The organism is Maribellus sp. YY47 (assembly GCF_023111095.1).
Classification (GTDB): domain Bacteria; phylum Bacteroidota; class Bacteroidia; order Bacteroidales; family Prolixibacteraceae; genus Draconibacterium.
The window spans coordinates 67,172-124,842 of record NZ_JALGYW010000010.1 but is presented as its reverse complement, the minus strand read 5'-3'; the positions used below and the strand labels follow the sequence as shown (position 1 = coordinate 124,842).

41 protein-coding genes (1 of these 41 cut by a window edge) are annotated in these 57,671 nt (G+C 43.1%); 15 read left to right on the top strand and 26 right to left on the bottom strand.

The window, feature by feature from the left end; all coding sequences use genetic code 11:
- From MR764_RS10155 to MR764_RS10120, 8 genes are all read right to left on the bottom strand, one after another.
- Positions 1-830 carry the start of a RagB/SusD family nutrient uptake outer membrane protein gene (locus MR764_RS10155; protein ID WP_247979305.1) on the bottom strand. The gene continues 1,165 nt to the left of window position 1, outside the view, so only the first 830 of its 1,995 coding nucleotides appear in the window; its start codon is at positions 828-830; the stop codon falls past the left edge of the window.
- Between the two features lie 15 nt (positions 831-845).
- Positions 846-4,160, bottom strand: a complete 3,315-nt coding sequence (locus tag MR764_RS10150; protein WP_247979304.1) for a TonB-dependent receptor — start codon at positions 4,158-4,160, stop codon at positions 846-848.
- A gap of 305 nt (positions 4,161-4,465) precedes the next feature.
- Complete coding sequence (locus MR764_RS10145; protein WP_247979303.1) at positions 4,466-5,458, bottom strand: FecR family protein; 993 nt, start codon at positions 5,456-5,458, stop codon at positions 4,466-4,468.
- Positions 5,459-5,552: 94 nt separating this feature from the next.
- Positions 5,553-6,128: an RNA polymerase sigma-70 factor gene (locus tag MR764_RS10140; RefSeq protein WP_247979302.1), complete on the bottom strand. Its 576-nt coding sequence runs from the start codon at positions 6,126-6,128 to the stop codon at positions 5,553-5,555.
- A 381-nt stretch (positions 6,129-6,509) separates the two neighbouring features.
- The gene (locus MR764_RS10135; protein ID WP_247979301.1) at positions 6,510-7,778 is read right to left on the bottom strand and encodes a DUF4861 domain-containing protein; all 1,269 of its coding nucleotides are present in this window, start codon (positions 7,776-7,778) and stop codon (positions 6,510-6,512) included.
- 231 nt (positions 7,779-8,009) lie between these two features.
- Positions 8,010-9,275, bottom strand: a complete 1,266-nt coding sequence (locus MR764_RS10130) for an L-rhamnose isomerase (RefSeq protein WP_247979300.1) — start codon at positions 9,273-9,275, stop codon at positions 8,010-8,012.
- Between the two features lie 20 nt (positions 9,276-9,295).
- The gene (gene rhaM, locus MR764_RS10125; protein WP_247979299.1) at positions 9,296-9,610 is read right to left on the bottom strand and encodes an L-rhamnose mutarotase; all 315 of its coding nucleotides are present in this window, start codon (positions 9,608-9,610) and stop codon (positions 9,296-9,298) included.
- On the bottom strand, positions 9,610-10,743 hold the full coding sequence (locus MR764_RS10120) for an L-rhamnose/proton symporter RhaT (RefSeq protein WP_247979298.1): 1,134 nt from the start codon (positions 10,741-10,743) through the stop codon (positions 9,610-9,612). Before MR764_RS10120 ends, rhaM begins: the two co-directional genes overlap by 1 nt.
- A 131-nt stretch (positions 10,744-10,874) precedes the next feature.
- On the opposite strand from MR764_RS10120, the gene MR764_RS10115 reads away from it, so the two are divergent.
- Positions 10,875-11,756: an AraC family transcriptional regulator gene (locus MR764_RS10115; protein WP_247979297.1), complete on the top strand. Its 882-nt coding sequence runs from the start codon at positions 10,875-10,877 to the stop codon at positions 11,754-11,756.
- 191 nt (positions 11,757-11,947) lie between these two features.
- On the opposite strand, the gene MR764_RS10110 is transcribed toward MR764_RS10115, so the two are convergent.
- Positions 11,948-12,139: a hypothetical protein gene (locus MR764_RS10110; RefSeq protein WP_247979296.1), complete on the bottom strand. Its 192-nt coding sequence runs from the start codon at positions 12,137-12,139 to the stop codon at positions 11,948-11,950.
- Positions 12,140-12,252: 113 nt separating this feature from the next.
- A complete protein-coding gene (locus MR764_RS10105) occupies positions 12,253-14,301 on the bottom strand; it encodes an alpha-galactosidase (protein WP_247979295.1) in 2,049 nt (682 codons plus the stop codon).
- Positions 14,302-14,701: 400 nt separating this feature from the next.
- On the opposite strand from MR764_RS10105, the gene MR764_RS10100 reads away from it, so the two are divergent.
- The 3 genes from MR764_RS10100 (at position 14,702) to MR764_RS10090 (ending at position 18,804) form a co-directional block, all read left to right on the top strand.
- Positions 14,702-16,423: a hypothetical protein gene (locus MR764_RS10100; RefSeq protein WP_247979294.1), complete on the top strand. Its 1,722-nt coding sequence runs from the start codon at positions 14,702-14,704 to the stop codon at positions 16,421-16,423.
- Positions 16,424-16,433: 10 nt separating this feature from the next.
- A complete protein-coding gene (locus MR764_RS10095; protein WP_247979293.1) occupies positions 16,434-17,918 on the top strand; it encodes a mannitol dehydrogenase family protein in 1,485 nt (494 codons plus the stop codon).
- A gap of 250 nt (positions 17,919-18,168) precedes the next feature.
- Positions 18,169-18,804, top strand: a complete 636-nt coding sequence (locus tag MR764_RS10090) for a trimeric intracellular cation channel family protein (RefSeq protein ID WP_247979292.1) — start codon at positions 18,169-18,171, stop codon at positions 18,802-18,804.
- 48 nt (positions 18,805-18,852) lie between these two features.
- Here MR764_RS10090 and MR764_RS10085 read toward each other — a convergent pair whose 3' ends face one another.
- The 3 genes from MR764_RS10085 to pepT all read right to left on the bottom strand — a co-directional run bounded on the left by MR764_RS10085 (position 18,853) and on the right by pepT (position 22,536).
- Positions 18,853-19,485 carry a histidine phosphatase family protein gene (locus MR764_RS10085; protein WP_247979291.1) on the bottom strand — a complete coding sequence of 211 codons (633 nt, stop codon included), beginning with the start codon at positions 19,483-19,485 and terminating at the stop codon, positions 18,853-18,855.
- Between the two features lie 504 nt (positions 19,486-19,989).
- Entirely contained in the window at positions 19,990-21,309 is a 1,320-nt protein-coding gene (tilS, locus tag MR764_RS10080) for a tRNA lysidine(34) synthetase TilS (RefSeq protein ID WP_247979290.1), read from the bottom strand.
- 3 nt (positions 21,310-21,312) lie between these two features.
- On the bottom strand, positions 21,313-22,536 hold the full coding sequence (gene pepT, locus MR764_RS10075; protein ID WP_247979289.1) for a peptidase T: 1,224 nt from the start codon (positions 22,534-22,536) through the stop codon (positions 21,313-21,315).
- A gap of 277 nt (positions 22,537-22,813) precedes the next feature.
- Between pepT and MR764_RS10070 the strand changes: the two genes are divergently transcribed.
- Positions 22,814-23,224 carry a hypothetical protein gene (locus MR764_RS10070; RefSeq protein WP_247979288.1) on the top strand — a complete coding sequence of 137 codons (411 nt, stop codon included), beginning with the start codon at positions 22,814-22,816 and terminating at the stop codon, positions 23,222-23,224.
- Between the two features lie 101 nt (positions 23,225-23,325).
- Here the strand turns inward: MR764_RS10070 and MR764_RS10065 are convergent, their stop codons facing one another.
- A complete protein-coding gene (locus MR764_RS10065) occupies positions 23,326-24,012 on the bottom strand; it encodes a hypothetical protein (protein WP_247979287.1) in 687 nt (228 codons plus the stop codon).
- Between the two features lie 92 nt (positions 24,013-24,104).
- On the bottom strand, positions 24,105-25,580 hold the full coding sequence (proS, locus tag MR764_RS10060) for a proline--tRNA ligase (protein WP_247979286.1): 1,476 nt from the start codon (positions 25,578-25,580) through the stop codon (positions 24,105-24,107).
- 97 nt (positions 25,581-25,677) lie between these two features.
- On the opposite strand from proS, the gene MR764_RS10055 reads away from it, so the two are divergent.
- Both MR764_RS10055 and MR764_RS10050 read left to right on the top strand, forming a co-directional pair.
- Entirely contained in the window at positions 25,678-27,132 is a 1,455-nt protein-coding gene (locus MR764_RS10055) for a hypothetical protein (protein ID WP_247979285.1), read from the top strand.
- Between the two features lie 46 nt (positions 27,133-27,178).
- Positions 27,179-28,687, top strand: a complete 1,509-nt coding sequence (locus MR764_RS10050; protein WP_247979284.1) for an outer membrane protein transport protein — start codon at positions 27,179-27,181, stop codon at positions 28,685-28,687.
- A 79-nt stretch (positions 28,688-28,766) separates the two neighbouring features.
- On the opposite strand, the gene MR764_RS10045 is transcribed toward MR764_RS10050, so the two are convergent.
- From MR764_RS10045 to MR764_RS10020, 6 genes are all read right to left on the bottom strand, one after another.
- Entirely contained in the window at positions 28,767-29,114 is a 348-nt protein-coding gene (locus MR764_RS10045) for an L-rhamnose mutarotase (RefSeq protein ID WP_247979283.1), read from the bottom strand.
- A 9-nt stretch (positions 29,115-29,123) separates the two neighbouring features.
- Complete coding sequence (fucP, locus tag MR764_RS10040; RefSeq protein WP_247979282.1) at positions 29,124-30,443, bottom strand: L-fucose:H+ symporter permease; 1,320 nt, start codon at positions 30,441-30,443, stop codon at positions 29,124-29,126.
- 79 nt (positions 30,444-30,522) lie between these two features.
- Positions 30,523-31,602 carry a mannose-1-phosphate guanylyltransferase gene (locus MR764_RS10035; RefSeq protein ID WP_247979281.1) on the bottom strand — a complete coding sequence of 360 codons (1,080 nt, stop codon included), beginning with the start codon at positions 31,600-31,602 and terminating at the stop codon, positions 30,523-30,525.
- A gap of 31 nt (positions 31,603-31,633) precedes the next feature.
- Positions 31,634-33,289 carry a glycoside hydrolase family protein gene (locus MR764_RS10030; RefSeq protein ID WP_247979280.1) on the bottom strand — a complete coding sequence of 552 codons (1,656 nt, stop codon included), beginning with the start codon at positions 33,287-33,289 and terminating at the stop codon, positions 31,634-31,636.
- 27 nt (positions 33,290-33,316) lie between these two features.
- Entirely contained in the window at positions 33,317-34,453 is a 1,137-nt protein-coding gene (locus MR764_RS10025) for an adenylyltransferase/cytidyltransferase family protein (RefSeq protein WP_247979279.1), read from the bottom strand.
- Between the two features lie 70 nt (positions 34,454-34,523).
- On the bottom strand, positions 34,524-35,504 hold the full coding sequence (locus MR764_RS10020) for an NAD-dependent epimerase/dehydratase family protein (RefSeq protein ID WP_247979278.1): 981 nt from the start codon (positions 35,502-35,504) through the stop codon (positions 34,524-34,526).
- Between the two features lie 176 nt (positions 35,505-35,680).
- On the opposite strand from MR764_RS10020, the gene MR764_RS10015 reads away from it, so the two are divergent.
- On the top strand, positions 35,681-36,697 hold the full coding sequence (locus MR764_RS10015) for a LacI family DNA-binding transcriptional regulator (RefSeq protein WP_247979277.1): 1,017 nt from the start codon (positions 35,681-35,683) through the stop codon (positions 36,695-36,697).
- Here MR764_RS10015 and MR764_RS10010 read toward each other — a convergent pair.
- The 3 genes from MR764_RS10010 to MR764_RS10000 all read right to left on the bottom strand — a co-directional run bounded on the left by MR764_RS10010 (position 36,694) and on the right by MR764_RS10000 (position 39,858).
- Positions 36,694-37,404 carry a hypothetical protein gene (locus MR764_RS10010; RefSeq protein WP_247979276.1) on the bottom strand — a complete coding sequence of 237 codons (711 nt, stop codon included), beginning with the start codon at positions 37,402-37,404 and terminating at the stop codon, positions 36,694-36,696. The two genes, MR764_RS10015 and MR764_RS10010, sit on opposite strands and share 4 nt — an antisense overlap.
- Before the next feature lie 470 nt (positions 37,405-37,874).
- Positions 37,875-38,954, bottom strand: a complete 1,080-nt coding sequence (gene buk / locus MR764_RS10005; RefSeq protein WP_247979275.1) for a butyrate kinase — start codon at positions 38,952-38,954, stop codon at positions 37,875-37,877.
- A gap of 1 nt (position 38,955) precedes the next feature.
- On the bottom strand, positions 38,956-39,858 hold the full coding sequence (locus MR764_RS10000) for a phosphate acyltransferase (protein WP_247979274.1): 903 nt from the start codon (positions 39,856-39,858) through the stop codon (positions 38,956-38,958).
- A 642-nt stretch (positions 39,859-40,500) separates the two neighbouring features.
- Here MR764_RS10000 and acs point away from each other — a divergent pair.
- The 5 genes from acs to MR764_RS09975 all read left to right on the top strand — a co-directional run bounded on the left by acs (position 40,501) and on the right by MR764_RS09975 (position 48,478).
- A complete protein-coding gene (gene acs / locus MR764_RS09995) occupies positions 40,501-42,423 on the top strand; it encodes an acetate--CoA ligase (RefSeq protein WP_247979273.1) in 1,923 nt (640 codons plus the stop codon).
- 48 nt (positions 42,424-42,471) lie between these two features.
- The gene (locus MR764_RS09990; RefSeq protein WP_247979272.1) at positions 42,472-43,035 is read left to right on the top strand and encodes an acetate uptake transporter; all 564 of its coding nucleotides are present in this window, start codon (positions 42,472-42,474) and stop codon (positions 43,033-43,035) included.
- A gap of 400 nt (positions 43,036-43,435) precedes the next feature.
- Positions 43,436-46,141, top strand: coding sequence for a bifunctional acetate--CoA ligase family protein/GNAT family N-acetyltransferase (locus tag MR764_RS09985; protein ID WP_247979271.1), 2,706 nt, complete (start codon positions 43,436-43,438; stop codon positions 46,139-46,141).
- A gap of 36 nt (positions 46,142-46,177) precedes the next feature.
- A complete protein-coding gene (locus tag MR764_RS09980; protein ID WP_247979270.1) occupies positions 46,178-46,921 on the top strand; it encodes an NAD-dependent protein deacylase in 744 nt (247 codons plus the stop codon).
- A 423-nt stretch (positions 46,922-47,344) separates the two neighbouring features.
- Positions 47,345-48,478, top strand: a complete 1,134-nt coding sequence (locus MR764_RS09975; RefSeq protein ID WP_247979269.1) for a hypothetical protein — start codon at positions 47,345-47,347, stop codon at positions 48,476-48,478.
- Between the two features lie 7 nt (positions 48,479-48,485).
- On the opposite strand, the gene MR764_RS09970 is transcribed toward MR764_RS09975, so the two are convergent.
- Both MR764_RS09970 and MR764_RS09965 read right to left on the bottom strand, forming a co-directional pair.
- The gene (locus MR764_RS09970) at positions 48,486-49,091 is read right to left on the bottom strand and encodes a lysine exporter LysO family protein (RefSeq protein WP_247979268.1); all 606 of its coding nucleotides are present in this window, start codon (positions 49,089-49,091) and stop codon (positions 48,486-48,488) included.
- Entirely contained in the window at positions 49,081-49,377 is a 297-nt protein-coding gene (locus MR764_RS09965) for a LysO family transporter (protein ID WP_247979267.1), read from the bottom strand. The genes MR764_RS09970 and MR764_RS09965 overlap by 11 nt, the downstream gene beginning before the upstream one ends.
- A gap of 240 nt (positions 49,378-49,617) precedes the next feature.
- Between MR764_RS09965 and MR764_RS09960 the strand changes: the two genes are divergently transcribed.
- Both MR764_RS09960 and MR764_RS09955 read left to right on the top strand, forming a co-directional pair.
- Positions 49,618-52,539: an FAD-binding and (Fe-S)-binding domain-containing protein gene (locus MR764_RS09960; protein ID WP_247979266.1), complete on the top strand. Its 2,922-nt coding sequence runs from the start codon at positions 49,618-49,620 to the stop codon at positions 52,537-52,539.
- A 744-nt stretch (positions 52,540-53,283) separates the two neighbouring features.
- On the top strand, positions 53,284-57,671 hold a 4,388-nt coding region (locus tag MR764_RS09955), incomplete at its 3' end, for a Calx-beta domain-containing protein (RefSeq protein ID WP_282189185.1).

The window sequence follows — 57,671 nt, the reverse complement described above, 5'->3', positions numbered from 1 at the left end:
TTCCATTTTTGTGTCCATACTTGTGATCCCTCCTCATCCATCGGAAAGTATGGTTCTCCATCATGATCATAAAAGTCGCCATATAAATCTTTATTGCCATTGAACAAAGGACTTGCTCTAAAAAGTAAGACACGTGCCTTAATAGCTTTCGCAATAGATTGATTGATCATCCCCAGCTCATCTTCCATCGTTTCGTCATCCAGGTTGGGAATAGCTTCATCGATTAATTCAAGAACATAATCAAAGCAATCATCGATTTTTGAGCGGTTGACAAATAATTCTTCAGAACCAGCATTGGGCTGCACGTTCTCTTTTATCAAAGTAATTGGCCCGTAATGCTGAATCAAGATAAAATGGTAATAAGCTTTCAGAAACTTTACCTGCGCAATCCATTGAGCCCTCTCATCATCCGAAAGATCTTTTACTAAATGAATATATTCCAGAAAAGTGTTGGCCGATCGAATCACCTCATACAAGTCTGTTGCATAATTAGAACCTTGCCAATAGCCAAGTAACACACTTGTAGTATTTTGGTTTCCTTCCATAATACGTGTTCCGACTAAGCCACTCTGTGCTTTTGTGGCGTCACGTTGCCCGAGCCAGTCGTCTCCCAACAGCCACTCTGTATTGTGAATTAAATGATTATTGGGAATACCTGCATAAACATTACTTAAAGCATTGTAAGCTTTTTCCTTATTTGCAAAATAGTCTTCCAGTGTAATCGTATTGTCTGGCACAATATCCAGGAAATCGCTACACGAAGAGAAGAAAAGTAAAACGATTGCAGTAATTACGTATCTTCTAATATTTTTAATAAATGCGTACATCATTTTTGTTTATTTTGGTTAGAAGTTTAATTGTAATCCGACATTAAACCGTCGGTTAATCGGATAAGCTAATCCATTTCCACCCATCTCAGGATCCCAAAGTTTAAAGGCACTAATGGTAAATATATTTTCTCCGCTTAAGTAAAGGCGAAGGCTCTCCATCCCCAACCGTTTGGCAACTGGCAGGTTATACCCTAATTCCACTGTTTTAAGACGTATGAAGCTCCCCTCTCTTAACCACCAGGATGACTGTTGAATATTATTATTCACTTGATAGGTAGCCAATCGTGGCCAAAAAGCATGTACATCGGGATTGGTTTCGCTCCATGAATCACGAGCGATAATCTCCGGTGCGTTCCGACGGTTAACAAAAGGAGCAATACCCCCTGGATTTATATAAAATGAAACTCTGGCATTCCCCTGAAAGAAGAATGAAAAGTCGAAATTTTTATACCCCGCTGACATACCGAAACCATACTGAATCTCCGGAACCGTAGGATAGCCCATAGGAACACGGTCATTGTTGTTTATGACACCATCGTTGTTCACATCCAGATATTTTATATCTCCTCTCATGTACGACCCAAATTCCTGCCGCGGAGAATTGTCTATTTCTGCCTGGTCAACAAAAAGTCTTTCGGCTATCAAACCCCAGGTTTGGTTAATCGGATGCCCAATTGCACTTAAATATTCATCTCTGTAATTTTTCTCGTCTTTCTCCAGGTATTTATTGGTAGCATAAGTAAAGTTTGCTCTCGACATTAGCCAAAAATGGGAACCAAAAGAATATTTAAAGTCTAATGAGCCATCGATACCTTTTGACAATACTTTTCCAACATTCCCATGTATAGAAGTCTGGAAACCTGCAGTTTCAGGAAAATTCTCACGTACCATGTAAATATTATTACGATGGTCTTCGAATAAATCAACCTGAAGTTTCAATGCTTCATCTTTAAATAATCCCAATTCTAATCCGAGATTATATTTGTCAGCCACCTCCCACGAAATATCGGGATTGGCATAACGCGCAAACTGAAAACCGGAATAGGATTGGCTAAATATTCTTCCCCACTGATATTCACCTCCACCACTTTCGAGTCGCGATAAATAAAAGAAGCGGCCTTCACGATTTGCAATGGCATCGTTACCTACTTTACCGTAAGTAAACTTCACTTTCAACAAACTAACAATATTCTGCAAGCCTGCTCCCCAAAATGCTTCGTTCGATGGAATCCAGCTTACCCCGTATGATGGGAAAAAACCAAAGCGCTTTTTGCCATAGAATTTTTCCGATCCGTTATATCCATAGGCATATTCAAGAAAATAACGTTTATCGTAATTGTAGGAAAAACGTCCTGAATTTCCCAGGTTTCGTTCTGGCAAAGTATAATAAATGGTACCTCCCTGTCCGTCGGTCAGAATTTTTTCTTCTTTAATTCCAACGGTCATTAACGATAAAGTATGCTTGTCCCAGGTTTTATCCCAGTTCAATCTGCCTTCGAAATAAAAATGGGTATTCCCGTCCCTACTCGCTTCCGTATCACCTAAGTAGGGAATGTTATTTGGGGTCAGATTATACAGAGCATAATCTTCAGTAAAAGGGTCATATTGTTCCAATGCATAATAAACCGGAGAATATCTTCTGGCTCCCGAATTGTAATTCCAGGTATTGGCTGAGGCTTTCACCTGCAATTTTAAATCAGGGGTAATAAAATCCAGGTCTTGCATTAAAGTCGCCTGCACTGAAATAGTACTTTGGTTGTTCTCTCGGTAACCACGAACCATCTCTGCAAAAGGGTTCGTTTTCATTGGATCGGCATTACCAAAAAGAGTCCATCGAGTCGATTGATTACGCTCATCAGGCTCCCAAACCGCAGGGAAATCAACAGGGTTGCTATCCATTACCTGGTTAAAGATGGAACTGGCACTGGTATAAGGTCCATTATATTTTTCAAAACGACCGTAAATTCGTGTGTCTAATTTGGTTGTTGGACCTAAGTTAAAACTCACATTACTACGTAAATGAACGCGAACAATGTTAATATTACTATTGAAATTGTTAAGATTATCCTGGTTGTCGATTTTCAACAATCCTGTTTCGTTGTCAATGCCTCCTGCCACATAATAATGCGCCGATTTTCCTCCTCCAGATAGATTTATATTGGCCTTCTTGTTCGTAGTACCATTCTTAAACAACATATCATACCAATCCACATTAGGATAAATCATCGGATTATCCCCACGTTCTGTCGCCCTGATTTTCTCTTCACTATACCATGGTGGAGTAGGAATTTCATCTACTTCATGTGTCATATCGTCGTAACGAGAAACCAGGGCCTGATTGTAAAGGCGCATATATTCCACTCCATCAAGCAGATCAAGCATTTTGGTAGGTGTTGCAACATTAAAGTCAACACGAGCAGAGATCTTAACTTTCCCTTCTGATCCGCTTTTTGTACTTACAACAATGATCCCGTTTGCTCCACGTGCACCATAAAGTACCGTGGCCGATGCATCTTTTAATACCGAGAAACTTTCGATGTCATCCGGTTGAATGCGAGCTAAGTCATCAGTACTTGCCTCAAATCCATCGATAAGAATAAGAGGATCTGTTTTGTATCCGAAGGTAGTAACACCACGCACAAAAAACTGGGCATTATCGGCTCCTGGTTCGCCTGTTGACTGATATGAAATAATTCCCGGGATTTTCCCTGCAAAAGCGGTGGTAAGATTCGATGAAGAAATTTTCAGATCCGATGCCTTAACAGTTTCAATTGATGCAATTACACTTTCCTTTCGTTGTTTACCAAAAGCAACTACGGTTACATCATCCAGTTCTTCGGTCTTATCTTGCATTTTAACATTGATGGTAACCTGATTGCCGACTTCTATCTCCTGGCTTTCCATCCCAATAAATGAAAAAACTAATTTATCGGATGATTTAGCATCGATAGTATATGACCCATCGTTGTCTGTTATCACGCCTCGCGTAGTCCCCACAACTGTGATTGTTACACCAGGCAAAGGAAGCCCGTCAACGTCTGATACTATTCCTGATACTTTTTTTACTTGCTGCCCGTACTGATTAACGTTATTTCCTGCATTTGTGCGAGTCTCAGTTAGAACGATTACATGATCATCAATTTTATAGATGATTCCTGATTCGTGAAACAACTCGTCTAATACACTTGCAATTGCTTTGTTTTCACAATTAATACTTCTTTTTTGATTAACATTCACTACGGTTGCATCGTACATAAAATAATAGTCAGACAAATCTTCTATTTTGTTAAGAATAGTTACGATCGCCTCATCCTTCAAGCTTAAGCTCAATCGAGCACTTTGAGCATAACTGTCAAAAGCAAAAGCTTGTGTTATACTTACGAAAAGTAAAAACAAAACAATCCTCATAATCCTCAGTGCTTTTGAATTCATTGTTTCGTATAACTCAGAAACCGTTATACAACATTTTTTTTTCATAAATTTGTTTTGATTTGATTAATGTTCAAATTGATTTTTGCCTCCAGGTCCTAACAGTGAGGCATAAAAATTTTAGAAGGGAGATGTTGCAGCATCTCCTTTTTTTAGATCAATTAGTTGTTCATTAGCATATGTTTAATTTATTTAGTTTTAGTTATTTATTTCTTCGTTATAATGACTATGGGTATTTCTTCGGGGGCAGTGTTATTCATAACTTCGCAGTGCACAGGGCAAGAATATTCTATCAACTTAAAGATTCGTGAATAGTCTTTATTAATGACAGTCCCTGTAAAAATAGAATTATACACTTCGGGGTCTTTTACTATAATTTTGATATTATACCATCTTTCCAGCTCTTTTATAACAAGTTCCATCGGATCATTTCGAAAGATTAGTTTACCATCTTTCCAAGAGATATACTTTTGAATATCGGCATCATTTATGCTAATGCTTTTGTTTTTTTCATCATAATCCGCTATTTCACCCGGTTTTAGTATGTAATTGGTATTATTATGATTTAACTCAACACTACCTGATTCAAGTACAACAAATATCTTTTTATTCTCAGGATAGTTGTTCACATCAAATGTCGTTCCCAACACGGTAACCTTAATTTCGTCGCATTGAACCACAAATGGTTTGCTCTCATTTCTTTTTACCTGGAAAAAACCCTGACCTTTTAAAATAATACTCCTTCTATCTTTCTGTGAATAATTATAAGACAGAGTTGTACCTGAATTTAACCAAACTATTGAACTATCGGGTAAAACGACCTTAGTTCTTTGGCCGTTTTCAGTAATTACTGAAGTATATTGATTATTGTTTATTTTTCCCTGGGATGTAAGGATAATGATGAATCCCAAAATAACAAGAAAAACAGCTGCATAGGGTAATAGCTTTATTACTCTATTGCGAAATTGTAACGTTTTACGATTAAGTATACCATTTTTGATATTCATCAGCATTTTAGCTGATTCAATAGATGCTGGATTATCGTCCCATTCAAAAGATTTCCAATTCTCATTTAAAGTTTCAGTGATTTCCCAAGTTCCTTTCTCACTGTTAAGCCATTGGAACAGGCTCTTCAAATCATCGTCACTATACGATTTGCTGAAGAATCTTCTAATTACATTTATTTTCTTTTGATTCATTTAATGCCTGTTTATATGTAATACACATAAAAACACATTTACTATTACTCATGATCAAAAAAAATTTGCTTTGTCCCGAAGAAACTACCTGTATTTAACCCAGAAATAGAATTAGAAGAAAAAGACTGTATTTCTTCAACTCGCCTTTTATGTGAATATTAGCTTTTGTCAATTGACCATCGACTGTTATAATTGAAATTCCCAATTTATCCGCAATCTCCTTTCTTGAAAGCCCTTCAATTCTTCGCAGAAGAAATATTTCTTTTCGTTTTGGAGGCATTTTTTCAATAATGTGATCTATGATATCTCTTGTTTCCTGATAGATAACATAGTCGTCAGTTTTTAATGTAGAAGCTTCTTCCAAAAAATCAAGATGATTCTCAAAAATTCGACCATTAACTCTTTTTCTGGTCAAATTTAAAAATGAGTTTTTTGCAATTGTGAAAAGAAAAGAATCAAAAGAATAACCTTCTATGAAGTTTTCCCGTTTCTCCCAAATTTTGACAAAGGTATCCTGAACTATTTCTTCAGCATCTTCTTTTGATCGCAACAACTGGAAAAGAAAACTATATAACTTCTTATGATATCTTTGAAACAGCTCTTCAAAGGCATTTGTGTCACCCTTTTTCAGAGCCCTTATTAGTTCTATTTCTCCTTCATTCTGATCCAATTAATTAGGTTTTAGGTTTAATTGAAAGTCACAAAAGTATAATATTTCTGTATTTAAACTTCCAGTCTTTTTTTAAACTTAACTCAAAATATGACAACTTAATATAGTCATACGCATTTCAATGGTTTCTATAGATATTCCATATCATGCATTTTATTTAATCACTCTTCTTGAGTTTTTTCGATAAAAAAGTGCTTTATCAACAGATAAAAAGTAACGAAAGTGGCACTTTCATCGTTTCGAAACACCTCCATATCATTTCGTTTTATTATTCTTTTTTCTAAGATATCTTTTCAAATTACGTATCAAAAAAAAAAATCTGTTAGCCAATTTCATACTGATCATCGACTAACAGACTCCTTCAAAAAGAATGTGATTTACCTATAACTGGACCTCAATCGGAGATGACAAGCTTTTTGCCTCTTCTTTTAAATATGCTTTGAAGCCTTCCTCGGTTTTCCATTGCTCCTTATCCAAGCCCCAAACGGCCGCAAAGTAATGCCGGGCGGGTTGGTTGTTTTCAGCTTTCTGTGCAATGTAATAGGTTTCCGAAATAATATTACTAAAACCCTTTTCAACTACCGTCTGATAGCCCAGCTTAAAGAAATCAATATCGGTAGTGCGGCCAATTTTTCCTGCTTCAGCTTTGGGAACCAGCACGGCCATTCCCAGTTCATCGTTATTCAGCGACTGCACATCGTGGGTTCCGATGCATTGAAAATCGTCGGCCTGAAATTCGAAAGGCTCACGTTTTAGCAGGCTGGTTACCATACCGGTTACCACTTCGGCTCCTTCGGGAAGTCCTTTTACAGTCACTTCCGATTGAAACCAGTATTTGCCCGGATAAATTGAAATTCGTTCAACTGCTTCCAGGTTCTCGCCGTCAACATGCCAGCCTTTGTAAATGAGGTCGAAAACCGAACGAACCGGTCCTTCTGTAATTTTCTGATATTCATAATTGTCGGTTGAACCAAGCCGATACAACGAATCGTTTTTCATTAAGGCAATACCACCCGAACCCAACGAACTACCGCAATGCAGTACATCCATTCCCCAGTCGTTCAGTTTGTGATAATCCTTAATTTCCGGTGTATGAATCTTATCGATGATCATTCCGGGCTTTAACTTGCCAAACAGATCTTTTACGTTGCGGCAGTCAAAATAAACCCTGAATGCTATTTTATCGTTTTCCCAGCTGACACTTTCGCCCTGTGCAATAATTTTAAAAGGCTCGGTGTACGGTATGGCAGTGTAATGATCAAATTCCTTGTACGAACCATCTTGCTGATGAATACCCAGACGAACATTGGTACGTTTTTCAAAGGAGGGATATTCGGCTTCGGGCACCATTTCAAGCACAGCTTTTTTCTCCTCGTTGGCTTTAAAACTGAGAAGTACCGCTATTTCGTCCCATTGCCCGTCACCGTTCATATCATCCACCTGAGAAGGAAGTGTTTCTTCTCCCACTCTGAATATCGGCAAAAATCCTTCTTTGATTTCGACTTTTTCAGCCACCTGCTCACGTGTCAGAATCACCACTTCATCCGAACGATCTTCCGGAATAGAATTTTTAAACGAAACATAATGCTCCTGTTTACATGCAAAAAGGGCAACAACAGCAATTAATACTACACTTGCTTTAGTCTTCATATTGATTTAAGTTAATTGGTCTTAAAAAGCTACACGGAGTTCAAAGGTAATATTCTCGTTGATTAATACTTATGTTCTATAAATGTATTTACAAAACCTGCTTACAAAAGTTAAGTAACACATTTCTTTTCCCGTGAAAACTCCATCAAACATTCAGCGAATAAAAGCTCGTCAAATTGTCACAAAAAAAGGGGACTTTCGCCCCCTTTTCGCACAAAAATAAAACGTCAATTATCTATACATTAAAACCTCATTTTCATATTTCTGAATTTCAGCAATGTAGTCGGCGCCAACCGGAACATTCTCCTGCAAACAGTAGTAATCCCAAACAGCGCTGAAAGGCATTGTTTTTAATTCTTCCAGCATTGCTAAACGTTCGAAATATTTCCCCCCTGTTTCCAGTTCAATCAAGTCTTTTGTCGGCTCAAGTGCAGCAATCAGAAATGCTTTTTGAGCAGCGCGAGTACCGGTTACGTAAGCACCAATACGGTTGATTGAGGCATCGAAGAAATCAAGACCAACGTTTACACGACCCATAAAATCGTTACGAACAATTTCAGATGCAATTAACTGGATCTCCTCGTTAAGCGTAACAACATGGTCGGAGTCCCAACGTATAGGACGCGTTACATGCAATAACAATTCGTCAACGTATTGAAGAACGGCTGAAATTTTATCTCCTGCAATTTCTGTTGGATGGTAGTGGCCATTGTCAATACACACAAGAATATTGTTTTTAACCGCATAGCCAACATAGAATTCATTTGAACCAACTGTCATCGATTCAAGACCAATACCGAAAGTTTTACTTTCAACAGCATCTTTCATGTATTCTTTCGGGTACTTTGTCGCCATACCTTCATCCAGCGACTTTTGCAACAATGTGCGGTATCCGTTTCTGTCGATCGGAGTATCTTTTGACCCATCCGGAACCCAGGTATTATGCACGCAAGGAGTTCCCAACTGCTTTCCGGCTTCTGCAGAAATGGCCCGGCACCGTTTCAGGTGTTCCACCCAAAACTGACGGATTTCTTCATTTTTGCTTGACAGCGTAAATCCTTCGGCTGCTTTTGGATGGGCGAAGAACGATCCGTTAAAATCCATTCCAATTCCCAGTCCTTTACACCAGTCGATCCAGCCCTGAAAATGTTTTAATTCGATCTGGTCGCGGTCAACAAATTCGCCCTGAAACTCGCCATAAATTGCGTGTAAGTTTACCCGCTGTTTTCCGGGAAGCATCGACATTACTTTTTCCAAATCCTGGCGAACATCTGCCACTGATTTTGCCTTGCCCGGATAGTTACCGGTAGTTTGTATACCACCAGAAAGTGTTGCATCAGGCGTTTCAAACCCACCCACATCATCGGTTTGCCAACAGTGCAGCGAAATGGTTAATTCGCTCATTTTTTTCAACGCAGCTTCAGTATCTACCCCAATTGCAGCATATCTTTCCTTTGCCAGTTCGTAGGCTTTTTTGATGCTATCAGTATTGCTCATTTTATTAATATTTTTTTGATTTATTCCATGTAAAATACTTCCGGTAACTCCACCGACACCGGCGAATTATCTTCGTTTGTCTTCATAATATCGCTCATAAATTTCCACCAGCGCTGAACGATTTCGTTTTGCCCCAGATCCTGCGATCCGCCATCACCGGCAACCTTTTGAAACGCAAACAAGGTGTTGGTTTCTTCATCCAGAAAGATGGAATATTCACTCACCCCTGAATCTTTCAGCAGTTTCTTCAATTCGGGCCAAATCTCATTGTGTCTTTTCTGATACGCTTCCTTTTGCCCTTCGTTGAGATACATTTTAAATGCCACTCGCTTCATTATCCCAGCGCATTTAATTCAGGATACAACCATTTTGCAACACCGATTACAATTACCGATAAAAGAATGGTTCCGATTCCAATAAGAATGGTCCAGTAAGTCTTTTTTGAAACTCCTTTCCATTCCTTGCGCCAAAATCCCCAGAGGTTGGCGGTCAGAATTATAGTTGCCATGTGTAGCGTCCAGGAACTGGCTCCGTTACCAATTTTTGTTTCGCCCATTCCATAGAAGAAGAACTGCAAAAACCAGGTAGTTCCAGCGAGTGCACAAAACAAATAGTTGCTAATCAGCGGCGCTTTTTTATCGACAAAATCGCCGCCTGTTTTATTTTTGAAAATCAAGGCAATAGACCAGATCAGGTTAGTAGTTAAACCTCCCCAAAGAATCACAAAGAAGATGATATTATTTTCAAAAAGATAGGTTACAGCTCCACCATTGTCTCCGGCTGCAAGAAAAGGATAACTGGCCTGAACCGCCAAATCCCTGGCAGCGACACCCATTTCTTTTCCGGCGTCAATCCCGAAACTAAAGAAGGCACTCAACACGCCAGACACAATAGCGATAAAAAGCCCAAACGCCAGTTTAAACTCAGTGTTTACTCCCTCTTTATGTCCTTTTAAATCTTTATCCTTCATGATGCCGGCACGACCGCTAAGAATGATCCCCACCAACAAAATGGCAATACCAAGTAAGACGATTCTACCTCCCGGGCTGTTAAACAGATCTGTAAAGGAAAGTCCATTGGGCAGCAATTCGGCTACTCCCGGAATATTCCGTAAGATGGGTAAGCCCAGCGAACCAACTACCGAAGTAATCCCCAGCAATACTGAGTTTCCCAGCGACATTCCAAGGTATCGAATAGCCAATCCGTAGGTTAACCCACCGATTCCCCACAATAGACCCATGATGTAAGTATTGCGAATAACGGTTCCGTCAGCAGCCTGCAAAATTCCCTGCCAGTTTGGGATGGTAATTAAAACGGCAATAAAAGGCATAATCAGCCACGAGAAAAGACCACCGGTAATCCAGTAAATTTCCCAACGCCATTTCTTCACCCAATCGTACGGCATATACCAACTGCCTGAAGACATACCTCCAAGGGAATGAAAAATAATACCTAAAAGTGCTTGCATAATGATTTGATTAATTTGTAGTTATTTTTTATTGATTCGTTAGCGTTTTAGTTCTAACAAAAATATATGCCGGAAGAATTTCTATCAATACAGAAAATGAGCTTATATTTATATTTTTTGGCACTAAATCAATGAAACGGCAATTTAAATATTTAACGACCAGCGACGAGGATCTTTCCTGGGGAATTCATTTAAGCGTGGCAGGTTCTGCCAGCATTAAACCCAACACATTATACCCACCGGCAGCACACCCATCAGAATACACTTTCTCGTGGGAAGGAGGACGTGTACTGCATGAGTATCAGCTCAATTACATTTCGGAAGGAGGCGGTATATTTGAAAACCGCTATGGTCGGTTTCCGGTTAAAGAAGGTTCGCTGCTTGTGATACTTCCGAACGAATGGCACCGGTATAAACCCTTAAGCAAAACAGGATGGACCGAAAATTATGTGGGGTTCAAAGGCCAGATCGCCGACCACTTTTTGTCAAATCCAGTTTTTAACAGCCGGCAACCGGTCTTGCAACTGGGCATTAAAGAGGAAATTATTGACACCCATTTAAAAATAATGGACTTTGTGCGCAAAGAGCAACCCGGATATCAGCAAATTGCTTCCGGAATGGTGGTCAAACTACTGGGCTACATCATTTCCTTTGAGAAGCAGAAAGGATTCTCAGGAAAAAGAATTGCCAAGGTAATTGAAGAAGTTCGTTTTGCGATGCGCCAGAACATCAACAGCGAGATTAACCTGGAAGAGCTGGCAGAACAGCAAAATGTTGGATACTCCTACTTTCGGAAGATGTTTAAAAAATACACCGGGGTTTCTCCGGGTCAGTATCATTTGCAACTTAGGGTGATGCGGGCCAAAGAACTCCTGGTTACCACCAACAAAAGCATCAAGGAAATCAGTTTGGAACTGGGTTTTCAAACCATCCATTATTTCAGCCTTATCTTTAAGAAAAAAGTGGGAATGAATCCTTCTGAGTTCAGAAAAAGAATTGGAGGGAACCAATAAGAAGAGCGTTGTCGGGATGGGAATGTTTGTCAGAAACCACTATCCAAATCAACGCCCATTTCAGAAAATTGGGCTGCAGCATGTAAAAAATGGGCCGTAATCCAAAATACTGTCCAGTCTACTGAATAGCCTCCTCTCAATTTATAAACGTTGTTCATATTGCCGCGTTGTGCAAAGTTGGTCTGCTTAAATTATTCTCCCTGCGAGCCGGAAGGATCGATCATTTGTCTGCAACTGCGGTACATTACCGCTTCAAGACGTTTCGGGTATTTCTTGTTCTTGTTACATTCAGAAGCCACCACAAAACCCTGAAATGCTCTCCAGTCTTCATTTTTACCTTCGCAGGTGGCATCCAATGTTCCTTCCCAATAGGGCTCTTCCATAGCAACATGGTACAGTTCTGCAATCAGCCAAACAGGTTTCTCTCCTTCGCCATCAACCGATCCGGCCTCCGTTTAAAGTCTTTGTTTCATTTACTGTTACATCAGCAAACGACTTATTTTTTCCGGTACTTCAGCAATATCGATCCGGGCGCTTTACCGATTTCTAGAACGATGCCTTCAGCCAACTCCTTCCCGGTTCTTTCTACCAAGCTTTTGTCGTTGTCGTTATAAACCGAATAAACAGCGTTAGCATCCAGACCCCGCAACTGCACCTCAAGGCTACCAACCGTATTGTCTTTTCTGCGGAACCCCAGCACAATACCAGAGTCGTCGGATGGTTTGTTTAACTGATAGGCCAACCATACATCGTCGCCGGTTAAATCACCAATCCCGGTTAAGGGATAATAATCTTCATAATAATACGGGCGCAATTCCTTAAAAGCGGCCACGCACTGTTGCATCTCCGGAATCGACATATCAGCATTGGTAAGTTTCCAGTTCAAAACCACCGCACTCCCCAAACTCGAACGAAACGAAAACGCATCGGTACGGTTTACTCCGGTTCCGCTTAAGGGTAGAAAGAAGTTCAGCCCGTAGGTGTGACACTGGTAGCCGTTGGGCTCGCCATATTGATAGTCGGTACGCCACAGCGGAGCACTGCGCGAAACCGTTTCCAGATCGAGGCGACGCCCGCCACTGGCGCAGTTGTCGATCAGTAAGTTTGGGAAACGTTTCAGTAAATAATCCCAATAGGCATACAATCCTTCGATGTAGCGGATTTCCTTCAGGCCAGTTCGTCCGGGTTCGTCGTTTGCTGTCCAGAATGCTTCAGGCCGGATATTGAAATCCTGGCGATAATAATCAATGCCGTTCTGCTCGATAAAATCGCCAAAATATTTCATGAGCCATTGGCGGGCTTCTGCATTTCCCAAATCAAAAAGATAATTGTCTTTGTTACTGGCTTCGTAAAGCATCCATTCCGGATGTTTGTTGGCAAATTCGGAATGCACATGCACCCTTTCGGGTTCAAACCACACCATAAATTTTGCGCCCACACGATGTGCTGCGTCCGAAAGTGGTGTTAATCCGTTGGGGAAACGGGTGGAATCGATGGTCCAGTTCCCGGTATTTTCGTACCAGTTTCCTCCTCCGGTGTACCACCCTGCATCGAGCCAAAACACTTCGGGCGTGATGCCAAATTGCTTGTACCGGTTAATCAGCGCACAAGCGTAATCTTCAGTTAAGCACGAATATTCGTTACACGGATACGGATCGCCCCAGTTAAAACCGCCGCACAACGGGTATTCGGCAAACTGTCCGTCGATTTTTCGAACCTTATGAGTCAGCAGGAAGCGCCGGAATTGATTGTGTCCGGTCATCCGGTCTTCGCTTTGCCAGAAAAGCATACAAACCGAGGGCGTACGAATGGTCTCTCCGGGTTGAAGAAAAAGTTTCATATTCGCCATTCCCGCACTTAGCGTAGTTGCTTTATCGATGTTTTGTTCGAGTTCGAAAAACCAGTTGCCACTCCAGCCAATGGCTGTAACGATTCCGGTATGGTCGGGTGTTTCGAGGTTAAAGAAAGGAAAGCCTGACGCATCCGACGAGCGACCGCCGGCCGGCTGAAAACGAAGGGGTTCACCGGTTTTCAAAACAGTTGACAACGGTTGAAAATCTGAACGTTTGGCATCGCTTCCGTTGGTATGATACAGCGTAAATCTACCAGTCGTTTTGGGTTGCACCGTGAAATCGATCACTTTTACCTGCTCCAGCGTGGATGAGTTATTGCCTGAAGTGTTGGTAAAGTTGAGCACCCATTCCACTGTATTAACATCGTTGAAACCAGAGATGTGGCAATCAAGTCTTAATCCACTTTCCGGATCAAGGTACGACACTGTATATTTCACCACGTTGGGTTCCTCACTCACTTCCTGGAGCCAAGAGTATTTCCATTTTTTCAAAAAATCTGCAGAATGTTTGCCTTCATAAACAAACGAAAGCGGAGGTAGCTTTCCTTTGCCAAACGAAGTCTTAATCCACTGGGTAACATCTTCGGGAACCGCCAAACGCTGAATGTTTTGCGCCTGCGAAAAAAAGGAACACATAATAATATAAAGAATCGTGGTAATCATCCACGTAAACGATCGTAGTTGTTTTTTCATTTAGCTTTTGAATGTTTAGTTTTACTTGATTCAGGTCTTCGGTCTAAAATTTTCCGACCACTGCGTTTCTACGACAACGGTCGGTTTTGAGTTCATTAAAATAAACATAATTTCGCTCAATCCTTCTCTTCAATTAAAACTATAACGCTGACAAAAAGCAAAAAAACGAAGAAAACACAACCAAAGCAACCCTAACTCTCTCTGCTTGAGACAAAAGACCATATACGCCTTCTTTAACATCATTATATAATATCGAAAAACAAGATTTCGAAACAAATGTAATTTCGTTACTATACACATTCAACAAACTTCGCCAAGAAAACGATATATAAAAAAAAGATTGTACTTTAACGCGTTCTAAAACATAAACTAAAACCGCTTTCATAACTAAATCATTAAAATGAGCCAAACGAACGAATTTCAGGCACTCGAAAAGCTTCACGAGGAACAACTACCTGTTGCAAAAAATAAACTTCACGGCTGGCAGCACTTTGCCGGTTTGTATGCAGCCGAACACGTTGCCGCAACCGAGTTTGTTATTGGAGCCACCTTTGTGGCGCTTGGCGCCAAAACAATGGATATTATAGTCGGATTACTTATCGGCAACATCCTTGCTGTACTTAGCTGGACGTTTATCACCGCACCTATTGCGGTAGAAACCCGCCTGAGTTTGTATACCTATCTGAATAAAATTGCGGGAAAATACATGTCGAAACTATACGACTGGGCCAATGTGATCATTTTCACGGTGATTTCGGCGGCGATGGTGACGGTTTCGGCAACAGCCGTGCGCTTTGTGTTTGGAATACCCGCACAACTCGACTGGTACCCCACCAACTTCTGGTTTGTACTGGTTGTGGGCATTGTAGGGCTGGTCGTCGTTTCAGTAGCGATATTCGGGTTCAATGCTGTCTCCGAATTCTCCGGAATCTGTGCTCCCTGGCTGTTTACGATGTTCATCAGCGGAGCACTGGTATTGTTGCCGGCACTGTCGCTCGGAGTGCTTGGAAAAACCCTTCCCGGAAGCTGGGCCGAATTCATCCATATGGGTGACCTGTCGGTTTGGACGGGGATCAACAGCAAGGGCGAACCCGGTATCGGGATTCTTGAAGTTGCCGGTTTTGGCTGGGCGGCCAATACCATTACCCACGTTGGATTAATTGATATGGCTTTGCTGCGTTTTGCCAAGAAAAAGATATACGGTCTCGCCACCAGTACCGGGATGATGTTCGGGCATTACATTGCCTGGATATCGGCAGGGATTATGGGTGCCGGCGCTGCTGTGATCCTTGGAAAAACCATCGTTGAACTCGATCCGGGAGATGTGGCGTATTATGCGTTGGGATGGTCGGGCTTTGTGATTGTTATTGTTGCCGGATGGACCACAGCTATCACAAATTTATACCGCGCCGGTTTGGCAGCTCAATCCGTTTTTACCAAACTATCGAGAAAAAGTGCAACGTTTATCGTAGGGATGGCTATGATTGTGATTGCCTTTTTCCCCTTTGTTTTTTCGCAAATTTTGCCGCTGTTAACCTACGCCGGACTTTTAGTGGTGCCGGTTGGTGCGATTGTCTTTGCCGAACATCAGATCTTTCCGCGAATCGGGTACACCCGCTACTGGAGGTCGTACAAACAGCTAGCCAACAGCGTTCCTGCTGTGGTTTCGTGGGGACTTGGCCTTGTGCTTGGCTTCGGGCTCGATATTTTAGGAGTAATGTCGTTTTACTATCTCTTTGTACCGACCTGGATATTTACCATTCTGTTGTATACCTTCCTAGCCGGCAGGTATGGCGCCCGCGGAAAATACCCCGAAGAAGAAGCAAAGGAAATTGCCCGGAATGAACTAATCGAACGCTTCCAGGAACAAAAAGCTCAAACCGAGCCACATCAGATAAAAGATACGACGGTCTTTTCCAAAATACTAAACGGAATTTCAATCGTGGCGCTTGGCGTTACGCTTATTCTGTCCGGAATTGTTTTGTTCGGAAGTTCCAGCGAAACAACCTACATCACGAACCGCGAAACATTTTACCTCTACGGATTTATCTGTACCATCACCTACTTTGTTACCGCTTACTGGGCCATGCAACGGGGAAAATCATTAAAAGCATCAAATTAAAAAAGAACAAATGGAAATCCTGAAATTAAATCAAGCCAACCTTGGTCAAATAGCAACACGAATTTCATCTCCAACCTACGACAGGCAAAAGATAACTTCCGGTATCGTCCACATTGGTGTAGGTGGTTTTCACCGCTCCCACCAGGCGTGGTACATCCATCAGCTTTTGGAAAAATACGGCGTCACCGATTGGGGAATTTGTGGCATCGGTTTGCGGGAAAACGACCGTAAGATGTATGAAGTACTTAAAAAACAGGATTTCCTATACACGCTGATTACTCGCCACCCCGACGAAAAAATCGAAAGTTCGGTGGTTGGTGCAATAAACGATTTTATTCTGGCAACCGACGCGCCACAAGCGGCAATCGATAAAATGGCCGCGGCCGAAACCAAAATTGTTTCTCTGACGATTACCGAAGGAGGTTACAACTTTAATCCCGCCACCGGTAAATTCGATTTTGACCATCCGGATATTCAACACGACCTTGCACAGCCCGATGCGCCCAAAACCGTTTACGGCTACCTGACCGCAGCATTAAGGCAACGCCGCGCCAACGGATTACCGCCATTTACCATCTTGTCGTGCGACAATATTCAGCACAACGGAAAAATGGCACGTGAGATGGTGCTTACCTTTACGGAGCAACAAGATCCGGAACTGGCCTCATGGATCAACGAAAAGGTAAGTTTTCCGAATACCATGGTCGATCGGATTACCCCCGTCACAACCAGCGACGACAGTCAGTATTTACAGGAAACACACGGGATAAGCGACGAATGGCCGGTGACCTGCGAGCCATTTATCCAGTGGGTAATTGAAGATGATTTTTGCAACGGAAGACCGCCGCTCGAAAAACTGGGTGTGCAGTTTGTCACCGATGTTTCGCCCTACGAAAAAATGAAAATCCGCTTGTTGAATGCCGGACACTCTGTACTGGGAATTCCCGGAGCCATTCACGGCCACCCGACGATCAATGCCTGTATGGAGGACCGTATTTTCTCCACTTTTATGCGCCGGTTTATGGATCTGGAAGCCACTCCGGTTTTGGATGCGGTGGAAGGTATTGATCTCGAAAAATACAAAGACGTACTAGAGGAACGTTTCACCAATCCCAACATCAAAGACAGTGTTGCCCGTATTTGTTCCGAAAGTTCGGCCAAACTGCCGAAGTTTTTGATTCCTACAGTTCTGGAAAATTTAAATCGCGGAGGCAGCATCCGCTTTGCCACACTCGTACTTGCGGCCTGGTGCTATTACTGCGACAAGGAAGTGGATCGGAACAAGCGCGCGCTTGAAATTATCGACGCACTGCATCCTCAGTTGCATCAGGCGGCCAGCGATACCGAAAACACCCCGACAGCTTTCCTGGCACAAAAAGATCTGTTTGGAGACCTGATTAAAAATGAAACGTTCACCGATTTGTATAAAAGCTTCGTAAAAGAACTCTACCAAACCGGCGACATAAGAACTATGATGCAGGCGCAAATCCGATAAGTTAAGACCATCGGTTATTCACCTTCTGTATTTACAGGAATATGGTTCAACAGGATTGATCTACTTTTGAAACTGTTTAGCGGTTAGCGATAAGCTTTTGATCACTACTTGTGATTTCATTTTGATACTCTTTCTGAAATTTTGTTTTTTCATGCTCCAAAGGGAAACAGGCCAAAAGCCCCGTTGCTTATCTTTAAATATGCATTACTTTTGCAGTTCACTGCAACCTTTATTTTAACCTTTGGAAGATATGGAAACATTGCTTCAGTACATCAACATCCTCGGGACCTTTGCTTTTGCCATTTCGGGCGCTTTAATCGCCATGAAAAAGAAGCTCGATCCGTTTGGCGTTCTGATCCTGGCCTTTACCACCGCAGTGGGCGGAGGTACCATTCGCGATATGCTGATCGAGAAACGTACCGCCTTTTGGCTGGTGGAACCCGAGTACCTGTATGTGATCGCTGCCGGTACCCTGTTTGCCATTCTTTTCCGCAAAAAACTCACCTACCTGCGTAAAACCATCATGCTGTTCGACAGCGCCGGACTCGGACTGTTTACCATTGCAGGGGTGGAAATTGCGCTTCAGCACGGTTTTGGATTTGTGAGTTGTATTGTTTTGGGAACCATCACCGGGTCGTTTGGCGGGGTAATCCGTGATATTTTTGCCAACGAAGTACCCGTTATTTTCCGGAAGGAGATTTATGCAACCGTAACCGTGCTTGGCGGTATTTGTTATTTGTTGCTGCGAAAAGCGGGCTTCGATTTTATCCTGGTTCAGCTCGTTCCTATTCTGATGATCATCGTGATGCGGGTTCTGGCGGTATATTACAAATGGTCTCTCCCCATTATTTTTGTGAAAGAAGACGAGGATTCGGAAGACGAGTAAATGTGCATCGTTAAACTCCCGCAGACCCAAAAATTCTCCTGGCGTGTGTTACAATTCATTTAATACATTGAGCGAAACCAGGTGTTCAATCACGCCCCATTCTTTTAAAAACCAATTGTTACCGTCGATGTAAAACGAGCTGATCGAAGAATTATTGATCGAGAAAACCCGCGGATTATCCAGGGGAACCGAAAAGGTTCTGTACATCATCATCTCAAGTACCAGCCCATGCGAAACAAGTAACACCTTTTGGTCAGCATATTTGCGGGCTAGGGTTTCTATTTCCGATGTTACGCGTTGGTAAAGCTGCTCAATGGTTTCGCCGCCCGTAAATGCAAACTTTGGGTCGCGTTGTTTATAGCTCCGGTATTCATCGGGAAAGTTCTCTTTTATCTCGGCCAAACTCATTCCCTCCACCTTGCCAAAAGAACGTTCGCGCAGAGCAGCATTGGTTTCATACGGCAGCAAAAGTTGGCTATTGATGATACGTGCTGTTTCAACCGCTCTTTCCAGGTCGCTACTGATCAGCACATCAAATTCACGCTTCGTCAGTGCTTTTGCCACCAATTCGGCCTGTAAAATACCGTTTTCGCTCAACTGGCTGTTACGCTGCCCCTGTATACGCTGTTGTACGTTCCAGAGGGTTTCGCCGTGTCGGATAATGGTAATCTCGGTAGCCATACTTTTTTAAAATTTTGCGCGAAGATGAGCGTTTTTTTCCCGCCAGCGAAAAATTCCGTGTAAAAAAAACATCAAGTTAAGGTTATGGTATTCAACAGAAAAGCATCACCGGGCACCAATGAGTAGTGTGAATTCAATCTTCAGTTTTAACCACTAATAAAACTTCTTAAAATTGAACTCTTCACACAGGTCGCGCACACCTGCATCAGTAAAATGTTCTTTTTTCCTTTATATCAATGAAAATTAAAGAATTTCCACTCCCTGTCCTCTATTATGTCTCCCTGTAACACTTTTGGGCTTTCCAGTAGGGATTTGAGGCGTCCTATTGCATTTTTTCCTTTCCCTGTACAACAGGAAGCACCAAATTTCTAACTGGGAGGGTCTGACCATACTGGACGGGTAAAAACCCTACAGGGCAGGTAGAAACCCTACAGGGCAGTTAGAAATGGTACCCAACGAAGGAAATTGACCGCTTAATACCCATCTTCCACCAAAGGACATTCTTTAGTCCATTCGTAGCACCAGTATCCGTTGCGTTTCGGGGCTTACTTTAAAACGATCGTCGAGGCGGCGCCCCATAATCCAGACGATTTTTTTGCCGCTGCACAGCAACCAGGTGTTTTCTTTTTCGTGAAGCGGAATTTTCTGGTCGATAAAAAAGTCGCTTACCTTTTTCATTCCCTTCATCCCCAGCGGTTGGAAGTAATCGCCCTGTTTCCATTTCCGAATCAACAGCGGAAACTGAATTGTGTCGAGATCGATACAGGCGACATCGGGAGATTTTATGATGTTAAAACCGGCAGCCCCTGTTTTTTCGATGCTCAGCTGAATCGGTTTAAACAGCTCAATGTCTGATTCCTCGATATAAAACAGTTGCTCGCTTTGCTCCTTAAGCGGTGCTACGAATAAAAACTCGCGGTCTTTTACCAGGCGGTGCGTGGGCGAGAAAAACTGTTTCCCGGGTTCGGCATCCAGGCTTTGAAATACCTCATCGATCACCGAAGGATTAAAATGCAGCAGCGAAAGCGCCTCCAACAAAAGTAACTGAGGAAAGGGTGTGGTGCGGAGCTTTTCGATGCTGATCCGGATTTCACCATTCTCGTCTTCCACCACCTGCTCTTTATTACGGTTCAGCACCGAAGTGTACACTTGTTCGGCATCGCGCAGGTTATCGATACTGGCCAGCAGGTTCTTTTTAAAAGCCGGATTCAGCTCGCTAAACAAAGGAAGAATTTTATGCCGCAAAAAGTTACGCTGGTACACCACTTCACTGTTCGTAGAGTCTTCGCGGTACTCCAGGTAATTCTGGGCGGCATACTGTTCAATCTCTTCCCTTCCGGCAAACAAAAGCGGACGAATCAGAAACCCTGCTTTGTCCTTGATTCCGGTCAAGCCTTTTATCCCCGTTTTCCGCGAAAGGTTCAGAAAGAAAGTTTCGATCAGGTCGTCCTGGTGATGCGCAGTGGCGATCCAGTTGTAGTGGTGTTCGCAACGAATTCGTTCAAAAAAGGCATAACGCAGTTCGCGGGCTGCCATTTCAATGGAAATCCCACTCACGCGGGCGTACTCCGTGGTGTCGAAGGTTTCGAAAAACGAAGGAATTCCGTGCATTTGCACGTACTCCCGAACAAAACGTTCGTCGCCGTCCGACTCGTCGCCACGCAGCTGAAAGTTACAGTGTGCCACGCCGTATTCCAGCTCCGACTTTTCGAAGAGGTGCAACAGCACCATGCTGTCGATGCCGCCGCTAACCGCCAGCAACACTTTCTCGCCCGGGGCGATCAGCTGTTTTTCCTTTATATTTTGAATGAATTGTGCCTGCACGGTTTACTTGTGTTTGCCAACCAGTTGTACGATGTTGAGAATCACTTCTACGGCTTTTACCATCGAAGGAATCGGAACAAACTCATAGGGTCCGTGGAAATTATGGCCGCCGGCAAATACATTCGGGCAGGGCAAACCATCGTAACTCAAACGCGCGCCATCGGTTCCGCCACGAATGGCTTTTATTTTTGGTTCTACTCCGGCCAGTTTCATCGCCTCCTGGGCAATATCAATCACGTGCATCACGGGTTCAATTTTCTGACGCATGTTGTAATACTGGTCTTCTAGCTTCAGTTCCACCAGCGGTTTGCCGTATTCCAGGTTAATCAGCTGAACCACTTCTTTCAGCAGTTTCTTCTTTTCCTCAAACTTTTCGAGACTGTGGTCGCGAATCAAATACTGCAATTCGGCTTTTTCCACATTTCCGTTCAGCGACAGCAAATGAAAGAAACCTTCGTATTTTTCGGTATGCTCCGGACGCTGAGTGGGCGGCAACATACCCACCAGTTTGTGCGCCACGAGCAACGCGTTTACCATCTTATTTTTAGCTGCTCCGGGATGCACACTGCGTCCGCTGATTTTGATTTTCGCCCCGGCAGCATTGAAGTTTTCAAACTCCAGTTCGCCAATTTCTCCGCCATCCAGCGTATAGGCAAAATCGGCCCCGAATTTTTTGACATCAAAATGATCGGTTCCTTTTCCAATTTCCTCATCGGGCGTAAACGCAATGCGAATTTTCCCGTGCTTCAGGCTTTTCATTTTTAGCAAAATCTCGGCGGCTGTAACAATTTCGGCGACCCCGGCTTTATCGTCAGCACCGAGCAAGGTGGTACCATCGGCCGTAATGATGTCCTGGCCCTTGTAATTTAAGATCTCAGGAAAATCTTTCGGATCGATCACCACTCCGTTCTTGAGCTCCACCGGTTTGCCGTCGTATTTTGTAATGATCTGCGGATTTACATTTTCACCCGAAAAATCTGGGCTGGTGTCGACATGCGCTATAAATCCAACCACACGACTGTTTTCTACACCGTTGGCAGGAATAGTGGCCGTTACATAACCGTACTCATCCATTTCCACCTCTTCCAGTCCTATTTCGGTAAGTTCTTCCACCAGTTTTCTCATAAAATCCAACTGACGTCCGGTACTCGGATAGGTTGTGCTTTCAGGATCAGAAGTGGTGTATTGTTGGGCATATCTGATAAATCGTTCTGCTACTTTTTCCATATTATATCACTAATTGCTTTCCAAATTTTTATAAGCTTCAAATATACAAAATTAAAATACCGGCGGCTATTTTTTGCCGGGGCTGAAACCCAGTATATGCCTTACTCCTTAACAAAAGCAGGGCGAATAAAGACCCAAGCAACTACTTTGAGTAAACCATTTACAAGCGAACATAAAAATGCTATAAAACTTAACTATAAAACATATTCAAAAGCACAACCATCTTGGTTTAAGTCCGTAATAGCGAACATAAAAATGAACTTAAAATCAATTAACCATGAAAAAACTAAAATGGATTTTTATAGCAGGAATGTGCATCGTCGTCTTTTCGGCATGTAATAGCAACTCCCAAAAGAAAAGCGATCAACGGTCGAATGCCGTTGAAACTACGATAAGTGAAGAACTTCACCAGGCTCACTGCGATTTGCTGGCCAAAGCCAACGAAGAGCTTGCCAATATCAATCAGAAAGTGCGTGATTTGAATGACAAAATAAAAAAAGGTGAAGCACTAACCGATGCCCAAAATGCTGCCCTTGATGAATTTGAAGCCAAACAAGCTTCCATCAACAAGCGAATGCATGATATAAAAAACATCAGGCAGGAAGACTGGGAAAATTTTAAAACAACCTTCGAAAACGATATGCAAGATATCAATGCTGTCATCGATAAGTTACTATCCGAGTTTTAGACAGATAATTTTACGCGGCGACAAAGCAGCAAACGTCAATTCGTTAGGTTTTCACACTCCCCTCAATTATGCCTCAGTCAAATAAAAATTGGCTGAAACGGTCAGACATCGTCGGAGCTGAAAGTAAAGCCCAGCCTTTTCCCGGTTGACATTTTTGAGTGACTGATCTTTTGCTTCATTTGCTCTACCGTAGCCATACTTACCTGGTCGTAATGCGGCAGTAAAAGATCGAATTCGATGCTAAACTGAATGGCTGTTTCAATAATTTGCCGCAATACCCCGGGCGAAATGGTATCGATGGCGAAATCTTTTACCACCTCGTCGGTCTGGTTCTTTCCTTCTACAAAAAAGTGGTTGTCTTTGTTGACAAAAATCCGCGCAACCAGGTAGCCGATGTCGTTCATCCGGTCGTATTTAAACGAGTCGGCCAGAAAATTATAGATATTGATGGTTCCGCAGTACGAACACATCGGGTCGTCTTTCAGGTACTGCGTGTTCCAAACAGGATGTTTATCGTCGAACTGGAAAACATTGGAGTGCATACTAAAAAACAAGAGGTCGCCCGCTACTTTAAACTCCGCTTCGAATGGGCCGCGGTCTTTGTAATAAGGCATAGACGCATTGGGCACGCGGTTTTGAATCGCTTTGTGGTAGTCTCTTTCGAGCTGTGCCAGCACTTTTTTAATGATCGTAAACGTTTTTACCGTGTTGTTGTACACTTCCTGTTTTACGCTCGATTTAATTACCAGGGCTTCCAAAAACGAAGCCCTTATTTCTTTATCGTTCATTTATTTATGTTTGATGGATAAAAGTAGCAAAAGCCGTCTAAAAAAGAAAGCAGCTTTTCAGCTGCTTTCCTATGTTGTTCAAGTATATTTTTTTAATAAGCCAGAGCAAAAAGAACTCTTCGGCCCGACGGTTTACCGGAATAAACACACTTGCCTTCTTCGGGCTCGAATTCGAGCGGCATACAGCGTATGGTTGCCTTGGTTTCGTCCTTGATTCTTTCTTCGGTTTCGGGTGTTCCGTCCCAGTGTGCCGAGATAAAACCGCCTTTGTTTTTCAGTACATCCTTAAACTCCTCCCACGAATCCACTTTGGTGATATGCGCTTCGCGGTAATCGTAGGCTTTCTTAAAAATGTTAGACTGAATGTCTTCCAACAGTTGTTCTACATAATCTTCGATTCCGTCCAATTGTGCAGACGTTTTCTCGAGTGTGTCGCGACGAGCCACCTCAACGGTTCCGTTTTCGAGGTCGCGCGGACCAAGAGCCAAACGCACCGGAACTCCTTTTAGCTCGTACTCTGCAAATTTCCAACCCGGTTTGCGGTTATCGCTGTTATCGTATTTCACTGAAATGCCTTTAGCTTTCAGCTTGTCGATGATTTCATCCACTTTTTCGCTGATGGTTGCCAGCTGCTCCAGTTGGCGGTAAATCGGAACAATTACCACCTGGTAAGGTGCAAGTTTTGGTGGCAGTACCAATCCGTTATCGTCGGAGTGCGCCATAATCAACGCTCCCATCAAACGGGTTGAAACCCCCCAGGAAGTTGCCCACACATGTTCTTCTTTCCCTTCCTTGTTGGCAAAAGTCACATCAAAAGCCTTTGCAAAATTCTGCCCTAAAAAGTGAGATGTCCCCGATTGTAAGGCTTTTCCGTCCTGCATCAACGCTTCGATAGAGTACGTTTCCAGTGCTCCGGCAAAACGTTCGTTGGGCGATTTTATTCCTTTTATAACCGGAACCGCCATGTAATTCTCGGCAAATTCAGCGTAAACATTAATCATCTTTTCGGTTTCCTCGATCGCCTCCTGTTTGGTGGCGTGTGCGGTATGACCTTCCTGCCATAAAAATTCCGCAGTACGCAAAAACAAGCGGGTACGCATTTCCCAACGCACCACATTCGCCCACTGATTGATCAGGATCGGAAGATCGCGGTACGATTGAATCCAGTTTTTATAGGTATTCCAGATAATGGTTTCTGAAGTCGGACGAACGATCAGTTCTTCTTCCAGTTTGGCACTGGGATCCACCACAACTCCACCATTCTCCTCATCATTTTTCAAACGATAATGGGTAACCACCGCACATTCTTTTGCAAAACCTTCAACATGATCGGCTTCCTTGCTAAAAAAAGATTTTGGGATAAACAAAGGGAAGTACGCATTCACGTGCCCCGTATCTTTAAACATTCTATCCAGTTGAGCCTGCATTTTCTCCCAAATGGCGTATCCATAGGGTTTAATCACCATGCACCCTCTAACAGCTGAGTTCTCAGCGAGATCTGCTTTGATCACCAGATCCTGGTACCATTGTGAATAATTTTCGCTCCGCGACGTAAGTTCCTTAGCCATAATCAAATCTTTGGTACAGATTTTGTTTTTATAAATTAAATTTTGAGCTTACAAAGAAAGTAATTATTATTGACATTAAATAAAGGGAGGATAGGTTATGAAATCAAGATTAACAATATTAGTTTCTATGGCGCTGTTCCTGGGTGCCTGTACAACCGGGAGCTACGTTTCCAGCTCATATTCCGACGATGTCTACTTTACTCCTGGCGACGTACCGCCTCCTGTAAGCATTGCTGAAGCCCCTGTTGCCCAGCCTGCCGAAAAATCAGGAAACGCCATGATCATCAGCCAGATCGAAAGAAATGACGATGGATCAACAATGAACAACTACATCTTTGACGGCACTGAAAAAGATGCTGATGTATTGCGTTACAACATGGACCAAATGGAGTTGCAGGATAGTGATACAACCGTCTATTATAATGATGATGAAATGAAATACGTCATCAATAATTACTACGATGGCGACGAACTGGATTATGCCTATCGCATCCGTCGTTTCCATAATCCCTATTTCTACGATCCGTTTTACTGGGACAGCTGGTCATATTATGATCCCTTCTATTACGATCCTTACTATTATTCCTCATGGTACGGCCCATCATGGTCATTATCATGGAACTGGGGCTGGGGTTTGAGCAGCTGGTGGTATAGCCCGTGGAGCAGATGGAACTATTATTCTCCCTACTACAGCTGGGGGTCACCCTGGTATGGTGGATATTATGGAGGATACTACGGAAGTGGCTACTGGGGTGGCGGCTATTGGGGAGGAGGTTACTACCCGGGATGGTCGACCGCTGACAGAGAAAACGTCAGGTATGGAAGACGCACGGCTACCGGCTCAGGAGTGGCCAGGAGTGTAGGTACCCGCGATGCTTCGGCGATTGCAGGAAGCCGCAGAACTACTGCTTCAGGCGATGTTAAAAGCGCGACGACCTCAACAAGGAGAACTACCGGGACGAACGTTAGAAGCACATCAGGCGATCTCAAATCGGGCACCTCGTCAAGAGTCCTGACCGAAGGCCGCAGATCGGGAGAATATACCAGAAGTACAACCAACAGCAACACCAATACGTCTTCGGTTAGAAGCGAAAACAGGTCCACTACACAAAACTACACTCGTCCGGGAACAACCACTACTAACAGGGTTTACACCAGACCGAGTAGCAGTTCGAGTGTAAAAAGCGATTACTCTAAACCAAGAGTGGTAAGCAATACTACCAAATCGAGTAGCACGTATACTTCACCTCGTTCATCGTCTTCTTACAACCGGACTTACAGAGCCAGTTCGACATACAACAAAAGTACAAGCAGCGGAACTTCGTCAAGAACGTACAGTGCTCCGTCGTCTACCAGTTCTACCAAGTCGGGCAGCAGCTACAGCACACCATCCCGTAGCAGCAGTAGCAGCAGTTACAGGAGTAGCTCATCATCATCTTCTTCCGGCTCATCCTACTCTTCTGGAAGCTCTAGCAGATCTTCAGGTAGCAGTAGTTCAGGAAGCAGAAGTTCTTCGGGCTCGTCTTCCAGAAGTAGTGGTGGACGCAGATAAAATGATCTTCATAATTCGAAGTAAAGAATCATAAAACACTAATGCCATGAAACGATATTCCGTTTTACTTGCCATCTTAATCGTATTACCTGGTTTTTTGATGGCCCAGAATTTTGCAGATGCTTATCGTATGTCGTTTAACCATATACAGGGAACGGCACGATCGGCCGGTATGGGAAATGCTTTTGGCGCGCTTGGCGGCGATTTTACCTCCCTTAGCATCAACCCCGCAGGTAGCGCCATTTACCAGTCCGGAGAATTTGTCATCACTCCCGGATACTATGTCAATAAGTCAAAAATGAAGATGGGCGGTACTACCTTCTCCGACAATGACCAGAATTTCATGCTAAACAATGTTGGAGCAGTGGGCACCTTCAAAACCAACCGGTCTGAAGCAGGTATCGTAAGTGTAAACTACGGCATCGGTTACAACCGATTGGCCAATTTCAAAAATAACGCCTTTGCCAATTACAATAACTCATCTGAATCGTATCTCGATGCTATTGTCAATTATGCGAACATCGAATACCAAAATAACGATCCGCTTACGATGAATTATCTGTCTCAGGCAATTGGTGATATCCAGTACAGAGACTGGCCCACAAAACTGGCGTGGGATAATTATTTAATTGACCCGCAAGTCGATGGGAATAACAATAACATTGATGGATTATACCAGAGCATACTTCTCCAGGATGAAGCCGTTGATCAGAGAAAATCATTCTCTCAGGACGGTCACATTGACGAGTATGTATTCAATTTAAGCTTAAATTTCAATCACAATTTTTACCTGGGAGCAACCTTAGGATTTCACGATATCGTCTATTCTTCAAATACGGTTTACGAAGAAAATTTTGAAAATGGTGGAGATCTCACATATTGGGACGACTATTATATGGAAGGCAGTGGTTTTAACTTCAAAATCGGAGGAATCTACAAACCAACTCAAAACGTTCGCTTAGGGCTTGCGTTCCACTCGCCTACATTCTACAACATTGATGAAGAATCAATCCTTGAAATGCAGTCGTCAGAACAGCAGGATGGAGCCGTTGATCCGGGAAGAAATGTATACAGCTACGATTTTCGCACACCGTTAAAAGTGGTAATGAGTGGCGCTGTCGTTTTCAATAAAAGAGGGCTGATTAGTGTTGATGCCGAATACATGGATTATGCTTCGATGCGATACAGAAACGGAGGAAGCGGCTCGGATAACTTCAATGACCTCAACTCGGTTATGAGTCAAAATTTTAAAAGTGTAATGAATATCAGACTGGGAGCTGAATACAAATTGACCAACCAGTTTGCGATCAGGGCAGGATACGAGAATTACGGCAACCCGTTCAAAAGCACATTGGATGCCCAATCGACTTTAACCGATAATATTTCGGCCATCTCAGCCGGTTTTGGATATTCGGTAAATGCATTCTCGATAAATGTTGCGTACACCAATAGTTTGTCGAAAATATCTGACGGAAGCGTTCAACCCAACTATTACCAGGTGAACCGAGAAAATACAAATCAAAATATTTTGCTTACACTGGGATTCAGGTTTTAGGCAAAAATTCAGTTAAGTGGTAATCTAAAAAGGGGGTGTTGTCACCCCCTTTTTTTTATTGAATTGCGCCTGAAATACGCTATTGATCCATTTTATAAATACGTTCCATTAGCTGCCATTTTTCATTGGCACTGGCACTTTCACTCGTCTTTTGAAATTGGGAAACATAAGCTTCCCACTCCGATTGCCGGGGCTTGGAAGCCAATTCGGCCATTGCTGTTTCGTGATCAAAATCAGCGACCGTTTCCATGATCATAAAAAGCGTTTCTCCCAGTAAATAGATTTCCATGTCGGTGATTCCAACTTCCCTCATTCCCTGGGTTATTTCGGGCCACACTGCTCCGGGAGCATGTACCTTTTTATAGGCACTGATCAACTCCGGATCGTCAACCAGTTTCAAGGTTTTGCAATATCTTTTGTATTCCATTTCTATTTTTTAAGATTTTAGTGCCTTATAAGTCCGGCGGCCATAATTGGCAATTACAGCAAAACAAATAAAAGGCAAAATAAATGAGAAGTTAACTTCCGGGATGAAGCCAAACAACTTAAAATCATCATAAGCATTTCCGCCTATATCGATAATATTTGCCTGAAGAATGGGCAACAAAGCGCCACCTACAATGGCCATCACCAAACCGGCCGCTCCCAGCGTTGCATCATCTCCAATATCTTCGAGAGCAATTCCGTAAATTGTCGGGAACATAAGCGACATAAAAGCAGAGGTTGCCACCAGTAAATACAAGCCGGGCATTCCCTGAATCAAAATTACTCCGCTTATCGTTAACATGCCTCCAATGGCAAATAACATCAGCATAAAACGAGCATTTAAATATTTCATCAGAGCAGTACTGATAAAACGGCTGGAAAGAAATAAAACCATTGCCACAATATTGTATCGTTGTGCTTCTGCTTTTGTTAGTCCCAGGTTTTCGGCGTATTGAATGATAAAAGTCCAGCACATGATTTGAGTTCCCACATAAAAAACCTGCGCAATAACTCCTTCGCGATAAATTTTGTTTTTTATTAAACGCTTAAATGAATCCCAGGCGTGAATCTCATGGTCTGCACTTTGGCGTACCGGCATTTTTGAAAAAGCAATAATCACCAACATTAAAATAACCACAAAGCCTAAAATAACATAAGGATTGCGAATTGCAGCCAGGTCCTCGGTACGGATGACAGCTTTCTCAGCCGCACTCAGGCTATCGAACACCAGGTTACCAGTATCATCTCTCGCATCAGACCGCAAACTTGGCAACACCACTTGGGAGGCTATGATCATTCCCATTAATGAGCCCATCGGATTAAAAGATTGCGCCAGGTTCAAACGACGGGTTGCAGTTTCGGGCGAGCCCATCGACAAAATATAAGGATTGGCGGTTGTTTCAAGAAAAGCCAACCCAAAAGTGAGAATGTACAACGAAACCAGAAAGAAGCCGAAAATTTCGAAACGGGCGGCCGGATAAAAGAGTAAGGCACCAATTGCGTATAATCCCAATCCTATAATAATTCCAAGTTTATACGAATACCGTTTAATAATAAGCGCGGCAGGAATGGCCATGGTTGCATATCCGCCATAAAAAGCAAATTGAACGAGGGCAGCTTTTGCATTCGATATTTCCATTACAGTTTTAAAAGCTGCCACCATCGGGTTGGTAATATCGTTGGCAAAGCCCCACAAAGCAAACAGGCTTGTAATAAGAATAAACGGGACAAGAATCTTCCTATCCACGACAATTTTCTTAGTATCTTTCATTTGGTTTTAGTTTAAATTTGATTTCAGGTGCAATCTTTTAGTTCACAACAGCACCTGAGAAGTTTTATTGGTTGAAATTTTACAGGTATTGGTTTTTGTTATCTTTCTTAAGTTGTTCCACAATCTTTTTCACATCTTCGGCTTTATCGCGCCTGCACACCAGGGTTGTGTTGCCGTCTTTCACCACAATCACATCTTCGAGCCCGACCACTGCAACCAGTCCTTCGTCGGAATAAACATACGAGTTTTGGGTATCCACCATTATAGCTTCACCGGCGCCCGCATTTCCATTCTCATCCTTTTTATCGGTCAGGTAAACCGACTCCCAGCTCCCGAGGTCGTTCCAGTCGAAATTTCCCTCCACCAGGTATATGTTTTCAGCATGTTCCATAATTCCGTAATCCACCGAAATGCTTTCTACAGCGCGATAAATCGTATCGAGTGTTTGAGGATATTCCGGTTTTCCTAAATCAGCCTGAATTTTCCGCAAATCGGCGTACAGAGCCGGAGCGAATTTTTCAACTGCTTCCAAAAACACTGAAACTTTGAACACAAATAAGCCGCTGTTCCAGAAAAAGCCTCCTTGTTTCAGGTATTCCGAAGCTACTTCTTCGTTGGGTTTCTCCACGAAACGAGCCACTTTAAACTGGCGGATCTTTTCTTTCCCCGTAATATCCTCGGCAGTCTGAACATAGCCATACCCGGTTGCCGGATACGAAGGCGTAATTCCAATAGTGACAATACCATTGCGTTCATCGGCAATTTTTACGGCGGCCAGCACCGTGTCTTTAAAAAGTTCGTTGTTCTGAATCAGGTGATCTGACGGAGAAACCACCATAATCCCATCCGGATTTTCTTTTTCGGCATACATCGCCGCCAATCCGATACAGGGTAAAGTGTTTCTTCCAACAGGCTCATAAATCAGGTTTGCCTTGGGAAGCATGGATGCCTGCTTCTCCAGCACTTCTGACTGTGTGGCACTCGAAACGATGTAAATGTTTTCTTTTTCGGTGAAGGTCGCAAAACGGTCAATGGTTTCCTCCAACAGCGAATTGTCCCCAAAAATATTCAGGTATTGTTTGGGTCGTGCGTTTTTGCTTCTGGGCCAGAATCTGGTTCCTGAACCGCCAGCCATGATAAGGGTATATAGCATATTCATTGGTAAAGATTTCTATGGACCGGTGAAAATACTAATCCAAATTTATTTTCCCCTCAAAAATTGGTAATTTCTGCCGATTATTCTTTAAAGTAATCGTCGCCGGAATTTCCTTTTCCTTTTGAATACTTTTTGAAATCTTCTTTACAATTTCTGTTTTCTCGTACGGTTTTAAACTTCCAATCTTTCCGTTTAAAACGATTGTATCAGAACCTGTTCCCACCGCAATTTCCCATTCAGAAACCGCCGACTCAACCTGCCCAAAGTTCTGAACCTCAAACTTTAATTCCATTTGATCGCCTGCCATGGAAAGAACAGGTTTTCGGGCTGATAAAAAGGATTCAAGGTACTCGACTCCCGGTAGCTTTGAATATCCGATTATCAGCTTCCCCTGATTGGTTTCACCAACCAATTTCCCTGCAAAATCTACATCGGTAAAACCATTTCCGTTCCCGTCAAAGTTGACGATCAAATCTTTCCCATCGGCTGACGAAGAAAGTGCTTTGCATCCCCCGCCAAAGTTTACTTCCTCGGAAGCTCCAAATCTCAGCGATTCAACATTTATTTCTGTTAACGGATCAAAATCGTTCTCTGCTGAAATTTTTAATCCGATGGTTTCTGTTTTAGACTCAATCTTCTTTTTATTCAGAACTGAAATAAAACGCTCTTTCACTAAAGGAATTGAAATATTCTTTGAACTATGACGGTCATTCCCCAGATCGCCCCACTTCGAAGTATCGATTACCGCAAAATTGGCCTGAATAGCTCTTCCCCACTCATCCTGTAAAATCTTTAAACGTTCGTATTTATACCACTCTTCCTTTGTACCATCTGTATAATTGGCAATCCCGGGTTCGTAGGCCTCTCCCGGTTCAAGTTTCCAGTTTATTCCGTCTTTCGACCGCAGGTAGTATGCAATTCGGCCATACCAATCGTTGACGATCATGTGGTATTGAAATCCGGTTCTCCAAACCACGGGGTCTTCATAACGGCCGTCAAAAGCAGGATAGGCACTCTTGTTACTAACCTGATAGTAAGGTGAAATTCCGGTCTGACTAATCCAGACTCCCCCGCCGCGGCAAATCATCAAAACTGATCCATCTTCGCGTTTTGTAAATGTCAGGTTTGATAATCCTTCAATAATCTTTCTGTCCCGCGGATCAAATTCAAAATGCTGCTTTTCCCATGGACCGTTTAAAGAATCAGAGATATAACAGGCACCAATTACATATATAACATACCTGCCATCTTTTAATTGAAATACCTCCGGATTATGCCCTTTCCCTATGGCCTCACCTTCAACGGTGTAGGGGCCAAAACGATTTTTGGAAACAGCCTGCACTACTTCTGAGTTACTCCAGTACATATGGCCTTTCTCATTTTTTTCCGGCCAGCGACAAACAATCAAATGATAAAGACTGTCGGAACCAACAATGATATTTCCTCCCCAGTACGACCAATCCGAATCCTCAATTCCATTATCGACATAGCGCGGCAGTACTGCTTTCCAGCCCCAAACATCCGATCTTAATTCACCTAAAACAGGAATTGGTTCAAACCTGTCGATAAAAGCACCTCCTTTTACCAGGCTTTCCCAATCCTTTGGGCGTTCGCGTTCAATATCCTGAGCAACACAAGCAATAGAAAAAAAGAGACTGAAAAAGGCTATCGAAAGAATTTGTTTGTTCATAGTTTTGGTTTTTTGCTTGAGAAAGTTCTATACTCTGACCTTGATTTTAAAGGTGCCCTCAATTTCTTCCTCTGATGGAAAAACCACATAACCGCCGCCACTCCCGGATGTTATGGCTCCACTATATTTTGGAAAATAATTTGCTTCCATTTCTTGCATTACCCATCCAGGAACGGTGTAAGGAAGCATTTCGCTCCAGGCCAAAAACGTAGCTTTCATGGACTCCCCCAGTTGGTGGACATCTTTTTTTAAAATCGCTTCGTAACAAGCTTTTCCCGATTCACCCAAACGCCTGATAATTTTTGAATCCAGATTTCTTTTCTGAATCGGATCGTAACCTTCGGGCCGCGGCTGAAGTGGCGCAAAATTTAATACTGACGACAACCAATTGCACGTTTCAGTATCAATTGTATTTTCAATGTGTTTGGGCCAGAATTTCCCGTCGTAATCAAGCCTCGAAATGCCGGGCAACAACAAACCGATATGATCCTGCGTACCGGCAATGTACTCCGATCCCGGGGGATTTTCAGCACCAAAAAGCAACTGCGCATTGCGAACCGGATCACCTTCGGGGTATCGGTCTCCCCATAACTCAAGAGCGACTTTACGGGAACTTGTGGCCATACCCGAACGATCGTTGAAATCAATTGTTGGCCATATTTGTGCGACAACAACTGAACCCGGGTGTATTTCAGAAACCCATGGCTGATCGATCCAGCCACCGGCTAAACAAACCCGGTAAGGAAACTTCAAATCTTTTTTTGAACCGGAACTTGAGCGTGTGGGTAGACCTTCTTCGGGAGTTCTGTCAAGTACGATCAGCTCCACCCCATTTTGTTCGCACAATTGTTTTTTCCCTTCAGTAAAACCATCATGATTCACAATAAAAATATCCGGTTTCAGATCTTTCATGTCCTGTTCAAAATCGAGCATTCCCGAACCTGACGCAATGCTGGCATTTTCCACATACCTTACTGCCCCCACCATGAACCTTCGTTCTTCCTGCGAAAAATAAGGAGCTTTCCCTTTCAATAAACGAATGTTCTCATCCTGACCAACGTAAACATGAAGCTTACCGTATTGCGCAGCAGTTTTAAAAAAGGCGATATGTCCGGCATGAAGCAGATCGTAACATCCGCTTACCATTACTATTTTGTCGCTCATAATTCAGTTTTTAAAACAGTGAAGCATGAGTTATGAAGCTTCTCAAAACTCACGCTTCTACCCTTTCAGATTAGTAAACTTTGTTTCCAGAGAGCATTTGTTCCTTAATCCAGGCATAGGTCTTTTTCATTCCTTCCGAAAGCGGATACGAAGGCGCCCAGTTGAGGTATTCCCTGATTAAAGTGTTATCGCTGTTGCGGCCTCGTACTCCTTTAGGTGCGTCAAGGTCGTATGTTCTTCTAAGCTTGAATCCGGCAATGTCTTCCACTATGTCAACCAACTGATTGATGGAAACCATTTCATCACTTCCCAGATTGATCGGTTCTTCAATGTTGCTGTACATTATCTTCAGAATGCCTTCCACACAATCGTCGATGTACATAAACGAGCGGGTCTGCTCACCGTCTCCCCAGATAATAATCTCGTCTTTCCCATACAACTCACCTTCTATTATTTTCCGGCACATGGCAGCCGGAGCTTTTTCCCGTCCGCCATCAAAAGTACCGTAAGGCCCGTAGACATTATGAAAACGCGCTACCCGGGTTGTAATGCCATAATCTTCGCGAAAATGACGACACATCCTTTCCGAAAACAATTTTTCCCAGCCGTAACCATCTTCAGCCAGGGCAGGATAAGCATCCGATTCTTTCAGTCCGGGATTATTAGGATCGGTTTGTTTTTCACCATTGTATACACACGCTGAAGATGCATAAAAAAACCGTGTTGCCCCTAAATCGCGCGCTGCCATCAGCAAATGAGTATTGATCAGCACACTCAACATGCAATCAGCTTTATGGCTTTCAATAAATCCCATACCGCCCATATCGGCTGCCAGGTTAAACACTTCGTAATTACCATTAACAGCCGCGTAACAATTTTCCTTTGAATTCAAATCCAGCACCAGGTTATCAGCCTCATCGTGTACCTGATACCACGTGTTGATCGGTTTCTTATCTACGGCCCTTACTTCGTAGCCCATTTCCAGTAATTTTCGGGTTAAATGACCGGCAATAAAACCTCCTGCACCCGCAACTAACGCTCTCTTTTTCATTTTAAAATATTTTATGGTTATTTGTTTTCAATCACAAATCTCACAAAACTTTTAGTTGCCTGCAATACTGCACTTTAAGCAAAATTTCCGCAAAGCTTTTCGCAAAGCTTTGCGGGAAAGAAAAAATGCTTTCAAACATTAAAATTCTTTACATTTGCTAATCATAAGCAATAAAAATGAGCAAGCGACATACATCTTTGAAAGACCTGGCAACCGAACTTGGTGTTTCCATTTCAACAGTTTCGCGTGCTCTGAAAAATCATCCAGATATCAGTCCGGAGCTAACCCGAAAAATTCAGCAACTGGCCAATGAACGGCATTACACTCCCAATCCGCTGGCCATGGGTTTATTACGCCAGCAAACAAAAATGATCGGGGTGATTGTTCCTGATATCAATACCCATTTCTATTCGTCCATTATTTCAGGGATTGAAAAAGTAGCCAAAGAACACGGGTATTTCATCGTTATTTCTTCTTCCAACGAGTCGATGCAAAAAGAAATTGAATCGGTAGATAATCTTCTCAACTCAAGGGTAGAAGGCCTGATTGTGTGTTTGAGCCAGGAAACCGACGAATTTTCGCATTTTCATAAACTTATTGAAAATGAAATTCCGCTGGTGTTTTTCGATCGGGTTTGTGAAGATCTTAGCGTTCCCGCAGTTTTGGCTAACGGAGAAGAAGCTACGCAAATGATCACCCGACATTTCTATGAAAACGGCTGTCGAAGAATCGCTTACATTTCAGGACCAGGGCATCTGAATATTTCCAGGAATCGGAAAATAGGTTACTTAAAAGGTTTGGAAGAGTGTCATATTGATTTCGATCCTCAGCTTTTAGTGAATTGTAATCTCAGTATTGAAGAAGCCAGGTTAGCCACACAACAGCTTCTGCAACTACCAAACCCTCCGGATGCAATCTTCGGGATGAACGATACCATTGCATTTGCAGCGATGATCGAAATCAAAAAGCAGGGATTTAAAATTCCTGACGATATTTCTTTGGCAGGTTTTACGGATGAATTTCATTCCATCGTTGTCGATCCGCCCTTAACTTCGGTTAGCCACCCCACCTTTGAAATGGGAAAAGCAGCAGCCGAACTGTTTTTTGAACTGCTTGTCAAAGGTGAAAATATCAGTAAACGAATCGTTCTCCCGATCGACCTTGTGGTGCGTCAATCTTCCATTAAGAATTAACTCTCAATGGTTAATACAAATGCCGTTTTGTCCTGTGCGATTATCTCTTCAACGTTTTCCCCGTTCAACGCCAGGTAATAAGCGCCTGTTGCAGAAAGGCTTTCGGCTTCCTTCTTCAGTACCTTCTTTTTGCTGACAAAAATTCGTTTGTAAAACGGGATGTATAGTTTGGTACTGCTTTCCGTCGCATTTGATTTCAATAGAAACTCCCGTTCCTCTTTTAACTCATTGAAATAATTGTACTTCCTGCTTTGCACAAAGTTGATTCTTCGCAAAGGAATTTTCATGTAGATAGCCTGAATAAAATCGCGAACTGCCAGGTCGCCTCCTTTGGCATTTCCGATAAACTGTAAAAAACGGTTTAGAAAAGCACTCACAGCTTCATTCAACAGATTATCTCCCAGGTATTTTTCCAGATTCCTTGCCACCACTTCGGTCGAATCTTTTCGTCCGGTGACCCACCCCTTTCCGAGCGGATAAAGCGAAACAAAAGCCAGTTTGAGATGTCCGTTGTTGATCTTGGCCAGATCACACTGCGTATAAGCAGCCGCGCGCTTCCCCTTCTCTTCGGCTTTTCTTTTGGGCAGAATAATCCACCAGGGCGTGTATTTACGTTTTGATTCGGGCCTGCGGTTTTTATGCAGCCAATTGAACGATCGCCTGTGCGGATGACAATGCAAGTCGGCAAAACGATTTATGGATGCCATAACTCGAGGGGTTTAAAGTTTTTTAATTTGGAAAGTGTAGCTATTCTGTTCTCGAAAATCAGAATACCAATTGCAACAGATGCAAAGCGTCTTGTTTTGTTAACCGGGCACATGATAATGGTTGATTTAATGTAAAACTGCCTTTCCCCGGTTCTATCACGTGGATACAATTTAGTGAACTATGCTGAAAAACACAAATGGAGGTAGATTGAATGGATTGATGAGATTGAAGACTGAATAATCAATATCCAATATTGAATAACCAATCATTTGTGGCTTGCGGCTTATTCTAGCATTATAACATTGATGCATTTTTGCATTACCCAGAATGACAAGTAACCAATAAACAGCGACTCTATGCTCTGCTCCATGCCCCTTGCTCTTTGCCCCTGTCTGGTTATGCGCCAAGCGCCTGTAATCCACTAAGTGCAGGTCTCGAAGCTCATTCCTTCATTAAAGCATTCAGGCTTTTATTTCCGGCCTTGATATTCCTTTACTTCCACTTCGCCCTGAGCGGCCAGCAAGGCATTCATGGCCAGTGCATCGAGTTCATCTTCGCCCGGATAAACAAAAACATTCGCAATAAATGCTGTTCTTTTCTGAACATATTCAACCAGATCCTTACTGTAGGCCAAGCCGCCCGTCAGTAAAATGCCATCCACTTTGCCTTCGAGGACAACCGCCATTTCACCAATCATTTTGCTGAGTTGGTAAAAAAGTGCTTCCTGTACCATACGTGCTTTCTCATCACCGCTCTTGGCACGATTCTCGACTTCCCGCGCATCGTTGGTTCCGAGATAGGCAACATAGCCGCCTTCTCCGAGCACCATTCTTCGTACCTGGTCGCGTTCGAGCTTTCCGCTGAAACACAAATCGATCAACTGGCCCGCCGGAAGAGTTCCCGAACGTTCGGGGCTAAAACAACCTTCCCCATCCAGTGCGTTGTTCACATCAATTACTCTCCCGCCTTTGTGCGCTCCCACCGAGATCCCTCCTCCCAGGTGAGCAATGATCAGGTTTAAATCTCTGTACTTCCGGCCAACCTTTTTAGCATGAATACGGGCGGTGGCTTTTTGATTTAAGGCATGAAAAATAGAACGCCGTTCGAGCATCGGATGACCTGAAAAACGTGCGATATCCTGCAACTCATCCGTAACCACCGGATCGGCCATAAACGCCTGCGCTCCCGGAATTTGCAACGCAATATAATCGGCCAGCATCGGCCCAAGGTTGCTTGCATGATGTCCCATCACTCCCTGCTGAAGATGTTCCAGCATCAGATTATTTACCCGGTAAACGCCCGATTCCAGCGGATAGGTCAAACCGCCACGTCCAATGATGTATTTGATGGAATCCACGTCGATCTTTTCTTCCACCAGGGCATCGATGATCAATCCTTTTCTGAATTCAAACTGATCTTCCACATTTTTATAGTGAATCAGCTGTTCGAGCGAATGCCGGATGGTTTTATTGAGCACACATTCGCGTTCGAAATAAACAGCAAATTTGGTGGAGGTGGAACCTGGATTTATGGCAAGAATCCGAATCATTCTAACTTATTAAAGATGCCAGAGCAACAGAGTTTAACTTGGTTTTTCTACTATCGCCCCGCGACGAAACGACAACCGGCACCTTAGCTCCGGCAATAATTCCCGACATTTCGGCTTTGGCCAGTTTCGAATTGGTTTTGTAAAATACATTGGCAGCATCAATGTTCGGGAACAACAAGCAATCGGCATCACCCGCCACCGGCGAAGTAAAGCCTTTTATGGCAGCTGCGTCACTATTAATGGCCACGTCGAGCGCCATGGGACCGTCAACCATGCCGTGTTCGATCTGCCCGTGTTCCGACATTTTTGCAATGGTAGCGCCATCCATACACGACGGAATAGAAATGATAATTTGCTCGGTTGGAGCAATAACAGCTACTTTGGGTCTATCGATTCCCATGGCCCGGGCTGCACATATCAGGTAATCAGTAATTAAAAGTTTCTGTTTCAGATCGGGGTACGGCAACACGGCAGCATCGCTAAACAACAAGAGCTTGTGGTAGTTTGGGTTGGAAACCACGGCAATATGACTCAGCGTTCCTTTTGAGGGAATCAGGTTGTATTCCTTTCGCAACAATACCCGCATAAATTTATCGGTCGGAATCAATCCCTTCATCAGAATATCCGCTTTCCCCTCGTGGATCAACTCTACTGCCTTGTCGGTCGCTTCTTCCAAATCCGAAGCGTGAATAATTTCGTACGAACTGATATCGATCCCCAGCTTGGAGCAAGACTTCTCGATGGTTTCGCGATCTCCGGTAACTATAGGTTTCACAAATCCCAGTTGTACAGCATCCTGCATCGCTTCAAGCGTGTTTTCGTCGATACCGTTAACAGCCACCACCCGTCTGGCGGTCTGTTTCTGAACGGCACTGATCAGATCTTCAAAATTACGTATCTGCATGTTCTCAATTTTGATATGAAATTAAGGCAAATCACTGAGACAAAGCGCTGTATTTCTCATTCATTTATATGTTTTATACCATCATCAGATTTTTTCAGCTTACAAATGGATACTTCAAATCTCTGCTCGGCAAAACATTAAAATAAATCCCTCAATTCTGGTTATATTTTAGATCATTTTGAGGTCAAAAAATTTTAAACAAGAAAAAAGCAATTAGCGCCTTTTTCAGCTTACAATACCTGTTAATAAAGAACAATTACCCCATTCATTCGAAAAAATTACGATAGTAAGGAGCAGAAAAATCAAGTGATAACAAATTCACCCCTATATATTGTTCAAAAACAAACAGCTGTTTTATAATATACTCTGATACTTTCATCAAAGGCATTTTTATGCTAACTTGAATAACCATAACAAAAAAGTTGTAACTGAAACCTTTTCAACTTGATTCGATTTAATCAGCCATACCGACTTTTTTCTGCACTCTTCGAAAAATCGGATGATGACGTTCTTGTCAACAAGGACCGTTTATCGTTCGATATCTACAAAAAATTATCTGTGAACTTTGCTGCCCGTAAACTGTAATGTTTATGCAAAGAATTCATCCATCTATTAAATCATTAAAATTTACAAATTATAGCTATGGTAAATAAAATCTCAAGCTTAGCAGAATACTTCCGGAAGTACCAGGAAAGCATTGCCGATCCGGATACGTTTTGGGGAAACATTGCAGAAAGCCACTACTGGCAAAAAAAGTGGGACCAGGTACTTCAATACAAATTTGAAGGCGAAGGATCTCCCGATGTAAACTGGTTTGTAAACGGGAAACTGAACATTACCGAGAATATTTTTGAACGTAACCTGTTTACCCGTAAAGACCAGGTAGCCATTATCTGGGAACCCAACGACCCTACAGAACAGGAAGTTAAACTTACCTACGGTGAGCTTTTCGAAAAAGTAAAACAATTTGCCAACGGACTGAAAAAGCTGGGGGTCAAGAAAGGAGACCGCGTGGCTTTGTATCTTCCGATGATTCCGGAACTGGCCATAGCCATGCTGGCCTGCGCCCGAATTGGAGCGATTCACTCCATCGTTTTTGCAGGTTTTTCGGCCACTGCGCTTGCCGACAGGGTAATTGACGCCGAGGCTTCGGTGGTTATCACCTCCGACGGAGGATTCCGAGGTGCAAAATCCATCCCGCTAAAAAGCATTGTTGACGAAGCCATTGAAAAATGTCCATCAGTAAAATATTCAGTGGTATTCAAAAGAACCGGCGAAAAAGTTGACTGGGAAGACGGACGCGATATCTGGTGGCACGATCTCATCAAAGACGTTTCAACGGACAACAAAGCTGAAACCATGGATGCTGAAGATGTGCTTTTTATTCTTTATACTTCGGGATCGACGGGAAAACCCAAAGGAGTGGTTCACACAACCGGAGGATACATGGTTTACACCGAGTATACCTTTAAAAACGTATTTCAATACTCCGACAGCGACATTTACTGGTGCACCGCCGATATTGGGTGGGTAACCGGACACTCGTACATTGTTTACGGCCCCCTGCTGGCCGGGGCTACTTCGGTGATGTTTGAAGGAGTTCCGACCTGGCCCGATGCCGGACGTTTCTGGGATGTGGTAGATAAATACAAAATCACCCAGTTTTATACCGCACCTACCGCCATTCGTGCCTTAGTGGCACAAGGTGATGCATGGGTCACCAAACACGACCTGAGCTCGCTGAAAGTGCTTGGAACCGTGGGAGAACCGATTAATGAAGAAGCCTGGCGCTGGTACCACGATTTGGTAGGCAAAGGGAAATGCCCGATAGTAGATACCTGGTGGCAAACGGAAACCGGGGGAATCATGATTTCTCCCCTGGCCGGAATTACGCCAACCAAACCATCTCTGGCCACTTTGCCGTTGCCGGGGATTCATCCTGTTTTGCTCGATCATGAAGGAAATGAGCTAAAAGGAAACAGCGTGGAAGGAATTCTGTGTATCAAACACCCCTGGCCGGGAATGCTTCGCACAACCTGGGGGGATCACCAACGCTGCTACCAAACCTATTTTTCTTCGTTCCCGGGATATTACCTCACCGGAGACGGCGCCAAACGTGACGAAGAAGGTTATTACCGTATTATTGGCCGCATCGACGACGTGATCAACGTTTCGGGGCACCGGATTGGTACTGCCGAAGTGGAAGACGCCATTAATCAGCATCCCAAAGTAATTGAATCTGCTGTGGTAGGTTACCCGCACGAAATAAAAGGTTCAGGGATTTATGCCTACGTCATTTGTGAAGATATGACAGATGCAGAGATGGCTTCTATCGAAGATGAAATCCGTGCGACGGTCAACAAATTTATCGGACCGATCGCCAAACCCGATAAAATTCAGATTGTTAGCGGCCTTCCTAAAACCCGATCCGGAAAGATCATGCGAAGAATACTTCGAAAGATCGGCGAAGGTGATGCGACCAATCTTGGCGATACCTCAACACTTCTCGACCCGGGAGTAGTTGACGCGATTATCGACGGAGCAAAAGTAGCCGTAAAACGGTAATTCAGTATAAAAACAAAAACGGCATTAAAAAACCTTAAAACTGTAAAAATGGAAAACAAACTATCCAATCCGGCTCCTCTGGGCTTGATGGGCTTCGGTATGACTACTGTTCTGCTAAATATCCATAACGCAGGCTTCTTCCCGCTTGGCTCGATGATTCTCGCTATGGGTGTTTTTTACGGAGGCATAGGACAAATTATCGCCGGTATTATGGAGTTCCGCAAAGGGAATACTTTTGGAACCACGGCTTTTACTTCCTATGGACTTTTCTGGCTTACACTGGTATTTCTTATCGTATTCCCGAAAATGGGATGGCTTGAAAGTCCGCCTTCCGGATTTATGGGATGGTACCTGTTTATGTGGGGCATATTTACATTTATGATGTGGTTGGGTACTTTTGGGAACAACCGAGTGCTACAGTTTATTTTTCTGTCGTTGTGGATTTTATTTTTCCTTTTGGCGATTCGTGATTGGTCGGGATCTGCCTTGATCGGAAAAATAGCCGGATTTGAAGGTATTGTTTGCGGATTATCAGCAATCTACCTCGCCATGGCAGAAGTAATAAACGAAACACAGGGAAAAACAATACTACCCATCTGCGATAGAAAATAATTTAAATTAAAATCGCATTAAAGGATGTCTTGCTTAAGCCGGGCATCCTTTGCTTTTTCACTCCATATCTGTCTAGCATCGTTTAAATCGTATCGAATCCCGGCAGTCACTTGTCTAAAGGGCTTTTCGGATACATTTGCCTTCCGTTAGGTAAACAGATGTTCTAAAACACCAATTCGCAAGGTTGTTTTTTAACATCATTTTAAGCATGCCCAAAAGAAACAATAAACTAAATCACTGTATCACAAAACATTATATCAACAAAATCAGAAATTGGAATAAATTCTGCGAATTTTCTAAGATGATTTTTTTTCGTGAAATTTATAGCAATGAATAACCAAACGTTTTCAGCGCAAAAATCAAGTGAAAGACAAATCACTACAACCAAAAACGAACAACCATGGCCATCAAAAAACTCGACAGCATTTTCAAACCCAAAAGAATTGCCTTAATCGGAGTTTCCAATAATCCCGACAGTGTTGGAGGAATTACCCTTCGCAACCTGGTGGGCGGCGGATTTAACGGGGTGGTTTACCCGGTAAATCCAAAACGAGAGGCGGTATTTGGCATTCCCTGCTACCCCGATGTGAAAAGCCTTCCGAAAACACCCGACCTGGCAGTTATTATGACGGCGGCACAATGGGTTCCGAACCTGGTGAGAGAATGTGGTGAAGCGGGCATTCACGGATTAATCATTATGTCGGCCGGATTTAAAGAATCGGGAGATGAAGGCAAAAAACTGGAAGCGCAGGTAAAAGCCGAAAAGGCCAAATTTCCCGATATGCGCATTATTGGCCCAAACTGTCTTGGAATACTCGTGCCGGGATTAAATATGAATGTAAGTTTTGCCGCCGGAATGCCAAAGAAAGGTCATGTGGCTTTTATTTCGCAATCGGGAGCCTTGTGCACATCGGTGCTCGACTGGGCTTACGAATCGAATATCGGCTTTTCCAATTTTGTGTCGATCGGGAATTCCATGGATGTAAGTTTTGGCGATCTTATCGACTATTTTGGACAGGATCCGAATACCAAATCCATCGTACTTTATGTAGAGTCGATTTCCGATGCGCGAACCTTTATGTCGGCGGCCAGGGCCTTCTCACGCGAAAAACCAATCATCGTCTATAAATCCGGACGTTTCCCGGAATCGGCGGCAGCTGCAGCCTCACACACCGGCGCCATGGCTTCCGAAGATTCGATATACGATGCCGTGTTTCGGCGTGCAGGTTTAGCCCGTGTTTTTGACTTTGGAAACATCTTCGATTTTACCGACCTGGTGGGTAGAAAACGTATTCCCAAAGGTAACCGGCTGGCCATTATTACCAATGCGGGCGGACCGGGTGTAATGGCCACCGACTCGCTGATATCCATGGGAGGAAAACTGGTCAACCTATCAGATGAAACCATGCAAAAACTAAACGATTACCTGCCTCCTTTCTGGTCGCACGGTAACCCGGTGGATGTTTTGGGAGATGCAACACCTGAACGCTTTGCCAGAGCAACCGAAATTGTTTTGGAGGATTCAAAAGTCGACGCAGTTTTGGTTTTGCTTACTCCACAGGCAATGACCGATCCGACAGCAACGGCCAAAGCCATTGCCGAAATGTCGGTTAAAACCACCAAATCAATTATGGCCGGGTGGCTTGGGGGAACTGCCATGCGCGACGGTATTCAAATTTTCAACCAGGCCGGAATTTCGAGCTACGGAACACCCGAGCAGGCGATCCGTGCCTTTATGACCCTTTCGGAATATTCCGAAAACCAGCAAATATTGTATGAAACACCACGCGAAGTTCCCGTTTCGTTTCAATACGACCGGAACGAACTCCGTAAAAAGTACCTGAGTGATGTTTTCCCGAAAGCAAAAATACTGAACGAGGACGACTCTAAAATGCTGGTCAACGACTACGGTATTGACACCACCCACCCCACTCCCGCAGCAAGCGAAGACGAAGCAGTTCTGATTGCAGAACAAAAAGGTTACCCCGTGGTTTTGAAAATTTATTCGCCTGATATAACCCACAAATCGGATGTTGGAGGCGTTGCGCTTAACATCAAAAATGAAGACATGGTGCGGGCCACTTTCCGCAATATGATAAAAACAGCTGCCGAAAAAAGGCCTGATGCCAAAATCGAAGGAGTTACCGTTCAACGGATGGTAGATACCAAAGACGGAATTGAATTGATCCTGGGCACCAAAAAAGATCCGATTTTTGGTACGGTTATGCTGGTGGGAATGGGTGGCACCACCGCTGAATTATTTAAAGACAAAAGGCTGGAATTTCCGCCGCTAAACGAGCATTTGGCCCGGCAGATGCTTCGCTCACTCAAAATTTACCCCTTGCTAAAAGGCTGGCGTGGCGACAGTCCGAAAAATATCGACAAGCTGATTGAAGTGCTGATTCGCATGTCGTACCTGGCCGCTGATTATCCCGAAATAGAAGAACTGGACATCAACCCGCTGATTGTAACGCCAACCGATGTTATTGCGCTGGATGCCCGGATAGTAGTAGACGAAGAAATCTTGAAAACTCCGGTAAAAGAATATTCTCATCTCGTTTTACGCCCTTATCCCGAAAGTTTAATCTGCGAATGCAAACTAAAAGACGACACTCCGGTGTTGTTGCGCCCCATTCGTCCGGAAGACGAACCCATGTGGCTGGTTTTGCTCGGAAGTTGCTCGAAAGAATCGATTTATCACCGTTTCCGATATGATTTTTATTTTGACTCGCACGAAGTTGCCTCGCAGTTTTGTTTCATCGATTACGACCGTGAAATTGCCATTGTTGCCGAACACGAAAAAGAAGACGGCACAAAAGAAATTATCGGTGTTGGCCGCTTGATTGCTGATCCCGACGTGGAAATTATGGAATACGCCATTTTAATTACCGATGCATGGCAAAAGAAAGAGCTGGGATATACGCTCACCAAATATTGTCTGAACGTTGCCAAAGGTCGGGGAATTAAAAAACTGGTTGCCGAAACCACCCGCGACAATAAACCGATGATCTCTGTATTCCGGAAACTGAATTTTAAGATTCGCTTTAACGAAGACACTACCGTATCGGTAAGTAAAAATCTGGAAGAAGAGGAACAAATTAGTTAAAACCCGGTTTGTAATAGGAACACGGGAAACAACAATATGGATATTGAAAAAGTGAAACAGGCGGCCGAGATCATTCGGAAAGCCAGGTATGCAGTGGCATTTACGGGCGCAGGCATTTCGGTACCGAGTGGAATACCGCCTTTTCGGGGTGAAAACGGGCTTTGGAATACCACCGATCCCATTTTTCTGGAAATCGGATTTTTCAAAAAAAAGCCCTTGCAAAGCTGGCTAAAGATCAAGGAAATATTTTACGACAAACTGGGAGACGCTCTTCCGAACGAAGCACACAAGGTTTTGGCGCATATGCAGCAGCGTTCCTATCTCGAATCGATCATCACGCAGAATATCGATCATTTGCATCAGAAAGCCGGGAGCAAACATGTATACGAAATACACGGAACCTACACGCAACTGGTTTGTACGGCCTGCAGTACCGAATACGACATGAGTTTCGCCGATCTGAATTTTCTTCCACCAACCTGTTTTGTTTGCAAGGGCATTCTCAAACCTGATATTGTTTTTTTCAACGAGCCCATACCTGCATTTGCGAAAAAGCGATCGTTTGAAGAAGCCGCAAAAGCAGATGTTTTTCTGATCATCGGAACCAATGCAGAAGTGCTTCCGGCAGCGGAAATTCCGGTTAAGGCAAAAGAGCACGGAGCAACCATTATCGAGATCAACATCGAGGAAACACACTTCACCCGCGAAATCACTGATATTTTTCTGCTGGGCGACGCTGCGGAGATAATGACAGCGATTGGAGAAATGCTTTACCTCTAAGGCGATTTTATTTTTCCGAGCAATTCCCAAAAACAAAGAAATCGATCTCACATACCAACTTTCTTCTTGTTCACGACTTTTATATCGCTAAATTAAATGTTGCCCGTTTTCATTCATCCGGAAACACGAACTTTCATGAAACACCACTCTTCGTCAGGCGTAATGTGAGCTTGAAACATAATTCGGCGCTTCGCACCAGGTTATTGATCAATAACTCTGTCAGAGTCAAATTAATCATCATATTGAAAAATGAAATATTTCATCTTTAATTTACTCAGGATGGGATTGTGAATGACTAAGCCGGATAAAATCTGCTTGGCTTTCAATAAAACCAAATGCAGAATGAGTATCAGAATATGAAATAAATTTCTTTCAAAGAAGCTTAAAAGTTTATATTTGTTGCATAAAATCTTAATCTTGAAGATGAACAAGCAAAATCTGATTCTACTACTTCTCCCCCTTCTTTTCTTTTCGTGTTCCAGCGGTAAAAAGGCCTTACAAAAGGGCAACTATTACCAGGCGGTATCACAAGCTGTTGAGCGTTTAAAATCGGATCCAGATAACAAAAAAGCAACAACAGTGGTAAAAGAGGGTTATCCCATCGCCCTGGAGTGGTCGCAAGAAGAGCTGGATATGGCGCTTTCGTCGGACGAGGCATTTAAATGGGAACGGGCCATTAATGTGATGCAACAGGTAAACCGCTTATCCGAACAATTACGAAGCACTCCTGCTACCCGAAAAATTGTTACCAATCCTACAGTTTTTACCTCGGAGCTGAGCATGGCTTACGAGAAAGCTGCCGAAGAGCGCTACCAGGCCGGAATTCATTTTTTGGAACAAAACACCCGCGAAGCAGCACGCACCGCCTATAATCACTTTTTAAGAGCAGACCAGTTAATTCCGGGCTACCAAAATGTGTTGCAGGAAATGGCAACCGCCAAAGAAATAGCCACCTACAGAGTGATTGTGGAGGCTGCTACGGTTCAAACCAAAACGTATAAATTAAGTTCCGAATTCTTTTACAACCAGGTATTTGAATTTCTGCACAACAGGTATCCCGAAAGTAGTTTAGTCAACTTTTATTCACCGCAGCAAGCTCAAAAATTTAAAATCGAACATCCCGATTTTATTGTGCAAATGGAGTTTTTCGATTTCTCGGTTGGCAATTTAGTGCGCAGCGAGAAAGAAGAAGAACTGATTAATAAAGTAAAGGTTGAGACAAAAGACACGACCAGGGTCATCTACAAAACCTACAAGGCAAAGCTAAAAACGTACTCAGATAAAGTGATTTCAGGAGGAAGTTTAAGTTATCGAATCATCGATTTCAATACCAATAACTTGCTGCGCGATAAACTTATTCCGGGATCGTTCACCTGGGAAAACAAATATGCGATTTATGTGGGCGACGAACAGGCACTATCCGAAAAACAGTTCGCACTCACAAAAAATAAAGCACTACCTCTTCCGCCACATCAGGATCTCTTTATTGAATTTACTCGTCCGATCTACAATAACCTGAGCGCCGATCTCGATCAGTTTTTCAGAAGATACAGGTAAATAAAAGCTATAAAACTTCGAGAATAAAACTCACTAAAAAAGGTACGATTATAGTTAAAACCACACCACTGAAAATAGCAATTACCCCCCATTCTTTTCCTGAATATTTGACGATAACCGGCATTGTGGTATCCATCGAAGTTGCGCCCCCCGATGCGATCCCGGCCAGTTCGCCAAAATACACAACCAAGAGCGGGGTGGCCAGCAAAGTAAAAATCTCGCGCAAAATATTTGATAAAAGGGCAATTACCCCCAGCGTTTCGCCATGAATCTGCGTAATAAAAATGCTTGACAAGCTGTAATAACCAAAACCTGCACCAACAGCCATTGATTCTTTTATGTTTAAATCAGAAAGGAAAAGCCCGGCTAACGCGGCCCCTCCCAGCGTACCAACCACAACCCCCAAAGGCACCAGCAAAATTTTAACATTCATCTGTTTTATTACCTTCCACGAATTTCTATCGGCACCAATACTGATACCCACCAAAAACATGAGGGCATAAAGAGCATACATGCTGTAATCGTTTTTGACAATAAACCCGGGCAAAAGATTAAAAACGCCCGCCAGAACACCTATCGAAAAAAACGCCAGAATTATAAGACTATTTATCATTCTGCCCCTCCTTTCTATAGGTTGAAAACAGGGTTTTGTACAATATCCACAATACCAGTACGCTTCCGGCTACCGCCCCAAAAGTTATGGATACAGCTTTCATTCCTATTTTATCCAGGTTATCAATAATGTTTTTATTTACCCCTACCGAAATCCCCAACAAAAACAGAAGCAGAAAAATGGCATAAGAAATTAACTTCTCAACCGCTTTCAGTAAAACGGGAATACGGCCCAAAAACCTTCCCAGAAGAATACCAATAGTCATTAACACCAATACTGTTACCATACAACTTTATTACGAATGAAAAACGGTCCGAATATAGATATTATCCTGCTTAACATTGGGCAATAGAAAAAAAGCTACCATTACTGATCAGAAGGCTCCGCCGGCAGTCGAATTCGCTGTTGAATAAAAAAATCAATACATCAAATTCTTGTCTGCTTATTTTCTATTTTTAGAAATTAGAAAAAGAATTGACACTTGTATGACATCTTACATACATTTGCAATTCAAAATATTTTTGAGATGACAACTACAGCTAAATTTAACGAACTAAAATCGCAGCTCGAAGGCGATCTTTTCGTCGACAATGTTCAACGGGTTTTGTATTCAACCGATGCTTCGCAGTACAAAGAAATGCCGCTGGCAGTAACCCGCCCGAAAAACAAGGAAGACATCAAAAAAATCATAGCCTTTGCCCGCGACAACCAAACTTCAGTTATTCCGCGCGGCGCAGGGACTTCACTGGCCGGTCAGGTGGTGGGTTCGGGAATTGTGGTGGACATTTCGAAATACATGAACCGCATTTTGGAGTTCAACGAAAAAGAGAAATATGTAATTGTTGAACCCGGTGTGGTATTGGCTGAACTAAATCTGTTCCTCGCAAAATACGGGATGCAGTTTGGCCCCGAAACATCCACTGCCAACCGTTGCGTGGTGGGAGGAATGCTCGGAAACAATTCCTGCGGACTGCATTCGCTGGTGTATGGAAGTGTGCGGGAACACATTCTGGAAGTGGACGCTATTTTATCGGATGGCTCGGAAACCACTTTTAAACCACTCACCAAAGAAGAATTTAAGGCAAAAATGAATGGCAATCCCAATGCTTTGGAGAAGACCATTTACACCAATATTTTCCAGATTCTCTCTGACTCGGAGAACCAACAGGAAATCAGGGATAAATTCCCGGATCCGCGGGTCACCCGGCGAAATATGGGGTATGCCATTGATGTGCTGATGGATTCGGAAATGTTTAGCGAAGGCGAAGAACGTTTCAACTTTTGCAAACTACTGGCAGGTTCGGAAGGTACACTTGCCCTTTCAACCCAACTGAAATTAAATGTTATTCCGCTGCCACCGAAGCACCGCGGCTTGCTGTGCGCGCATTTCGAAACGCTGGAAGAATCGATCTACGGCAACCTGATCGCGCTAAAATACAAGCCAACGGCTATTGAGCTAATGGACGATCCGGTGATGCAGGCCGCCAAGCAAAACATAGAACAACGTAAAAACAGGTGGTTTGTACAGGGAGATCCCGGTGCCATGCTGATGATCGAACTCTCATTTGAAACCGAAGAAGAATTAACCTCAACTGCCGAAGCACTTGCCAACGAATTAAAAGAAGCGGGACTCGGCTATCATTATCCCCTGATTACAGGACCAGAAAACATTAAACGTGTTTGGTCGCTGCGAACCGCCGGCCTTGGGCTATTGGCGAATGTTCCGGGCGATCGGAAAGGTGTTCCGGGAATCGAAGATACGGCTGTTCACCCCGAGTATTTACCAGATTACATAGCCGACCTTAAAAAGGTCCTGGCAAAACTCGGATTGAGCAGCATTTACTACGCACACATTGCCACCGGCGAAATACATTTCAGGCCGTTGATCAATTTTAAAGATCCGAAAGACGTGGAACTCTTCGATACGCTGATGAATGAAGTGGCTGCCCTGGTAAAAAAATACAGGGGTTCGATGAGTGGCGAACACGGCGACGGCAGAGCACGCGGGAAGTTTATTCCGTTTATGCTGGGTGAAAAAAACTACCAACTGGTGAAGTCGGTCAAAAAAGCCTGGGACCCCGATAATATTTTCAATCCCGGAAAAATTGTGGATACGCCGCCTATTACTGAAAATCTGCGGGTAATTCCGGGAAAAGCTATTCCGGATTACGACACCAGCTTCGATTTCTCAAACAACCGGGGCTATTTCAGAAGCATTGAAAAATGCAACGGCTCGGGCGACTGCCGGAAATCTCCGAAAATTGGAGGAACCCTCTGCCCTACTTTTATGGCCACCCGCGACGAAGACAAAAGTACGCGTGGCCGAGCCAATATTCTTCGCGAATTTTTGTACAACAACGAAAAAGAGCAGGCTTTCGACCACCGCGAAATCTATGACATACTTGACCTGTGTATTTCGTGTAAAGCCTGTAAAAGCGAATGCCCGTCGAATGTCGATATGGCCAAACTGAAGGCAGAATTCCTCCAACATTACTACGATATCCATGGAATTCCGCTCCGGTCGAAGCTAATAGCCTACCTGCCAAGATTAAACCGACTGGCGATGGTTTTCCGCCCCATATCGAATGCTGTAATGAACACTTCGCTGCTAAAAAAATCCATCGGATTTTCAGCCAAAAGAAATGTTCCTTCCCTGTCAAAAATTACACTGAATCGCTGGGTTGGGAACGGGCTTCCAAACCCCGAATCAGAAACCAAAGGAAGGGTTTACCTCTTTAACGACGAGTTTACCAATTATAACGAAAGTGATATCGGGATCAAAGCCATTTTTCTGCTCACCCAACTCGGCTACGAAGTTAAAATTCCGGCAACCAAAGAATCGGGCCGTACCTTTTTATCAAAAGGACTGGTAAAAACGGCACAAAAGATTGCTATCGAAAATGTTAAGCTGTTAAAAGACATTATTACTGCAGGAACACCGCTTGTCGGCATTGAACCTTCTGCCATTCTTGCTTTCCGTGATGAATACCCCGAACTGGTAAAAGGTAGCTTACAAAAAGACGCAGAAAAACTCGGGGAAAACTCCTTGCTTATCGAGGAATTTATTGCAAAAGAAGTAGAAAAAGGAAATATCGACAGCACTGCTTTTACTACAGAAGAACGAAAAATTCTGATCCACGGGCACTGTCAGCAAAAAGCAGTAGCATCGACCGATCCAACCAAAAAAATGCTTTCGTTACCCCAAAACTATACGGTCGAAGAAATTCCTTCGGGATGTTGTGGTATGGCCGGTTCGTTTGGCTACGAAAAGGAGCACTACGATTTGTCGATGAAAATTGGTGAAATGGTATTGTTTCCGGCGGTAAGAAAAGCCGAGGCAGAAACCATCGTTTCGGCGCCGGGAACTTCGTGCCGCCACCAGATAAAAGATGGAACCGGTAAAAAAGCCCTGCATCCGGTGGAGGTGTTATACGACGCGCTGCTTTAAGTACAATGTCAAATTTCCAGGCTTGGTGAAATTTTGAATAGTATGTGTTAATTGCTGTAACTTCTCTGCTCTCTTTTAATCCGAAGAAGCAGAAAATCAGCATTTCTATCGGCGGGTAACACTTCGGTTTATAGATTGGAGTAACGCACATCAATTACTTTTCGGTGCGAGCCCTGTTCAAAACGATAAAAGAATAATGTTTAACCATGCTTTCGCACTTTTTATCGAAAATGCAAAACTCCTATTGTTGACTATACCATGAACACATTTTCAGGTAATTATGATTAGTCCTAAATTGTAAATGCCAATTTCTTTAAAATTTCGATAGCAAAAGTGAGGTCAAACTCTCTCCTAAAATCAAGTCATTCATAGCTTTCGAATAGCTTTTTTCAAAATGGGACAAGCCTAAATATCAATCGGATTACATTTATTCATAAATTATATACTGTGATTAGTGATAAAAATGAGGGTTTCTACACCAATCACAGAGCTTTACTCCAATTCAGAACATATGGAAAATATAATTTTTTTTCCATTGATAGACCTACCTCTGAAAGTTAGTTTGACTAACTAAAGGGTAACGTTGCGGGCCAACTGCTATGGACGGCAATCGCCTGTAATTGTATGCCTACAAACCCCAGGTTCTTAACCAAACGCTTTATGTTTATGCCTTGCCCAAAGGTGAGGTAGGGCTATGTTTTTACGCAGAATATTCGAATAAAAATAACCGCAAAAACAAACATGATGAAAAAACTTTACCAAACTGTGAAAATATCCCGGGTAGTAACGCTACTGTTATTGGGGATATTTATGCTGATCGCCAATATTTTGGCAGCACAGGAAGTAACTATTTACACCGATAAGGACGACTACTGGCCTGGCGAATGGGTAGTAATTCAAGGCTCAGGCTGGATTCCCGGCGATACTGTTGTGTTATCAATAACCCACATAGGTGACGTTATTCCTGATCACACACATGATCCCTGGAAAGTAATTGCTGATGCAAACGGGGAAATTTACGATGAATGGTTTGTATTCGACACTGAACTGGGAACAACCATGTGGTTACAGGCTCAAAGCCTGTTATACCCTGAAATGTATGCAGAATCGACATTTACAGACGGAAGAACATACTATACTGCTAATTTGAGCATATATCAGCCTGGAACATATACAAGGAAGGTTTATAGCCAGGTAGAAGCTCCGGTTGGAAGAGGTACTAGCCCCTTGAACACAGCAAGTTCAACTCCTGTAAATTCGATTACTAATTCATATTATGCTTATCTGGGATTAGGTCAAATAATACCTTATGAAGTTTTAATTACCGTCTCAAACGATCTCCCTTGTACTGAAGGAGCAATTAACTTCAAAATAAACTTTGATTCAAACTTTGGCTACGATATCACTAGAAAGGTTGTTGGGGCATTTGTAAATGCTGACAGAATAACAATCGGTAAAGACGTTTCATCTCAAGCTACAGTTAGCAGTTATACATCAGATATTATCACTGCAAATGAGGTTTTTCAAGGCTCTATAAATGTATCAGGACTCAATCCCGGAGATGTTATACCTGTCGAAATATGGGTGGTTTTAGAATCCACTGTTCCTGCGGGAGGTCTCAATGGTAACTTTTCAGCCTCAATGGATAGTGGTGAACCTATAGATAATTGCAATGCTGGGGTTAGTGTTAACGGAAACTTAAACTTTAATTCAATACGTAATTTCACCACGGTACCAGTAGATTTGGAAATTACTAAAACAGGACCTGTTGGACCTGTTCTGACTTGTTCTGATATTGAATATACAATCACAGTAACAAACAAAATTTCATCAGATCCAAATATTTATGCAGTAGCAAATGCAGTTGAAATTAAAGACATTCTTGATTTAAACACTGACTTTAATAATGTTACTTATGACATTGTAAGTGGAGATAATTTAGGCGCGGGTTGGTCATTGAAGTCACAAGCAGATAATGAAATAGTATTCTATTCAAGTTATCTCGATTATGGAGAGTCGGCAACAATAACCTTAAAGGTAACAGCTAATGAAGATGCACCGTTAACGGGGGTCACAAACACAGCGACTACAACCACAATAAGCAGTGATGGTACGCCCGGAAACAATACATCTTCAGCGACTACTATTTTGGAAAACACAAACCCGGTTGCGGTTTGCAAAGACATAACTGTTGAACTTGATGAAACAGGTAATGCATCGATCGATCCAATAGATGTTGATAATGGTTCGAGTGATAATTGTACTATTAACAGGGCAAATGCAACCCTTTCTACATCTAAGTTCACTTGTGCAAATACAGGTGAAAACATCGTTACGCTTACCATCGTTGATGCCAGTGGAGCCGTAGGCACCTGCACAGCTAAAGTAACCGTCATTGGTTCGATAGAAACTCCTGCTGCGTTAGCTCAGTCTTTCTGCGCTTCCAGTAATCCGACAGTTGCAGACCTTGTGGCTACCGGAATAAACTTAAAATGGTACGATGTTGCAACTAATGGTACCGTTTTAGAGAACACCACTCCTTTAGCTTCCGCAACCTACTATGTAAGCCAAACTTCTGCACAAGGTTGCGAAAGCTCCAGAACTCCTGTCAGCGTAACCCTTAATCCAAGTCCGACAATTACTACTCAACCTGAAGATCAATATATATCTGAAGATACACCTATATCATTCAGTGTAGAAGCTATAAACTTCGATTCCTATCAATGGCAAATCTGGAACAGTTCTATTGGTGAAAATGGAGACTGGGAAAATATTACCGGTGCTACAGAAGCAATTTATAATTTTGGGGTTCCAACCTACGACGATGGCGGGAAACTTTTTCGTTGTGGAGTAACCAATGATTGTGGAACTGTTTACAGCAGTTCAGCAGAAATAGTACCCCTCGCAGGTTGTCCTGCCGTTGAAATCAGTTCTCAACCATCTTCAATAACAGATGTCTGTTTAGGTACAACCGGTTTAAGTTTCTCGGTAACAGTAAATGCAAGTACCATTGCTCAGGCAACTTATCAATGGTATAAAGTTATTGAAGGAGGAGATGATTATGCCATTCCCGGAGCGACTTCTTCAACATACAACTTGACTGCTTTAACTGCTGATATGGCAGGAAGTTACTATGTTGTTATTTCGCGGGCTTGCGGACAAAACGTAAATTCAGAAACATCGGATACAGTAGATTTAGTGATCTTACCTAACGCTTCCGTTTCATCTGTAACAGGAACTTCACCGCTTTGTATAGGTAACTCCGCAGCTTATGTGGCAAATAATGCAGTATTGGGAGGTGGAACCGGTGCATGGAGCAGCAGTGATTTAACAATTGCAACTGTTGATCCCACTTCAGGTGAAGTTACAGCAGTTGGCGCAGGAACTGCCAATATCACATATACCATATCAGGCGGTTGTGGAGGAACAACAAGCGCTTTGCAATCAATTACGGTGAATCCATTAACCGTTGGGGGAACGGTATCGTCAGATCAAGATATTTGTGCAAACACAGCACCTTCTGATTTAACATTGGTTGATAATATCGGTGATATTATAAAATGGCAAAAATCCAGCGACTTTGTTTTTACTTCACCTGTAGATATTTCAGAAACCAGTTCAACGCTTACAGGTACAGTCATTGGTCCACTTTCGGCAACTACTTATTTCAGGGCAGTTGTTCAAAGTGGTGTCTGTGCAGAAGCTAATTCGTCGGTTGCAACAATTGGAGTTTATGGCACAACAATTACTAGTGGTACGGTTGGAGGATCAGCTGAATTGGATCTCTGTGATGGAGGTAATCCTGCAGCATTTACAGTTGGTGAGCCTACCGGTGGTGATGGAAACTATGTTTATCAGTGGGAACAATCAGAGAATTGCTCCGACTCATGGACAAACGCTGTTGCGCAGGACGCCGGACCAACAAATACCTTAAGCTTCAATCCGCCCGCATTAAATTCTACATTGTCATCCATGTGTTACCGTTTAAAAATTACTGACGGATGCGGAAGTGTTGGTTACTCAACTACCAAAACTTATAATATTTACGAGGATCCGGTATCTCAGTCCATTATTCCAACACCGGCTGACGGAAGTTCTATTTGTGTTGGGTCTTCGGTTTCTGCAACCTTTGCAGGAGGCAGCGGAGGAATTCCCGGTTCATATACTGATGTTTATCAATACAGTGTCGATGCAGGTTCAAATTGGAGCACTTATACCACTGGTAATCCAATAGTTGCAACTGAAAGCATGGTTGGCACAGATATGATTAAGATACGGACACGACGGGAAGCATCAGGTTCAGGATGTAACGATGGTTTATACAACTATGTAACCTGGACAGTACAACCTGTACCAAGTTTAAGCATAAACGATATAAGAGTTTCAGAAGCCGCCGAAACTGCACACTTTACAGTTGAATTATCACATGCGGTAGTTTGCGATGTAACCTTTGATGTTGCCACAGCAGATAATACAGCAACAGCCGGTAGCGATTATACAGCAATTGCAACAACACAATATATTATATCGGCAGGAAATACTTCGATAACTGTTGATGTACCCATAAGTAATGACAATGCATTGGAAGCCGATGAAACTTTCTTTGTAAACCTTTCTAATCCAGAAAATGCAACTATTGCAGATGGACAAGGTGAAGGTATCATCACAAACGACGATGCTGCAGCGGTTACTATTGCGGATGTAAGCGGAGAGGAAGATGGCGGAGCAATCACCGTGACTCTGGCTCTGGACAATGCGGTTCAGGGAGGCTTCACCGTGCATGTAAATACTGCTGACGGAACAGCCACAATCGCAAACAGCGACTATACTGCCGTAACAGGACAAACAATCACTTTTGTCGGTAACGCTTTGGAAACTCAAACTTTCACCGTTACTCCAACGGCTGATGCCATACTCGAAGCAGACGAAACTCTGACGGTAAGCATGACCAACCTGGTCGGATTACCAGTTAATATTTCGGACGGGGCGACCGTAACTATCACAAACGACGATGCTGCAGCGGTTACTATTGCGGATGTAAGCGGAGAGGAAGATGGCGGAGCAATCACCGTGACTCTGGCTCTGGACAATGCGGTTCAGGGAGGCTTCACCGTGCATGTAAATACTGCTGA

What these genes read in the sequence shown, in the direction of transcription:
- MR764_RS10045 (WP_247979283.1), bottom strand. Translation starts at nt 29,114, where the DNA reads ATGGAATACAAAAGATATTGCAAAACCTTGAAACTGGTTGACGATCCG.
- MR764_RS10025 (WP_247979279.1), bottom strand. Translation starts at nt 34,453, where the DNA reads ATGAGCGACAAAATAGTAATGGTAAGCGGATGTTACGATCTGCTTCAT.
- MR764_RS10070 (WP_247979288.1), top strand. Translation starts at nt 22,814, where the DNA reads ATGAAAAAACTAAAATGGATTTTTATAGCAGGAATGTGCATCGTCGTC.
- MR764_RS09980 (WP_247979270.1), top strand. Translation starts at nt 46,178, where the DNA reads ATGGATATTGAAAAAGTGAAACAGGCGGCCGAGATCATTCGGAAAGCC.
- MR764_RS10085 (WP_247979291.1), bottom strand. Translation starts at nt 19,485, where the DNA reads ATGGCTACCGAGATTACCATTATCCGACACGGCGAAACCCTCTGGAAC.
- MR764_RS10095 (WP_247979293.1), top strand. Translation starts at nt 16,434, where the DNA reads ATGGAAATCCTGAAATTAAATCAAGCCAACCTTGGTCAAATAGCAACA.
- MR764_RS10090 (WP_247979292.1), top strand. Translation starts at nt 18,169, where the DNA reads ATGGAAACATTGCTTCAGTACATCAACATCCTCGGGACCTTTGCTTTT.
- buk (WP_247979275.1), bottom strand. Translation starts at nt 38,954, where the DNA reads ATGATTCGGATTCTTGCCATAAATCCAGGTTCCACCTCCACCAAATTT.
- MR764_RS10130 (WP_247979300.1), bottom strand. Translation starts at nt 9,275, where the DNA reads ATGAGCAATACTGATAGCATCAAAAAAGCCTACGAACTGGCAAAGGAA.
- MR764_RS10065 (WP_247979287.1), bottom strand. Translation starts at nt 24,012, where the DNA reads ATGAACGATAAAGAAATAAGGGCTTCGTTTTTGGAAGCCCTGGTAATT.
- proS (WP_247979286.1), bottom strand. Translation starts at nt 25,580, where the DNA reads ATGGCTAAGGAACTTACGTCGCGGAGCGAAAATTATTCACAATGGTAC.
- MR764_RS10055 (WP_247979285.1), top strand. Translation starts at nt 25,678, where the DNA reads ATGAAATCAAGATTAACAATATTAGTTTCTATGGCGCTGTTCCTGGGT.
- MR764_RS10100 (WP_247979294.1), top strand. Translation starts at nt 14,702, where the DNA reads ATGAGCCAAACGAACGAATTTCAGGCACTCGAAAAGCTTCACGAGGAA.
- MR764_RS10135 (WP_247979301.1), bottom strand. Translation starts at nt 7,778, where the DNA reads ATGAAGACTAAAGCAAGTGTAGTATTAATTGCTGTTGTTGCCCTTTTT.
- MR764_RS10035 (WP_247979281.1), bottom strand. Translation starts at nt 31,602, where the DNA reads ATGAATATGCTATATACCCTTATCATGGCTGGCGGTTCAGGAACCAGA.
- MR764_RS10000 (WP_247979274.1), bottom strand. Translation starts at nt 39,858, where the DNA reads ATGCAGATACGTAATTTTGAAGATCTGATCAGTGCCGTTCAGAAACAG.
- MR764_RS09985 (WP_247979271.1), top strand. Translation starts at nt 43,436, where the DNA reads ATGGCCATCAAAAAACTCGACAGCATTTTCAAACCCAAAAGAATTGCC.
- MR764_RS09990 (WP_247979272.1), top strand. Translation starts at nt 42,472, where the DNA reads ATGGAAAACAAACTATCCAATCCGGCTCCTCTGGGCTTGATGGGCTTC.
- MR764_RS10030 (WP_247979280.1), bottom strand. Translation starts at nt 33,289, where the DNA reads ATGAACAAACAAATTCTTTCGATAGCCTTTTTCAGTCTCTTTTTTTCT.
- MR764_RS10145 (WP_247979303.1), bottom strand. Translation starts at nt 5,458, where the DNA reads ATGAATCAAAAGAAAATAAATGTAATTAGAAGATTCTTCAGCAAATCG.
- MR764_RS09965 (WP_247979267.1), bottom strand. Translation starts at nt 49,377, where the DNA reads ATGGTAACAGTATTGGTGTTAATGACTATTGGTATTCTTCTGGGAAGG.
- acs (WP_247979273.1), top strand. Translation starts at nt 40,501, where the DNA reads ATGGTAAATAAAATCTCAAGCTTAGCAGAATACTTCCGGAAGTACCAG.
- MR764_RS10110 (WP_247979296.1), bottom strand. Translation starts at nt 12,139, where the DNA reads ATGGAAGAGCCCTATTGGGAAGGAACATTGGATGCCACCTGCGAAGGT.
- MR764_RS10020 (WP_247979278.1), bottom strand. Translation starts at nt 35,504, where the DNA reads ATGAAAAAGAGAGCGTTAGTTGCGGGTGCAGGAGGTTTTATTGCCGGT.
- MR764_RS10015 (WP_247979277.1), top strand. Translation starts at nt 35,681, where the DNA reads ATGAGCAAGCGACATACATCTTTGAAAGACCTGGCAACCGAACTTGGT.
- rhaM (WP_247979299.1), bottom strand. Translation starts at nt 9,610, where the DNA reads ATGAAGCGAGTGGCATTTAAAATGTATCTCAACGAAGGGCAAAAGGAA.
- MR764_RS10105 (WP_247979295.1), bottom strand. Translation starts at nt 14,301, where the DNA reads ATGAAAAAACAACTACGATCGTTTACGTGGATGATTACCACGATTCTT.
- MR764_RS09960 (WP_247979266.1), top strand. Translation starts at nt 49,618, where the DNA reads ATGACAACTACAGCTAAATTTAACGAACTAAAATCGCAGCTCGAAGGC.
- MR764_RS10010 (WP_247979276.1), bottom strand. Translation starts at nt 37,404, where the DNA reads ATGGCATCCATAAATCGTTTTGCCGACTTGCATTGTCATCCGCACAGG.
- fucP (WP_247979282.1), bottom strand. Translation starts at nt 30,443, where the DNA reads ATGAAAGATACTAAGAAAATTGTCGTGGATAGGAAGATTCTTGTCCCG.
- MR764_RS09970 (WP_247979268.1), bottom strand. Translation starts at nt 49,091, where the DNA reads ATGATAAATAGTCTTATAATTCTGGCGTTTTTTTCGATAGGTGTTCTG.
- MR764_RS10120 (WP_247979298.1), bottom strand. Translation starts at nt 10,743, where the DNA reads ATGCAAGCACTTTTAGGTATTATTTTTCATTCCCTTGGAGGTATGTCT.
- MR764_RS10050 (WP_247979284.1), top strand. Translation starts at nt 27,179, where the DNA reads ATGAAACGATATTCCGTTTTACTTGCCATCTTAATCGTATTACCTGGT.
- pepT (WP_247979289.1), bottom strand. Translation starts at nt 22,536, where the DNA reads ATGGAAAAAGTAGCAGAACGATTTATCAGATATGCCCAACAATACACC.
- MR764_RS09975 (WP_247979269.1), top strand. Translation starts at nt 47,345, where the DNA reads ATGAACAAGCAAAATCTGATTCTACTACTTCTCCCCCTTCTTTTCTTT.
- MR764_RS10115 (WP_247979297.1), top strand. Translation starts at nt 10,875, where the DNA reads ATGAAACGGCAATTTAAATATTTAACGACCAGCGACGAGGATCTTTCC.